Source organism: Deltaproteobacteria bacterium HGW-Deltaproteobacteria-2, from assembly GCA_002840505.1.
Classification (GTDB): domain Bacteria; phylum Desulfobacterota; class Syntrophia; order Syntrophales; family Smithellaceae; genus Smithella.
This window is the reverse complement of sequence record PHBC01000006.1, coordinates 115,343-173,013: the sequence shown is the minus strand read 5'-3', so window position 1 is coordinate 173,013 and position 57,671 is coordinate 115,343. Positions and strand designations below refer to the sequence as shown.

At 43.6% G+C, this 57,671-nt stretch carries 46 protein-coding genes and 1 tRNA gene (2 of these 47 running past the window's edge); 15 read left to right on the top strand and 32 right to left on the bottom strand.

The features are described from left to right. The 7 genes from CVU62_12665 to CVU62_12635 all read right to left on the bottom strand — a co-directional run. Positions 1-664: the 5' portion of a Zn-dependent hydrolase gene (locus tag CVU62_12665; protein ID PKN36942.1), read on the bottom strand. It extends 23 nt beyond the left edge of the window; the window shows 664 of its 687 coding nt (coding positions 1-664); the start codon lies at positions 662-664; the stop codon falls past the left edge of the window. A 73-nt stretch (positions 665-737) separates the two neighbouring features. Next, entirely contained in the window at positions 738-1,640 is a 903-nt protein-coding gene (locus tag CVU62_12660) for a dihydroorotate dehydrogenase (GenBank protein ID PKN37044.1), read from the bottom strand. Between the two features lie 25 nt (positions 1,641-1,665). Further along, entirely contained in the window at positions 1,666-2,478 is an 813-nt protein-coding gene (locus CVU62_12655) for an oxidoreductase (protein PKN36941.1), read from the bottom strand. 101 nt (positions 2,479-2,579) lie between these two features. Further along, a complete protein-coding gene (gene rimI, locus CVU62_12650; GenBank protein ID PKN36940.1) occupies positions 2,580-3,059 on the bottom strand; it encodes a ribosomal-protein-alanine N-acetyltransferase in 480 nt (159 codons plus the stop codon). Beyond that, complete coding sequence (locus CVU62_12645) at positions 3,056-3,751, bottom strand: hypothetical protein (GenBank protein PKN36939.1); 696 nt, start codon at positions 3,749-3,751, stop codon at positions 3,056-3,058. Before CVU62_12645 ends, rimI begins: the two co-directional genes overlap by 4 nt. Positions 3,752-3,790: 39 nt before the next feature. Continuing rightward, positions 3,791-4,303 (bottom strand): PTS mannose/fructose/sorbose transporter subunit IIB, encoded by a 513-nt coding sequence (locus tag CVU62_12640; protein PKN36938.1) that lies wholly within the window; start codon positions 4,301-4,303, stop codon positions 3,791-3,793. Positions 4,304-4,339: 36 nt separating this feature from the next. Continuing rightward, complete coding sequence (locus CVU62_12635) at positions 4,340-4,774, bottom strand: PTS fructose transporter subunit IIA (protein ID PKN36937.1); 435 nt, start codon at positions 4,772-4,774, stop codon at positions 4,340-4,342. 479 nt (positions 4,775-5,253) lie between these two features. On the opposite strand from CVU62_12635, the gene CVU62_12630 reads away from it, so the two are divergent. The 3 genes from CVU62_12630 to CVU62_12620 all read left to right on the top strand — a co-directional run bounded on the left by CVU62_12630 (position 5,254) and on the right by CVU62_12620 (position 8,242). Then, positions 5,254-6,321 carry a gluconolactonase gene (locus tag CVU62_12630; GenBank protein PKN36936.1) on the top strand — a complete coding sequence of 356 codons (1,068 nt, stop codon included), beginning with the start codon at positions 5,254-5,256 and terminating at the stop codon, positions 6,319-6,321. Between the two features lie 47 nt (positions 6,322-6,368). After that, positions 6,369-7,313, top strand: a complete 945-nt coding sequence (locus CVU62_12625; protein ID PKN36935.1) for an alpha/beta hydrolase — start codon at positions 6,369-6,371, stop codon at positions 7,311-7,313. A gap of 362 nt (positions 7,314-7,675) precedes the next feature. Further along, on the top strand, positions 7,676-8,242 hold the full coding sequence (locus CVU62_12620; protein ID PKN36934.1) for a hypothetical protein: 567 nt from the start codon (positions 7,676-7,678) through the stop codon (positions 8,240-8,242). A 166-nt stretch (positions 8,243-8,408) separates the two neighbouring features. On the opposite strand, the gene CVU62_12615 is transcribed toward CVU62_12620, so the two are convergent. From CVU62_12615 to CVU62_12605, 3 genes are read right to left on the bottom strand one after another with little or no spacing between them, the layout of a single operon-like run. Continuing rightward, positions 8,409-9,302, bottom strand: coding sequence for a peptidase (locus tag CVU62_12615; protein ID PKN36933.1), 894 nt, complete (start codon positions 9,300-9,302; stop codon positions 8,409-8,411). Between the two features lie 14 nt (positions 9,303-9,316). Beyond that, entirely contained in the window at positions 9,317-9,814 is a 498-nt protein-coding gene (locus CVU62_12610; GenBank protein ID PKN36932.1) for a ligand-binding protein SH3, read from the bottom strand. Between the two features lie 51 nt (positions 9,815-9,865). Beyond that, positions 9,866-11,551: a molecular chaperone TorD gene (locus tag CVU62_12605; protein PKN36931.1), complete on the bottom strand. Its 1,686-nt coding sequence runs from the start codon at positions 11,549-11,551 to the stop codon at positions 9,866-9,868. Positions 11,552-11,752: 201 nt separating this feature from the next. On the opposite strand from CVU62_12605, the gene CVU62_12600 reads away from it, so the two are divergent. The 4 genes from CVU62_12600 (at position 11,753) to CVU62_12585 (ending at position 14,508) form a co-directional block, all read left to right on the top strand. Beyond that, positions 11,753-12,088, top strand: a complete 336-nt coding sequence (locus CVU62_12600) for a hypothetical protein (GenBank protein ID PKN36930.1) — start codon at positions 11,753-11,755, stop codon at positions 12,086-12,088. Between the two features lie 53 nt (positions 12,089-12,141). Continuing rightward, positions 12,142-12,546, top strand: coding sequence for a hypothetical protein (locus CVU62_12595; GenBank protein ID PKN36929.1), 405 nt, complete (start codon positions 12,142-12,144; stop codon positions 12,544-12,546). A gap of 158 nt (positions 12,547-12,704) precedes the next feature. Then, on the top strand, positions 12,705-13,121 hold the full coding sequence (locus CVU62_12590; protein ID PKN36928.1) for a nickel-responsive transcriptional regulator NikR: 417 nt from the start codon (positions 12,705-12,707) through the stop codon (positions 13,119-13,121). A gap of 376 nt (positions 13,122-13,497) precedes the next feature. Then, positions 13,498-14,508, top strand: a complete 1,011-nt coding sequence (locus CVU62_12585) for a hypothetical protein (GenBank protein ID PKN36927.1) — start codon at positions 13,498-13,500, stop codon at positions 14,506-14,508. 123 nt (positions 14,509-14,631) lie between these two features. Here the strand turns inward: CVU62_12585 and CVU62_12580 are convergent, their stop codons facing one another. From CVU62_12580 to CVU62_12560, 5 genes are all read right to left on the bottom strand, one after another. Then, positions 14,632-15,366 (bottom strand): cobalt ABC transporter ATP-binding protein, encoded by a 735-nt coding sequence (locus tag CVU62_12580; protein PKN36926.1) that lies wholly within the window; start codon positions 15,364-15,366, stop codon positions 14,632-14,634. Beyond that, the gene (cbiQ, locus tag CVU62_12575; protein PKN36925.1) at positions 15,363-16,172 is read right to left on the bottom strand and encodes a cobalt ECF transporter T component CbiQ; all 810 of its coding nucleotides are present in this window, start codon (positions 16,170-16,172) and stop codon (positions 15,363-15,365) included. The genes CVU62_12580 and cbiQ overlap by 4 nt, the downstream gene beginning before the upstream one ends. A 248-nt stretch (positions 16,173-16,420) precedes the next feature. Beyond that, a complete protein-coding gene (locus CVU62_12570) occupies positions 16,421-17,455 on the bottom strand; it encodes a cobalamin biosynthesis protein CbiM (GenBank protein PKN36924.1) in 1,035 nt (344 codons plus the stop codon). Positions 17,456-17,501: 46 nt separating this feature from the next. Further along, positions 17,502-18,257, bottom strand: a complete 756-nt coding sequence (locus CVU62_12565) for a transporter (GenBank protein PKN37043.1) — start codon at positions 18,255-18,257, stop codon at positions 17,502-17,504. 247 nt (positions 18,258-18,504) lie between these two features. Continuing rightward, a complete protein-coding gene (locus CVU62_12560; protein PKN36923.1) occupies positions 18,505-19,644 on the bottom strand; it encodes a site-2 protease family protein in 1,140 nt (379 codons plus the stop codon). A 177-nt stretch (positions 19,645-19,821) separates the two neighbouring features. Here CVU62_12560 and CVU62_12555 point away from each other — a divergent pair, with 177 nt between their 5' ends. From CVU62_12555 to CVU62_12535, 5 genes are all read left to right on the top strand, one after another. Next, a complete protein-coding gene (locus CVU62_12555) occupies positions 19,822-20,619 on the top strand; it encodes a 4Fe-4S ferredoxin (protein PKN36922.1) in 798 nt (265 codons plus the stop codon). Positions 20,620-20,982: 363 nt separating this feature from the next. After that, on the top strand, positions 20,983-22,728 hold the full coding sequence (locus CVU62_12550) for a hypothetical protein (protein ID PKN36921.1): 1,746 nt from the start codon (positions 20,983-20,985) through the stop codon (positions 22,726-22,728). A 2-nt stretch (positions 22,729-22,730) separates the two neighbouring features. Then, positions 22,731-24,173 carry a hypothetical protein gene (locus CVU62_12545; GenBank protein PKN36920.1) on the top strand — a complete coding sequence of 481 codons (1,443 nt, stop codon included), beginning with the start codon at positions 22,731-22,733 and terminating at the stop codon, positions 24,171-24,173. A gap of 25 nt (positions 24,174-24,198) precedes the next feature. Then, positions 24,199-26,496, top strand: coding sequence for a hypothetical protein (locus CVU62_12540; protein PKN36919.1), 2,298 nt, complete (start codon positions 24,199-24,201; stop codon positions 26,494-26,496). Between the two features lie 107 nt (positions 26,497-26,603). After that, the gene (locus CVU62_12535; GenBank protein ID PKN36918.1) at positions 26,604-28,271 is read left to right on the top strand and encodes a hypothetical protein; all 1,668 of its coding nucleotides are present in this window, start codon (positions 26,604-26,606) and stop codon (positions 28,269-28,271) included. Positions 28,272-28,437: 166 nt separating this feature from the next. Here CVU62_12535 and CVU62_12530 read toward each other — a convergent pair whose 3' ends face one another. The 10 genes from CVU62_12530 to CVU62_12485 all read right to left on the bottom strand — a co-directional run bounded on the left by CVU62_12530 (position 28,438) and on the right by CVU62_12485 (position 39,160). Continuing rightward, positions 28,438-30,876 (bottom strand): sodium-translocating pyrophosphatase, encoded by a 2,439-nt coding sequence (locus CVU62_12530; GenBank protein ID PKN36917.1) that lies wholly within the window; start codon positions 30,874-30,876, stop codon positions 28,438-28,440. A 31-nt stretch (positions 30,877-30,907) separates the two neighbouring features. Beyond that, entirely contained in the window at positions 30,908-31,534 is a 627-nt protein-coding gene (locus tag CVU62_12525; GenBank protein PKN36916.1) for an aminoacyl-tRNA hydrolase, read from the bottom strand. Positions 31,535-31,572: 38 nt separating this feature from the next. Beyond that, complete coding sequence (locus CVU62_12520) at positions 31,573-32,280, bottom strand: 50S ribosomal protein L25 (GenBank protein ID PKN36915.1); 708 nt, start codon at positions 32,278-32,280, stop codon at positions 31,573-31,575. A 9-nt stretch (positions 32,281-32,289) separates the two neighbouring features. After that, positions 32,290-33,231: a phosphoribosylpyrophosphate synthetase gene (locus CVU62_12515; protein ID PKN36914.1), complete on the bottom strand. Its 942-nt coding sequence runs from the start codon at positions 33,229-33,231 to the stop codon at positions 32,290-32,292. Between the two features lie 24 nt (positions 33,232-33,255). After that, positions 33,256-33,330, bottom strand: a tRNA-Gln gene (locus CVU62_12510). 56 nt (positions 33,331-33,386) lie between these two features. Continuing rightward, positions 33,387-34,226: a 4-(cytidine 5'-diphospho)-2-C-methyl-D-erythritol kinase gene (locus tag CVU62_12505; protein PKN36913.1), complete on the bottom strand. Its 840-nt coding sequence runs from the start codon at positions 34,224-34,226 to the stop codon at positions 33,387-33,389. Between the two features lies 1 nt (position 34,227). Beyond that, positions 34,228-34,635, bottom strand: coding sequence for a DUF1844 domain-containing protein (locus CVU62_12500; GenBank protein ID PKN36912.1), 408 nt, complete (start codon positions 34,633-34,635; stop codon positions 34,228-34,230). 39 nt (positions 34,636-34,674) lie between these two features. Next, a complete protein-coding gene (locus tag CVU62_12495; GenBank protein PKN36911.1) occupies positions 34,675-35,523 on the bottom strand; it encodes a protease HtpX in 849 nt (282 codons plus the stop codon). Positions 35,524-35,538: 15 nt separating this feature from the next. Beyond that, positions 35,539-38,121 carry an ATP-dependent chaperone ClpB gene (gene clpB, locus CVU62_12490; GenBank protein PKN36910.1) on the bottom strand — a complete coding sequence of 861 codons (2,583 nt, stop codon included), beginning with the start codon at positions 38,119-38,121 and terminating at the stop codon, positions 35,539-35,541. 10 nt (positions 38,122-38,131) lie between these two features. Further along, on the bottom strand, positions 38,132-39,160 hold the full coding sequence (locus CVU62_12485) for a hypothetical protein (protein ID PKN36909.1): 1,029 nt from the start codon (positions 39,158-39,160) through the stop codon (positions 38,132-38,134). 165 nt (positions 39,161-39,325) lie between these two features. Here CVU62_12485 and rpoH point away from each other — a divergent pair, with 165 nt between their 5' ends. Together rpoH and CVU62_12475 are read left to right on the top strand one after the other, a co-directional pair. Further along, positions 39,326-40,171 carry an RNA polymerase sigma factor RpoH gene (rpoH, locus tag CVU62_12480; GenBank protein PKN36908.1) on the top strand — a complete coding sequence of 282 codons (846 nt, stop codon included), beginning with the start codon at positions 39,326-39,328 and terminating at the stop codon, positions 40,169-40,171. Between the two features lie 286 nt (positions 40,172-40,457). After that, positions 40,458-49,193: a cyclic beta 1-2 glucan synthetase gene (locus CVU62_12475; GenBank protein ID PKN36907.1), complete on the top strand. Its 8,736-nt coding sequence runs from the start codon at positions 40,458-40,460 to the stop codon at positions 49,191-49,193. 246 nt (positions 49,194-49,439) lie between these two features. Here the strand turns inward: CVU62_12475 and CVU62_12470 are convergent, their stop codons facing one another. From CVU62_12470 to CVU62_12445, 6 genes are all read right to left on the bottom strand, one after another. After that, positions 49,440-49,661 (bottom strand): hypothetical protein, encoded by a 222-nt coding sequence (locus CVU62_12470; protein PKN36906.1) that lies wholly within the window; start codon positions 49,659-49,661, stop codon positions 49,440-49,442. A gap of 115 nt (positions 49,662-49,776) precedes the next feature. Beyond that, positions 49,777-52,281: a formate acetyltransferase gene (locus CVU62_12465; protein PKN36905.1), complete on the bottom strand. Its 2,505-nt coding sequence runs from the start codon at positions 52,279-52,281 to the stop codon at positions 49,777-49,779. A 191-nt stretch (positions 52,282-52,472) separates the two neighbouring features. Continuing rightward, the gene (locus CVU62_12460; protein PKN36904.1) at positions 52,473-52,844 is read right to left on the bottom strand and encodes a hypothetical protein; all 372 of its coding nucleotides are present in this window, start codon (positions 52,842-52,844) and stop codon (positions 52,473-52,475) included. 76 nt (positions 52,845-52,920) lie between these two features. After that, positions 52,921-53,085, bottom strand: coding sequence for a benzylsuccinate synthase (locus CVU62_12455; GenBank protein PKN36903.1), 165 nt, complete (start codon positions 53,083-53,085; stop codon positions 52,921-52,923). A gap of 235 nt (positions 53,086-53,320) precedes the next feature. Then, the gene (locus CVU62_12450) at positions 53,321-54,652 is read right to left on the bottom strand and encodes a C4-dicarboxylate ABC transporter substrate-binding protein (GenBank protein ID PKN36902.1); all 1,332 of its coding nucleotides are present in this window, start codon (positions 54,650-54,652) and stop codon (positions 53,321-53,323) included. Then, positions 54,642-54,890: a hypothetical protein gene (locus tag CVU62_12445; protein PKN36901.1), complete on the bottom strand. Its 249-nt coding sequence runs from the start codon at positions 54,888-54,890 to the stop codon at positions 54,642-54,644. Before CVU62_12445 ends, CVU62_12450 begins: the two co-directional genes overlap by 11 nt. Before the next feature lie 705 nt (positions 54,891-55,595). Between CVU62_12445 and CVU62_12440 the strand changes: the two genes are divergently transcribed. Then, complete coding sequence (locus CVU62_12440) at positions 55,596-56,336, top strand: hypothetical protein (protein PKN36900.1); 741 nt, start codon at positions 55,596-55,598, stop codon at positions 56,334-56,336. Between the two features lie 311 nt (positions 56,337-56,647). Here the strand turns inward: CVU62_12440 and CVU62_12435 are convergent, their stop codons facing one another. Beyond that, positions 56,648-57,671, bottom strand: the 3' end of a protein-coding gene (locus tag CVU62_12435; GenBank protein ID PKN37042.1) for an acyl-phosphate glycerol 3-phosphate acyltransferase. It continues 1,775 nt past the right edge of the window; the window shows 1,024 of its 2,799 coding nt (coding positions 1,776-2,799); its start codon lies off the right edge, out of view; the stop codon is at positions 56,648-56,650.

Here is a 57,671-nt window from a genome sequence, read left to right as displayed (position 1 = left end):
GCTCAATGTAAGAGCGCACACCTTCTTTTGATTCATATATTCCGAAATGTCCTTCGCAGAGAATATCGGCATCCAACGCCAACAAATTCTTCATGGATTTCTTCCATGCTTTGATATCGGAATCGAAGTCTTTGTGAAACGGACCATGAATGTCCTGCCCGAAGAGAACCCTCTTCCCTTCCCGGTCCAGATAAAGAGAAATAGAACCAGGCGTGTGGCCGGGTGTATGCAGACAATGTAATTCTTCCTGACCATATTTTAATGTCTCGTGCTCACCTTTTAGCTTCTGATCCACTGCCATCGGCGGGAAAGTCATACCATACCAGTTGGCCGCAGTTTTACGGGAATCACCATTCTCCACAGCCTCGGCGTCCAGTTCATGAATCAGGATCTTGGTGCGGTATTGCTTTTTGAAAAAAGGCGCTGAACCGATGTGATCTATGTGACAATGTGTCAGTATCAAATGAGAAATATTCGCGGGATTCAGGCCAAGCATTTCAATATTACGAATAATCTGGGATGAGCTTCTGCCGGCACCGGCGTCAATCATAACCAGATCTCCCGCGAAATCTATCAGATAAATCGCCGCGTCATCGGCTGATGTTATTCCGGAACCGCCGATTAGATAAACGCCTCTGATTATTTCTTCAGTGTTCGCTCTCATATTTGGAATTATTTTATCCACCTCCGTCCCGATACAGTACGGGACACCTCCGCCAGCGGAGGACAAATATGATTTAGGATTGGAAGGTGCCGATAATCTCGTTGACGTCTTTTATTTTGTTTGCGGTGAGGTAATCTTTTATTCCTTCGATAATTTCCATCGTGGCGTGAGGATTGATAAAATTTGCCGTACCTATCTGTACCGCTTGCGCTCCCAGAATTAAAAATTCCAGCGCGTCCTCGGCTGTCATTATTCCGCCGATTCCGATAACCGGCACAGAAACTCTTTGTAGAACCTCCCAGACCATACGCAGAGCAATAGGCTTGATTGCCGGACCTGATAATCCGCCGGTAATATTTCTTAAATAAGGTTTTCTTGTTTTTAAATCAACAGCCATTCCCGTCAGCGTATTAATCAATGATATTGCGTCCGCTCCTGCTTTTTCCACAGCCTGAGCGATAGCAGCGATATCAGTTACATTGGGAGTAAGCTTGACGATGACGGGCAAAGAGGTTTCTTCTTTTACCGTTTGCGTCACTTTGGCGGCAACTTTAGGATCGGAACCAAAACTCACTCCTCCCTTTTTCACATTAGGGCAGGAAATATTTACTTCCAGAGCGTGTACACCTTTTACCGCACTTAATTTTTTCGCCACTTTTTTGTATTCATCATAGGTTTCGCCGTAGATGTTGGCAATTACCGCAGTATCATATTGGCGAAGAAAGGGAAGCTTCTCTTCGATAAAAACGTCTACCCCAATATTCTGCAACCCTACCGAGTTGAGCATGCCGCCGGTTGTTTCCATTATGCGCGGCGGTGGATTTCCCAGACGCGGTTTCAGAGATAATCCTTTGACAACGATGGCGCCCAGCTTATTTAAGTCCACATAATCAGCATATTCCTCACCGTAACCGAAAGTGCCCGATGCCGTTATTACCGGATTTTTTAATTTTAACCGTCCCAGATGCACGGCCATTTGCGGAGATGTTTTTAATTTCATTTTATTTCCAGATAATATCTCTCAGATTAAACACCGGACCATCAGCGCAAACCCGCTGATAACCGAGTGCGCCTTTTTTATCTTTTATTGCTACCGCGCAACCCATGCAGGCACCTGTACCGCAAGCCATCCGCTCTTCCAGAGATACCTGGCAGTTGAATTTGCTTTTGCTCAATATCTTCGCCAACGATATGAGCATTCCCCTCGGACCGCAAGCATAAATGGAAGTGTTTGTCGGTGAGAACTTCTTCATGTCTTTTCGAAAAACCTGCGTCACCAGACTCTTTGCACCGAGGCTTCCGTCATCAGTACAAATATTAATATCCTGACAAATATTTTGTGGTTTTTCCAACCCAACCACTGCCGCGGCTTCCTGAGCGCCGAAATATAAAGTCATTGAGGACGAAGGAAATTTGCGGGATATATTTTCAATCAATAACGACATAGGAGCTATACCGATTCCGCCGGCAATAAAGACCACATTTTTTCCGACAGACCCAATTTCAAAACCGTTACCCAGCGGTCCGTTGATTTCCACTTGAGAACCTTCAATCAACCCCGCCATGATCTGTGTTCCCTTACCTACTACTCGATACAGCAATTCAATCAAACAAAAATTATTTTTGCGGGAAAAGGAATAAACGCTGATGGGACGGGACAAAAACGGATCATTTAATCCGGCAATGCGAATCATGACAAATTGGCCGGGCAGAGGAGTTTCAAAGGAAGAAGCAACTTTAACTTTCATCAGAAAGCAGTCTTCCTGAATTTCTTCATTCTTTGAAATTTCGCCGATGTAGATGTTTCCGGCCATTTTTTATTTACCCCGTTAGAAAATGTCTTTTGCTCTGGTCAGTATGATATTTTCATATTATCAGACGGCAGATGTAAACCACCATTAAAACTGTTCGCCCGCTATTTTCTAACGGGGTCAACATTCGCCCACATGATTAAGGCATCCTCATGAGTTTCCGCATAATAAAGCGGTCTTATTCCTTTTACTACAAAACCGCATTTCTGGTAAAGCTTTATTGCTTCGATATTTGATTCTCTCACTTCCAGCGTCTGGGCGGTAATTTCATTTTTCCCAGCAATTTCCTTCATTACTTTCATAAGTTCAAAAGCGATACCCTGCCTTTTGAACTCTTTTTTTACAGCAAGATTATGCAAATGTACTTCGTCGGCAACAAGCCAGAAAATTATATACGCCCCGATGACGCTCTTACCTTTTATGTTTATCTTTGCGGTAAGACACACGGAATGAGAACTTTCCAGCTCTCTTGTAAACATACCGGCCGTCCATGGTGATGGAAAGGATTCCCGCTCAATTGCCAGTATATCTGGCAAATCAGCTCCGTCCATCAGATCAATTGTCACCTCAGAGGTATTTTTCATAGGATATGAAAAAGTTCCAAAAACACTGCCGCAATTAAAAATATTGCGCAGAAAACAGGGATTGCTTTGCGGAGTTTTAGCATATTAATAGCTACGGCTATGCCCAAAAGCGGCAGAAAATAATATGTCAACGAAAGCGTTTTTATGGCTGTGGTGTTTAATTTGGGATACACCCAGATTACAGAAGGAACAAATATAGCCTGCGCTGTCAGAAGAAACAAAGCATACAATAAAAATACTTTGATCAGTCCCAGATAAGTTTTTTGTTCTATGGCCCGGATGTTATTTTCTTTCGCGTCTTCCAAAGCTTTGTCGGAAAGAGAATCGTTTGATTTAATGATTTGAGTATCCATCTGCTTGGCTAAACTTCCGCAAGGAATGGCAATAAGCATACAAAGCGCGATTAATTCTGGTGAGGTGCCTCCTAATTTCGATCCGGCAATCAAGGCAGTTGAAGTCGCTACAACAGCAGTCAAGGAATCGTTGGGAGGTATATAAGTTCCTATGGGTATGCGATCAATCCAAATAAGTTCAACAAATGCTCCGATTATCAATCCTGCATAAGGATTATGCAAGAGAAGTCCGATAAGAGGGGCAATTACTACCGGCCGGGAAATCATGGCTTGAATAAAAACACGATCAAGACACAGTAAACTACCGCAAAATGATACTAAAATAATTTCAGCAAACAAATAAAGCCTCCGCCAGGAGTCGAAAGCTCCCTGATACCTTTATGATTTCTTTTTCCAATAATTCCGAAGGACTTCCGATATGTTAACAGTTTTTCCTTTGGGCACAACTTTTAACTCAACAATAACTTCGGATTTTTCTAACAGGTATTCTATGCATTTAATTTCTTTATCACATAAAAAAACGGAAGGAGAACAACAGATTTTGTATTCATTATTATAAACATTTCCAATGTTTAACTTATCAAAACGAAATCCCTGATGAAAAGCATCGCAGGCATCAGCGATATTACTGAATAACACTATTGTTTTCTTACCATGACCATGGGTAAAATTATAATTCCGGACAAAATCTTCTACAGAACTGACGATTAATTCGATTTCGCTGGGAACGGCCATTCTGATTATGGTCTCCATAAAAGAATCACCGGCCACTTTGTCATCAACAACAATAATACATCTTGCCCTCACATGGGGCACCCAGGCTTCCAATATCTGACCGTGGACAAGCCTGCTGTCAACTCGAACCAAAACTATATTCAAATCTTTCGCCAAATGGAGCCACCTCCGGCAGGAACAATCGCAAAATAATTACCGGCTAGCTTTTTTGCTTAAAATTTCACTAGCCAGCATAATATTTTTTTCCCCGTAATTTTTAACAAGACAGGCAAAATCACGTAAAGTCATATCTTCTTTGACTTCCGACAACTTAAGCACCATTGGCAAATTAACCCCAGTGAGAACTTCAACTTTTCCTTCTTTCATAAAAGAAAGCGAAATATTGGAAGGCGTCCCGCCAAAGAGGTCTGTAAGAACCAACACTCCTTTGCCTTTATCCAGTTTTTTGATGGCATTGCTGATTTCTTTTTTTAAATCTTCAACATCTTTTGCCTGATCAACACAAATGTGCAATATACCGTTTAATGGCCCCTTGATTAATTCTGCCGATTTTATCAACTCATTTCCCAAATTGCCATGCGTCGTAATAAGTACACCAATCATTATTATTCCCCTCCGAAAAGGCATTTAAGTAATAATGCTTTTTTTGCCATTTTCTGAAATTAAAGCGGTACGCTAATGGATTGCACAATAATTGTCAAGATTAATGAAAGGATTATTTTAAGTTAAAGATTAAATGACTTCTGTCATGTAAACTATTGTATTAGCTTGGAATCAGGCAATATTTCTTTTTTTGAATTTCGCAAAGCGCCGGTTATGCCGGACTTGCGGGAAATGCGTCTTAAAATTGCTCTCTTCATTAAATCTTCAGATTTCCGCATATCTACGTCCTTGGTAATAAATGGAATATCGTGATGCTATAACTCATACCATTTCTAAATAAAAGGTTATAGCTAAACCCCTTATGGCAGAAATTGAAAGTTACCTGTAATGGTGTTCATACCAGTAGGGCAATATTTTTTTGACAGGTGAGATTTAAGCAGGTATTCTGACGTCCAAATTTCCGGTAATACAGAAGCTAAACAAAAAAACATGAGGAGTTGGATATGTTTAAAAAAATTGCTTTGGCCGCTGTAGGAATCGCTATTCTATTAATAATCACCTTGATCACGTTACAGTCACCGGTAAATCCTGTCGCTTATAATGCTCCCGCAAAACCAGCAATGACCGGAGTGCTGGCACCAAATGATCTTCTCCAGAAAGCAGAGCTTCTGGCCAAGGGGCAAGTTAACTCTCCAGAGGAAATCGCGGTGGATGAAAAAGGCCGCCTTTATTTCGGCACTCCGACCGGAACAATATCACGACTGCTATCAGATGGAGTCATCGAAACATTTGCCACAACCGGAGGACGCCCGCTGGGTATGAAGTTTGACACAAAAGGGAATCTGATCGTAGCCGATGCCTATAAAGGCCTTCTTTCTATTGATCCCAGGGGTACGGTCAGTATTCTGGCAACATCGGCTGAGGGCGTACCTTTCAAATGCACTGACGCGCTGGATGTGGCTAACAACGGAACGGTTTATTTTACGGACGCTTCCGATAAATTCCCATTAAAAGATTTTCTGCTGGACATGCTTGAAGCTCGTCCGCATGGCAGATTAATGCGCTACGATCCATTCACCGGCAAGGTAACTGTACTGATTAGTAGTCTTCGTTTTGCTAACGGTGTGGCTCTGTCCAGAAACGAGGATTTTGTCCTGGTCAATGAAACCTATACTTACAGCATACATCGTTACTGGCTTGCCGGACCAAAAGCAGGAACAAGTGACATTTTTATCGAGAATCTTCCCGGTTTTCCGGACAACATTTCTTCCAATGGTAAAGGCAAATTCTGGCTTGCGCTTTTCACCACCCGCAACGGCAAGCTCGACACATTGCATAAATATCCGAAAATTAAATATTTGCTGGGCAAAATACCAGCATCGTTGTGGTCTAAATCAAAACGTTATGGTTTTGTTGTCGCTCTTGACGAACAGGGAAACATAACCGGCACTTTCCAGGATCCGACCGGAAAACATTTATATAATATAACATCGGCACAGGAGTATGGAGGATATTTATATATAGGCAGTCTTCATTCCAACCGTATAGGCAAATTAAAGATCGAAGAATGAAACTAATTCACAGGAAATAATTTTAATATGATCAACGGAAGGTTAGTATGCGTATAGTAAAAGTGATTTTGTCTTTTATCATTATCTGTATATTGGCAGGTGTTGGTTTTGTTTACCTAGCGCCGGAAAAGGCCACGAAACTGGCAATAGATCTGGAACGCAAGCGTTCCAGTCTTGAGCGCAAAGAAATAAATCTGCCGGGTGAGCTCCATTATGTTTATTTAGAAGGCGGCAAGGGTGAGCCGCTTGTGTTACTGCACGGCTTTGGCGCTAACAAGGATAATTTTACCAGAATCGCCCGTTTTTTAACTTCACATTATAAAGTAATAATTCCCGACCACATCGGTTTCGGTGAATCCGGTCATCCTCAGAATGCCGACTATAAGGCAGGCGCTCAGGCAGCTAGAATCAGAACTCTAGTTCAAGCTTTGGGCATCACTAAAGTGCATCTGGGTGGAAGCTCCATGGGTGGCCATATTTCTATAATGTACGCAGTTCTTTATCCCGATGAAGTAAAGAGCATGTGGCTGATTGATCCGAATCCCGGAGGTATATGGAGCCCACCACAAAATGAATTGAGCAAGATAATCAATACGACTGGGAAAAATCCTCTTATGGCAAGAAACGAGAATGAGTTTGCCGAGATATTTGCATTTGTTATGGCTGATCCGCCTTTTATACCCCGTCCCATACTGAACGTAATGGCCCAAGAACGCATCCACAATTATGATTTGGAGAAACGTATTTTTAAAGAGTTGTCTGCCGATTCTGCAGAAGAATATGTTAACGGCCTCAAGACACCAACATTGATCGTTTGGGGTGATAAAGACCGCGTCCTCAATCCGGCTGCAGCCAATATTCTGCACAAGTTGATGCCACGCTCCGAGGTCATCATCATGAAGGGACTGGGACATTTGCCGATGCTTGAACAACCGCGTCAATCCGCTGATGATTATTTAAAATTCCGCGCTGGACTGGATAAAGCACAGTAATTTTATGAAATTGTTTTATTTAAGTATTAGATATGAAACAATGTTCTTCCCAAACCGCCTTTTTTATCGGTCAAGATTATCTTGACATCAAGCGGCTTGTCTCTTATATTTTAACCGTATGTTGGAAATGTTTGCTCATGATGTCAAACGAAAGATCATGATGGTTATGTTGTAAATTTGAATTAATGATGAATCACGGGTTTATGCAGGATAATTCGATCTACAAGTTTCAGCGCACTTTGTTTCTGAAACTTGGATCGCATTACCCTCCGCTTTGTCCCGACAGCGTCGGGATTCAACTTACCAATTCCGATGCTTTTCGCTTTCGGAATTGGAGTTTCACTAACAAAGGAGGTTATCTGATGAAGAAATTAATTTTAAAAATATTGTTTTTGACATTCGTAATTTTTGTGCCGGTTTCGGCAATGGCCGGGGTAAGCGTACATGTTAATATTCCCCTGCCTCCACCGATTGTTTTTCCGGGACCGCCTGAAGTGGTAGTAATACCGGAAACAAATGTTTATGCCGTACCCGATGTACAGGAAGACATATTCTTTTATGGCGGGTGGTGGTGGCGTCCCTGGGAAGGTCGCTGGTACCGTTCCCGTTACTACGATAAGGGTTGGGGTCATTACAGGTACGTTCCACCTTTTCATAGACATATTCCTCCCGGCTGGAGAAATGATTACCGCGATCGAAGGTGGAGAGGATATGAATGGCAACATCAAAGGGTCCCTCACAGAGACCTTCAGCGTAATTGGCGCGGTTGGGAAAGAAACAGGCACTGGGAAAGACGAAACTCCTGGGGTGTGAAAGGAATGCCTCCCCGAGGCAAAAGAAACGTCAATCCTCCGGGACCTAAAGGCGGACCTGGCGCAGGCCCCGGACCAGGACATAATCCACCCCCCGGCCATGGACCAGGAAGATAAATTAAAAGGCAAAGCGGCAACAATGCAAACGGCCGCGTGACAATACAATTAAAAAAACCAGCTTTGAGAAATTAAAGCTGGTTTTTTTGATATTAATTAACATCTCGTGACAAAGAAAAAACAGATTATCTTCTTCTGTGCCGTGGAAAATAATTTAATTCATTTCCTAATTCTTCAATTTATAAAACCTGTTGCTCAATGTTTTGCCGCCTTTAACATTATCCAACCGGTTGCCGATTGCCTCATCCAGTTTTAACAACCTGTCATCCGGATGCGGATGAGTTTTAAAAAGCAGAGCAACGCTGCTTTCATTCTTGCCTGTCTGTCCGATAGCTTGCAATACTTCGGGCAACCCATAAGGCTCGTAACCTGCTCTTGTGGTCAGCGACACGCCCATACGGTCAGCTTCAAATTCGGCGCTTTTATCCAGACTGCGGGCGCAAATTTCCGCGCCGCTGCCGATTACTTTCTGGATTACCTGATTATCCTTACCGATTTGTTTGCCAAGCAGGCCAGCACCTAAATCCAGCAGTTGAGATTTCTGCAGAATCTTGAGGTGATGACTTCTGACAACGTGGGCGATTTCGTGTGAAAGTACCCCTGCCAGTTGCGCTTCATTTTCCAGTTTGCGATAAAGCCCTTTAGTGATGATTACATAACCACCGGGTGCGGCAAAAGCATTGATATCTTCGCTTTCAATAACACCGAAATGCCAGGGCAAATCGGCACGTTCACTCTGATTAGCCACCCATCGTCCAACCTGATTGACGTATTTTTGCAGTGCCGCATCTTTTACCAGCGCAGAGGCGCCCAACAAATTGCCGGTAATCTCACGACCTATCCGAATCTCTTCCTGCGGAGTGGGGCTTTTCCAATTAAACGTTTTTTTGCCTTCGCTGCCGGTGGAACTGGTTGGAGATGCTTTGCTTTCCGTGCCGGTTGTTTTACCGGCAGTAGTTTCCTTGACTACATCTTTTAATACTTCACCAAGATCAAGTGCCTGTGCCTGCGGCATAAATGTGGCAAATATGAAAATAAGAAAAAAGTAAATTACACGCATATTTTTCTCCTTCTTTATTGTGGTTCCGGCAGGTAGTTGAATTTGACTGCTTTAAGACCGCCGCTTTTGGCAAACTGCTGTGCCTGCCCGGAAGTTATTGTAAAACTCTCCAGCTTTTTCACCTCGACCTCGTTATATTTAGCATTTTTAAGCTCTTCTTCATTCAAGCCGCGCACACCGGTTGTGGCAACCACCTTACCTGTCCCTGCCCTGCCGCTGGCCACATCCAGCACACCTTTAACCTGACTACCGCTGCTGGCTGCGCCGCGCTTAATTGATAGCAGGCGCACCCAACCGCTGGCTTTCATTGCTTTCACATTCAGCCATGCGCCTTTTTTGCCAAGAATCTGCAAATTTTCACCGCGCTTAATATCACCTGTTTTTTTTGCATCTGAGTAAGGTTGCGCGCGGAGAACATCCGCCTTGAGCGCACTGCCCGATTCCGCCGCCAACGAAACTACCGGTAGAAATAAAGCTGCCAGCAGCAGCCATAATAATTTGTATGTTTTCATAATAACCCCTTCTCTTACGCAGAACGACTGAATTAAAATATCATTTGATATTTATCCGTTCTGCCCAATGTGTTCCATTTTTATGACAGCCTGCGCGAATAAACTTCGCCACTGATCGGCCAGAGAAACTCCGGCGGCCAATCCTCCTTCATGCTTTGTGTAACGGACTTTCGTGTTGCCGGGCAAACCGATATCAATCAATATCATCGGCATTTGCGCGGCAAGCTGTTCAGCATCCTGTTTTGCCTGTTTCGCGTATTTCTCCTGTTTTTCGGCATAGGTCCAGCAGACAACCGCCATATCGCCAAACAGACCCCAGATACCGCTCTGTGAACCTTTCAGGACATCAACCGTATTGGGAGTTTTACAGGTAAGTTCAATCCTTCGTTTCAGTTTTTTAAGCAAAGCGTCGCCCAGCGGCTCTTTGCTTTCCACCAGAATAGGCATGATCAAAACCATCGAGCCGCCTTCGCCGGCTTTGACGCCGAAAGCCAGCCAGCGCTGCAACGCCAGATCATTGGCCAGCGCGTAAACCTTGGCGACACTGAAATACGCGACCGCCCAGATAATCGGTCCGCTGATATCGAAATAATTATTAGTGACATTAATAATAACGTAGGAAATCACCAGCAAACCAATCTGGCTGCTGCTGAAAACCTTGTTTAATTTATCGCGATCCGCCTGCTTATAAAACGCCACGGCTGTCAACCAGATAAGCAGTAAACTAAACAGGACATAAGTCAGCGCGCCGCGCCAGACATGCAGGTAATCTCCATGTTTGACGTTATCAATGGCCGTGGCCAGAACTTCAACGCCCGGATAAATTTTAGCCATCGGCGTCGCTTTAAGATCAAACAGGCTGGGAGCAGTAGAGCCGATGATCACAGTTTTCCCGGTAAATTCATTCGGCGGTCGTTTCTTCTCTTTACTGCTCAAATCCAGCATTACATCGCTGAACGTGACATAGTGATAAGTGAAGGGTTTGCCGCGCCAGTTAAGAAGTACACCTTGTTTATCCGGTAAATTGTAGCCCAGCATGCTGCCTACGGAAAACGGTAGCGACGGCACTTTCCATCCATAGTCATTTCTGTATAAATTATATTCACGCACGATGCCGTCTTTATCCGGATAAATGTTATTGAATCCCAGACGACCGGAATTAATCGCTGCCGGAAAGTGCGGCAATATAACCGCCAGGGTTGCATTTTTGTCTGCTTTATCCTGAATCATTTCCTTCACGCCGGGAATCATCGATGGTTTCACGTTGCTTAGTTTATCCTGATCTTCTGATAACCGGATAAAAGGAAAGAAAGTATTGCTTGTTGCGGCAATGGCGTTATCGAAATAAGCGTCGCTGTCGGGATTGGCTATATCGGCGTCGCTGAACAAGATATCAAATATAACCGCCTTGGGATTTTGTGCTTCAATATTCTCCAGAAATTCTCCAAAGACCTGACGCGGCCACGGGTATCGTCCAAAATCTTTCGCCATTGCCGCCAGAGAAGCTTCATTAATATCCACAATAACAATATTTTTGTCCGGTTTGGGCATAATCAGGCGGCTGCGCACCATTAAATCGAAAGCCTTTTGGCGCATGTTCTCGCCCACATGAAATACACCGGCATCAACAAAAACAAACAGCGTAAGCAAAACCCCGAGATAAATATAAAAATTGTTTTGCAGTTTTCTTGTGGTTTGAGCCAGCCATTGTCCAATGAGTAATTTCAGTTTTGTCAAAATAAACCCCTTATTTTCATAATTGAGCAAAGGATAAGAAATTAGAACTTTTGTGTCAATGAGAAATATCCGGCGCCAAGTAAGATATAGACTTAAACGAGTCGTTATGATTAGTTACAAATTCAAAAAGGACTTTATATTTTTTCATGAAATGTGTTAATATTTTAATTAAAGAAAGTAATTATATACGGATATATGTTGATGATCGATTACATGAAAAAGCATGAAAAGTATGTAAACGAGATGCTCGGGGAAAAGCAGGACGAGGAAAAGTTAAAAGAACTTCTCACCTATCATGACAAACAGATTCAATGGATTCAACACGAAAGACTTGTACATCTTATTGTTATGCTCTTTGTTTGTCTTTTTACCATGCTTTCTTTTGGCTTCACTGTTATTGAAACTTCTATGCCTTCTATTGTTCTGTCAGGACTGTTCCTAATCTTATCGCTTGCGTATATTATCCATTATTACAGAATCGAAAACGGCATACAAAAGTGGTATTTGATTTCCAATCAAATTCGGCAGAGGCTTTAATTACACTAATAATTAGAGCCGCATTATCACTTTAAAGAGACAGGAGAATAATTATGGTCCAAAATAAAATAGTAGCTCATTATGACGACGGAAGACTATTTAAAGGTGTTACTAACGATTTTTTCCCTAATAAAAATGCTTTTCACTTGGTGCTGATGAATAATCCTCCGAGCAGTAAACCTTCGGAGTTAATCGTTGAAGGAATGAAGGGATTGTTCTTTGTTAAGGATTATTTTGGTAATCCTGATTATCATGAGAAAAAAGAATTTGACGCTTCCAAGCCCATAGTGGGGCGCAAGATAAAGGTGCATTTTAAAGATGGTGAATTAATGGTCGGCACAACAATTGGATATCAGAAGGACCGGCAGGGATTTTTTGTCGTTCCTGCTGACCCTTACTCCAATAACGAACGTTGCTTTGTTGTAACATCAGCGACATCGGATGTCTCATTTATCTGATTTAATAAGTTTCTTATCCATGCTGTTCATGAACGGCAAAGAAACCATATGTCTTTCTGATGTTTTCATATTTTACTTTAACAAAATTTCTTGACTTCTGCATATCATAACTATTTATGTATTCGTAATGCAGTCCATCAGGAAAAGGAGAAATTATTATGTCCAATCTTGTTCGTTTTGGTGTATCGCTGGAAGAAGATCTTTTGGTAAAATTTGACAATCATATTAAAAAACATAAATACACCAATCGGTCCGAAGCTTTGCGCGATATGATTCGTGAGGAACTTGTTAAAAAAGAATGGACGGAAAATAAAGAAGTTACCGGCGCGATAACGCTGGTTTATGATCACCATACCAGAGAGCTGGTCACTAAAGTGCTTGATGTTCAGCATGATCATCATGATTGCATACTTTCTACACAGCATATTCATCTTGATCATCATAATTGTTTTGAAATAATCGTGACCAAGGGCAAATCGAAAGAAATCGAGGTGCTCTATCAGAAGTTGAAGTCCATCAAAAGTGTGAAACACGCGGGGTTTATGATGGCGACGAAAGGCAAGGATTTACCCTAGAAGTAAAGGGGCGGTTGAACAACGCTCATCTGCTGCGTTGCGCTGCAAACAGCATCGCTCAACGTATCATCATATACGCCTCGCAATACGGTTCTTGCGCGTCTTGCATCTGGGCATTTTTGAACAGCCCCCCAAAAAAAGTTGCGTTCGAGGTGAATTGTGGATTAAATTCCATTGCGCCGGTCCGACGCATTCATTAAGTTGCCTTAAACAAAAATTGACCTGACAGTAAGTGTGAATTTAATTGATAACTTCCTGAAAGTCTCAATTTTAAAAACTGATTTTTTATGCTATGTTTCAAGATGAAATCGTTAATAATGTCCCTTATAGAAAAAGACTGTACATATAAATTATGAAAAGAACTATACGAATAGTATTGTGGAATTTTTATGTCTGGCCAATTACTGCTTTTGCACTGATTGGTTACTATAGTGACATAAAAGAATCACCAACAGTAATTTTTGGTTTCCTCACTTTCATGACCGCGGTTATCATTCTTCATTTAAACGCGTGGGACAAGGAGATAGGAACAAAAAAATCTCGCATAGTATATGCAATTACGTTTATTACGTGGTCATTTCTTCCCATTTTTTTGAGTAAAGATACTGAACATATCCATCTTGAACTTGTTCCATTGTATATTGCCGTTTCCAATTATGCATTCCGCAACTGGGAATTGACAAAGAACCTGTCGGGTTTGGGGAAAAAATCAAAAATTATTATTACTGTTTTCATAATAATATCTGTTTTAATTTCAATAAGTATACCGCCGTATATTTCATATAATATGATACGTACTTTAAAATCTATTCACACGAAAGAACAGTGGGGGTTTCTTTATAAAGTTCCTGTTGAAAGAAAAATTGCGAACGCTGGAAATCAGATTAAGGATAATATCAAAATTAATTATGAAAATTTTGAAATGAAATTACCGGGCAAAATAATCGAGAAAGGTTGTCCTCATGATGATGATTCAAAATATAAAATAAAATCGATCCGTATAGAAAAAAATAAATTAATCGTTATAAGTATTCCAAACAATTTTCTTCCGAAAGACAAAAACGGGAAGGAGCCCCTCTTTGAGAAGTATAATAGAATGTTGTGTATGACGCCTGATAAAATTAACTTCCTAAATGATTACAAGGAAAAAGTTCAATTACTTATTACAAAATCATCTCAAGAGTCTTATGTTGGATCCGGCAGCATTTATAAATTTGAAACTTCCAATATCAGAGGCTTTCAATTTGTTAATTCTGAACTGATAAAGAAAGCAAAAGCTATAAAAGTGGAAATATTTGATAAAAATGATCATCAATACGAACTTCAATTTTTTGGATTTTCACAGGAAGAAATAGATTATGTTTTGTCGTCAATTCGATTTAATTAATAACCTATCTTTCAGCCAGTAATCCGCATTTCCGTCAAAAGCCTACCATTGAAACTTAGTAGTTGTAACAATTGTCAATGCACATCTTTTTAATATCTGATAACTAATTGGTAATGAACACTTTCAGCGTCTCTGAAGCGACAGGGGAAGTTCCAGATGGTTTTCTTCCAACAGTTGCCTGTTGGTGAGGATATCCGAAACAGGACCGTCGGCGACCACAGTTCCTTCTTTGATTACAATGCAACGACGGCACACATCCATAATCAGATCGAGATCGTGTGAGGCGATTATTTTAGAATGCTCGAAAGTTTTGAGCAGATTGATAAGCAATCGCCGTGATCGGGGATCGAGATTTGCCGCCGGCTCATCCATGGCCAGAATATCGGGTTCCACGGCTATGACCGAGGCTATAGCCACTGAGCTCTTTTGGCCGCAGGAGAGATGATGCGGTGGTTTATTTTGAAGGTCCAGACCACTTACCAGATTCAGAGCATATTCAACTCTTTCCCGCACGGCAGTTTCATCCATGCCCAGATTGAGAGGACCGAAAGCCACGTCCTCATAAACAGTCGGCATGAATAGCTGATCATCGGGATTTTGAAAAACAATTCCCACTTTTCTTCGGATTTCCTGTCGGGTTTGCCTCGTCAGAAAAAGATCGCCGATATTTACCGTTCCTGAAGTCGGCATGAGATAGCCGTTCATGTGCAGCAATAAAGTGGATTTACCCGCTCCGTTGGCACCGATGATGCCCACCGATTCGCCGTGCGTAATACGAAAAGATATATCCCGCAGAGCTTCGGTTCCGTCCGGATAGCGGAAGGAAACATTTTTAAATTCGACAATATGATGGCTCATGAAAACACTCCTTGAACAAATTTACCCACTATTTGAGTTACCGGATAGAACCGGAAGATATACAGAAAAACCGCGACAGATAAGGCAAAAATAAAATCGCCGGTTTTAATATGAAAACGTTTGAGCGTAGGCATATCTCCCTGAAATCCCCTGGAAAGCATTGCGTAATAAATCCGCTCAGCCCTCTCGATGGTTCTTATAAAAAGTATCCCAACTATGCGTATATATATTTGCATCCCGGCGCCGCGCTGACCGTAAGAGCGCATATCCCGGGCGCGAACGATTCTCATGGTTTCTTCCATAAGGACAAAAATATAACGATAGAGAAATGAAAGTTGTGAAACGAAAAGAGAAGGCAGCCCCAATTGTCTGAGAGCGTGGCAAACACCCGGGAAAGATGTCGTGGCGATAAGTAAAAGCGCCGTACTGACGGTGAGGGTGAACTTGACCAGAATAGAAAAGAAGGACAGCCATCCCGCCGAAATCGTGAATCCACTCAAAATAACGACCTGTCCTGAATCCAGTAGAGGATTAAAAATCCCGATAAAGATGGCAAAAGGCGAGACCAGAAGAACTTTTTTGAAAATGAATGTAAATGGAATTTCACCCACAGTCATCAGCAGAACCGGATAGAGAAAAAAAGGCAAAAGAGCGGTAATTTCGTATTTGGAAAAGGAAATAACTGTAAAGAGAAACAGGAGTGTGGCGATTAGTTTAGCCCGTGGATCCAGACGATGAACGAAGGTGTTCTTGTATGATAGCTGGTCTATAAATCCGATATTGTAATATTTTTCATCAAAAGTCATGGTTCCATCCGGCAAGAGTCTTAATAATAGACCTTTGATGAACTACTTTGTCATTTCGAGGAGCCGGCTATGGCGGACGACGAGAAATCTTTCTTTTATGAATTGTTATAAGATTTCTCCCTGCGGTCGAAATGACAAATTGATAACCAGTCAAAGGTCATAGTAAATATTAGTTTTCAATTATCATATGCCAAGTCAATAACTCCAGTTATTTTTGCCAAGGCGTATTTCTTATTTTTTAAAAGCTTCTATCGTCTTTTGAAGAAACGGATTCCAAAACCGATAAACAAAATAAACATCAGAACGATTGCTCCTCCGACAATACCGGCAACCGAAGTGCCGGTTTCAATTCCCGGACAGGAAGGAGCTTCATTATCCTTTGGTTCTTCCCTGGTCGTTGGTTTGAAACCATAGTCGGGAAGGAAAGCCGTCTTTTCCTGAATTTCCTTGAGAGCCGGAGCAATACCCTGCGTCGCTGATGCCAGTTCGCCCTTGCCTGTAACTTTTTCAATGGACCATTCCAGACCGTCGGGATGAGTTGAAGCAAACCAGGATAGAGCGCCGCCGGTAATCACGGCCAGGACTAGAAAGACCACAAGAACCTTTTTAACAGAAACACCGGCATCGAGAGGACGGGAAAAAGAACTGGCATGAAGAATCTCCGGCCTGGTTTTTCTAACATAGTTGATAATTCCGGCTGTGATAATTCCTTCAACGAGACCGATAGCCAGATGTATCGGCTGCATCAGCAGGACAAATGTGCCTATGGGCAATTCACTCTTACCGGACAAAAGCGTTTCCAAAACAACCGAGAAAGCGCCCAGTTGCAAAGCGATTAACACACTCACAATTGACGCGATGGATATTCGTCGGGCGTTTTTTCCATCTCCTGCAATGGGTTTGTATATCAAAGGATAGACAAGAAAGCACGGATAGATGCCCAGATTCCAGATGTTGCAGCCAAGGGCAAGCAATCCGCCGTCGGCAAAGAAAAGAGCTTGTACAGTCAATATTGAAGCCATGGCGAGAAACGCCGCGTATGGCCCCAGTATAACAGCTAGAATCATGCCTCCGCCGATGTGTCCGCTCGAACCCGTACCGGGAATGGTAAAGTTGATCATTTGTGCCGCAAAAATAAAAGCACCCATAACACCCATTAGCGGAATTGTCTTGTTGTCGATGTTCTCTTTCAGTTTTTTGGATGAATATCCTATGGCCGCCACTGAACCGGCCCACATTGTTGCTCCCACCGCCGGGGAGAGTAAAGCATCTGCCATGTGCATGATAATTTCTCCTGGAGAAAACAGTTAATGGTTAAAAACTTTATTCCTAAAACCGGAAGGCCACCCCGGTTAACAATGAAAAATCAGTCTCTGGTTCGGTCAAGCCGCACTTGATGCCTAGATCAACATCAATATTTTCGTTTATGGAATAGATTATTCCGCCGATGAGAAAAGCTGTATCATTTTTTGCTTCCTTATCGGGATTTCGGTCTATGCCGACATTGACCACCAGATTCACATCTTTAATAACTTCCCAGGTCGTGGCCAGCGAAGCATGCCAGATATCCTTGCGTTCATCGACCTTGTTTTCATTTCTGATGTAACCCAAATTGCCATGAAACGCCCATGACCCCAGTTCCTGCGACGCAATCAAAAAAAGATGACCACCCAGTTTTCCGGTACCTAACCCCTTTACTTCGTTACCGGTGGGAAAGCTGATTCCGGGCTTGAATGCCAGACTGAAACCGCTTTTTTCGAATAATCGCAACTTCGTTTCCAATACAGCATCGCCGATTCCCTTTTCATCATATACTGTTATTTCATTTACTTCCGCCTGTCCCCACAGGTAGGGCAGGATCAGAACCAGGTCGACATTTTCAGCGACGCCATAGGATAGCGTGACACCCGCCTGACCTCCCGTGGCGCTCACAGATATATCTTCAGTGTGATCTCTGTCCCAATCATACTGACCGTTTAATTCCAACTGAAAATTCCCTTTCCCTTGAGTGCCTGCATCATCGGTAATCAGCGGGTGTGCAGCCCAGGACGGGCAGGCAAGGAGCAGCAACACCAGACATATCATTTCACTTTCATATCTTTTCCACATCATCTAAAGTTCCCCCGTCAGTGTTACTATTTTTATGTTCGTAGCACTTGCTGAATATTTCTGTCAAGTCTTTTTTGCAGAAAAAGGAAATGGACAGGGAGTACTTTATTATTTAACGAAGAGGAATAATATACGATGGGGCATATTTTTTATCACACGACTGAGAATTACTTATGTCCGGATGGTATATGAATATATCTAAATTCAGAATGGTATTGATTCTTTATTTTTTCCCAAAATCATTCAATTCCATTTTAAGGGATAAAAGATTAAGCATATCCTTCAAGGAAATGATGCCCTCCAGATTATCCTCTTTGACAACCAGCAGTCGGATGTTTCCTGTGCGATTCATAATCGATAGTGCTTTATTGGCATCTTCCTCAGGTCCTACTGTTGTTTCTTTGTTGCACGGCATAGCCACGGCTCCAACCGTGGAAGTTGCCCATTCCTCGCGTGGAATTGATGCAATTTGTTTTATGGAAATACACCCTGTCAACTTGCCAAAAGAAAGTACCGGATACATCTGAAAATGGTGTTTATACACATAATCACGAACAAATTCTTCCAATGATATGGAACGCGGCACAGTCACGGGATCTTTAACCATCAGGTCTTTTACTTTTTTTGTATTAAAGAGGCTGCGCGCCAAAAGCTGCTGATAAGACATTTGCGCAGTTGAACGTAGAAAAATGCCGATTAAAAACCACCATAAACCGCTTACAAAATTGCCTTTGACTATATAAAATATTCCCAAAGCAATTAATGCAATTCCGAAGCCAGACCCAATCCTTGCGGCAAAGCTGGTTGCCCAGCGTATATCTTTTTTCCAGCTCCAGAGAGCGGAACGCAAGACCCTTCCGCCATCCAGAGGAAATGCAGGAATTAAATTAAAGACAGCCAGAATTATATTTAACCATACCAAATAACTTAAAACACCATTAACCGTTACCGGCCAGCCGCTGTTTTTTCCGACAGCATAAAGCGTAAAAAAGAGTCCCCCCATTAAAAAACTGGAAAGAGGTCCAACTATTGCCATCATAAATTCAGATTTAGGATTCGGAGGATCATCTTCCATCTGGGCAACACCGCCAAAAATAAACAGTGTAATTTCCTTCATGGGTATGCCGTAATACCTGGCAACAAGAGAATGAGTCAATTCATGAACAATTATGGATAAAAAAAGTCCAACAGCACCGGCAGCGCCCATCCACCAATAAGAGTTAGAAGGGAGGTCTTTATAATATGCGGGGAAAAGACCGCTGGCCAGCGACCAGGTAATCAAAGCCGCCAGAATAATCCAGCTTATATCTATTTTTACTTCAAATCCTAAAATTTTAAAAAGGCTTATCGGTCGACCAAACATAAAAATTCCTAATCAAAGTATTTCCCTGTGAAACAATTATTATACATCAGACTTGTTTTTAATAACATTTTATTAAAAAAAAGTTTACCAAATATATTATAATGCTAAAAGAAAAATTGGCAACTATTAAGGAAATCATTTATAATAAAACTTAAAATTCAACCTCTGATTTGTAAAATGGAAACTACAATCTATTTCTACACGGGAACAGGAAACTCTCTGTGGACAGCAAGAAAACTTTCCGGGATGATTGGAAATACTGAATTGATTCCCCTGTCTCTCGCCGGTGAAGGCTTAATTCGTTCTAACTCAGAAAACATCGGGTTTATCTTTCCTGTTCATATCTGGGGTGTACCCACGCGTGTCGTTGCTTTTATGAATCGTTTGGAAACCGATTCTACGAAATACTACTTTGCGATTGCCGTTAATGCCGGGCAGGTTGCAGCCACTCTAATTCAATTAAAGACGATATTGAAAAAGAAGAACATTCATCTTGCCACGGGATTTTCCATTTGTATGCCCAGCAATTACATCCCCTGGGGCGGGGCCATTGCACAAGAAAAGCAACAGATAAAATTCGAAGAAGCTTTGGCTAAAATAAAGGAGATTGCCGGGTCTATCAGTGCAAAAGAAGAAAGACAGCCGGAAAAAGGTCCAGCCTGGCAAAATATTTTCTTTTCAGCTATTTATCGTTTATCTTTCCCTAAGGTTCCCCTAATGGATAAATCGTTTTGGATTGACAATAAATGTACAAGCTGCATGATTTGCGAAAAAATTTGTCCAGCTCAAAATGTATCGATCACTAATGGCAAACCAACCTGGCAACATCATTGTGAACAATGTTTTGCCTGTCTTCAATGGTGTCCTGAAGAAGCGATTCAATATGGCAAAGGAACATCTAAGAAAAAACGCTACCATCACCCGGAAATAAAATTAAGCGACATGTTAACCGGCATTCCCAAAAGAAGCACATAATTATATCGGCAAACAAATCTTTAAAAATTGCACTTTTAATGAAGTGTATTTCCTGCAAAACCAAAGCACCAGTAAACTGCTTTCGTTCTATTTTTATTGACATAAAAATTTCTTCTTCATATACTAGCACTGTTAGAAAGTAATTTCTTTTCTACCGTATTTGGCGATGGTGGTTGTTGGAAATTCGAATTATTATTTCTCTTATGGAAAGCTATTGCTGTTTAGAGCGACCGACCATGAAAATAACGGAAGACAGAATATTGGCGAGTAGGCAGCATCTCACAGTTGGCTTCATTTACACTTTTTTAAATTATATGCCCATATGAAATTTAAGACTCAACAATTAAAATAATCGGTGTGATGATGGACATTCGGGACAGCATTTCAAAAGATCTTTCAGCTAAACAATCGGATGACACTAAAAAAATGTTCTCCTATATCTTGCTGACGGCTAAGAATGTGTCCTTATATCCTGAAGGTCATATCATCAGCATGAATTCCATTAGACAGTTTCACGTAAAATTAGAAGACTATATTCGTCAAAACGGTGATATTAGAATTGAATTTGAAAGGAATCGCGTAATTTGTCAGGGCATAGAAGTTCATACCGGATCATACGAAGAAGGATCTCTGCCTTTCACACTTTTCCGGGACGGCATAGAATGGCTGGAATTCAATGAAGGAATAGAACTGGAAGAAATAGAAAAAGTATTATCCATTATCCGCAGGTATTCGATATTAACAACAGAGCCGGAAGGAGACATCGTAACCGCTTTCTGGGAAGCCCATTTTGACCATGTGCAATATAAAGTATCCGATTTTTTTTCGGAACAAGTATCTGATCAGATCGATAGATTTTCAGAATCAGCTACACAGCCACTCGCAGCGGAAACCGAAGCGGAAGATAAAACGGAATCGCCCGAAGTTTCTGCTGATAATGATCCGGCTCTGTTTGGCGATCTGGCAATCTATTCATCATCAATTAACGATCCCTTTATTGATCCGGCGTCTCTTGTACTGACCCCTCATGAACAAGTCGAGCTGCAGGAAATGATCGCCCGTGATGAAATGTCTTCTTCCAGGGAACACCTGGATATGTTGCTGGATATGCTTCTGCAGTGTCAGGAAGAAAAAGATTTTAATATTGTTCTGGAAGTCTTGTCGGAAGAATTCGCAGGTTCTTTTAATCGTTATGATTTTGAAGCCGTACTTATTATTCTTGATGGAGTACGCAGAGCTCTGGACAGTGGACGGCTATGCAACCCTTGGGCAGGACCGTTAGTTGAATCCTTCTATAATGATATTTCATCTGATACCAAGTGTTTGAAACCATTGGAGGGAATCTGGAGCAACTTAAATGTGCCACAGATAGAAAAACTCAAACTGATTTTTCAGCATCTGAATCCAGGAGCTGTTAATACCCTTGTACGTCTCCTTCTTTTAGGACAGCCGTCACAGCTTGAACAAATAGTGGAGGATACCATTATTTCCCTTGTTTATAAGGATTTGAACTGTCTGGAATCTCTACTCAATGATCCAAACGAAAAAATAACTGAGACGCTGGTTCATGTCTTATCCAGACTAGAGGGAGATACATTTTTAAAATATTTGATGAAACTGGCCCGGCATTCTTCGGTATCCGTTCGGCGTATGGCAATCAGAGCCATTGGACAGGCGAGTGGTGATCGGATATCGGAAATATTTAAATTTATTGACGACCCGGATGCTTCGGTACGCCGCATAATCCTGGCTCATATGGGTCAATCCAAAAACGAAATCGCAGAAGACCTTCTGATACAATATCTTCAGAACCGGCAATTCAACAATTCACAGACCGAACATATTTTGGAATGTTTTAGAACATTGGGAAAATGCGGATCATCGCGGTCCGTTCCCTTTCTTCGCAAAATACTTCTTTACCGCAAATGGATGGCCGCTTTGAAGAAGTCGACTTACCGTGAAGGTGCCGCACTTGCACTGGTTACTTTAAAAATACCGGAAGCCCAACAAGTAATTGATGCCGTGAGTAAAAGCTTTAATCCCGGCTTGCGCAGGATTGCACGCAACGCTACAAGAGAATTTTTCCAAAAAACCAGAGGGGAACTATAATCATGTCAGAACGACAATCGATTCCGGAACGACTGGGGCATGATTTTCTAAGAGCTCTGTATCACATGATCCATACAATACGTATGTATCAGGATAACAATCAGCTTGTTCGGACGAGTGTTAGTTCATTTCAAAACATTCTCCATCAACTAACTGCCGGAGGAGACATCAGTATAGTTCTTTATCGAAGCCGCTTTCATCTTGGAGGAGAAAAACTCACATACCGTAGAGAAACAGCCGTTGTTGTTTACAACATGGCGGAATTCTTTTCAAAACGAGGCATTGGGAGTGTGAATTTTCTGGCATCTTCACGCGATGCTTTGCCTGAAAGCATTATATCATTTACACGTCTGTTCAACGATGCGATAAAGCATGAAAATCCCTATCAATGGTTGGAACAAAAACTTTTGGAACAGGAGTTTACGTGGGTAGAAATATCCCTGAAACAGGATAATGATACAACTTACCTCAGTGAAAGCATTGAAGATAACCGGTATGAAAAAGCAAAAAGAATGTATTTTCATGCTATCGAAACGGTAAAAGAAGTAGCGAATAAAGCGGCCCATGGTATGGTTGGGTTACGCAAGAGCAGACGTTTGGCACAAAACATCGTCGAATTGATCCAAGAGGATGAGGCCTTAATGATAGGATTAACAACCCTCAAGGATTATGATGATTACACATATTCCCATTCAGTCAATGTTACTCTGCTGGCGACCTGCCTGGGAAGACATATCGAATTATCTGATCTTTCACTTGAGCATTTGACCATTTGCGGTCTTTTTCACGACCTGGGAAAGGTCGATTTACCCAAGGAAATTCTTCTAAAAAGCGGAGCACTGACTGATAAAGAATGGGATTTGATGAAGGCTCATCCCTTCATGGGCGTCAGAAAAATTCTAATGTTGAATGCCACCCCATCTTTGAGATCGAGAATTATTCTTGGACCGTTCGAGCACCACTTAAATCCGGATATGACCGGCTACCCTCGTACTCTGTTTATTGGCCATTTGAGTCTTATAGGAAAAATTCTTCGTATTGCCGACGTCTACGAAGTGCTGACTGCTCAAAGGGGTTATAGGCCAATTTCTTTAACGCCTGATGAAGTACTGAGAAAAATGTGGGGCGAAGCCGGGAAGAGTTTTGACACAATTCTGTTGAAGCGCTTTATTCATATGATGGGAATTTATCCTATCGGCTCTTTTGTGGAACTTAGTGACGGGAGTATTGGGTTAGTAATGGACTATCCCGATGAAACAGAACGGGCATTACCACTTATCTTACGCCTGGTTAATGACGAAACGGGCAGTTGGCAAAGTGGAGATTTGATTTATCTGGCTGACCAGATTATTAAGGATGATACGGACCGTTTAAATATTGTACGGGTGATTCCGCAGACAAAACTCCGTATCAATCCCTCAGATTTTTTTCTACATTTGAAGTAATATCTCGGCCCTAGGAAAAGATGCTATGCATAAGATATTTGAATCGTTTTCAAAACCGCCAACTCTTAATATTTTAGGCCTAAAACGCTATAAGTTCTCTTATTTTTTAGACAAACTTGTTTTGGGAGTCGACAATGTTCATTTCGATGTTCACATTAGCCCTCAAGTTAATAACACATTGAAGCGAACAGCATTTCTTTTGATGATCAAGCATAGCCAATCTGAAGAATTTTTTAATGATTATAAAAGAGAATCATGTGAAATTGAGAAGGAGACTTTGAGGCGCATTTGCACGGATGTTTTGCTGGACGGCATCAACAGAGCAAAATCCGCCAACGAAATACAAATAGATTTTCTGGGTCAAACAGCTTTGGCCAAATTGTTTTTAGAAGAAATTAAAAATCAATATAGATCCATATTAACACATTTTGAACCTCTCGTTAGAAAGTGTCAATTATCTCAAAAATACGATCAAAAAGAAATTTTCTTAATTAAAGATAAACTGGCCGATATAAAACTTCATCGGAATCAAATTGTTCGCCTTGTTGGGAAAGAACTTTTTGACCTTCTGAACGATATTCAGATAAGAAAGCTCAGAAACATGAGAGAAACTCATTTTCCTGCCGAAAATATTTTACCGGATAATTATTTTATAAATCCCATACTTCATACAAATAATCCTACTGACGATTTTTTTCTAATTGAAGAGTATGTACTTTTAGGTCAGAGATCAGAAGATCCGGACAACTACACAAGCATCAAATCGATCATCTATGAGCTGCTAGGTAAAACTGATTTAGGAAAGGACAATTTCGAGAATGAGGACCTTGCAGAAGCGAATGAAACCAACAATCAGAAAAATAACCGTTTCATTAACGCCAGGGGAAACATCTTTGATCCATGGATAATGGAGCCAGGTAATATTGAACACCTGTTCAATTATTTTGATTCGCAGGAACTTTACAAAAAGGCCAAGAAGGAAAAAGAATCAAAAGACTCTCTTGGAAAGATTAAAGAACGAATAATAAATCAACGGAAATTGCTCAATATTTTTTACTGTAAATTCAAGAAACATCATCTGCTTAAACTGATTGTTGCGGCTTTCGAAATGAAATCAGTATACGGCAGATATTGTCCACCAATGGTGCCAAGGCAAATAAGAGAATTTCTTGTAGATTTTTGGTCAAGAATATCAATCACTTATCAGCAGAAACGTCTTAGATCTTCCTACAGTCAGGACTTCTCCCTGGCGCCTCTCAAAAAAACTATCAAGCTGATTAACCACACGTCCGCCAAAGAAAAGAAACAGTACTTACTGATGTTTCTAAAGCAATTTTTCCGTTATCATCGGGACCTTTATAATTTTCGCATTATTAAGGACGCAATGGATTCAGTCAACCTGGCAACAGAAGAAAATATTATTTTATTATCGCGGGAAAACCACTCACTCTATGAGTTTTTGCTTCCAGATGAAAAGATCAAAGAAGAAAAACCGATTGCTAATCACGTCATAATAAAGGCGGATATTCGCGGTTCAATGGTTATTAATCATACCATGAGGAACAAGGGACTCAATGTGGCTTCACATTTCAGTCTGAATTTTTTTGATCCTATTTCAGCTGTTCTAGCTGATTATGGAGCAGCGAAAGTGTTTATTGAAGGTGACGCTATTATCTTATCCATTTTCGAAAAAGAAGATGCTGCACAAATAAATTATAGCGTAGCTCGCGCATGCGGACTCGCAATAAAAATACTGCAAATTGTCCACAGTTATAATGAAAAAAATAAAGAAAATAATCTTCCCATTCTGGAACTGGGAATTGGAATCTGTTACTGCCAGGGGCCACCGTCTTTCTTATTTGATGGTGATTCCAAAATCATGATTTCTCCAGCTATCAATCAGGCGGACCGCCTGTCCAGTTGCGATAAAATACTGCGCAAAATATTTAAAAGCCAAAATGATCTGTTTAATTTATTTGTATTTGAAAAAGAATCCATAGACGTAGCTGAAACCGCGACGGATGAATCTTATTTTCGGTATAATGTCAATGGAATTGAACTCAATGAAGAAGGATTCAACAAGCTTACAAAGGAAATCAACCTGCAAATATTCACATATCCGTCAGAAGATGATGAAAGTATGAAATTATATACAGGTAAAGCTCCCCTGGCAAACGGTAATTATCAACGTATTGTCATTCGGGAAGCGGTGATTCATCAAGTACAACCAAGTGCACTGGATGTAACCGGGAAATTATCAAAAAAATATTATGAAGTTTGCACACATCATAAAATTTACAACTTTATAGAAAATCACTCATAAATCAAATGACACATGGACATTAAACAATCTATGTGCGACTGAATTCGATAAAATAATTGAATATATTGGAACCATTTTGACAGAACCCAACCTGGACACTATATTTGATGAACATTCCGAAACACAAAAACTTTTTGTATAAAAATGTGTTCATTGTTGTCCTTCTAATAACACTAATCATCAGCATCTACTGGCAAGTAACCGATCATGATTTTATCAATCTTGATGATGTTGCATACATTACTGATAATGACCTTGTGAAACAGGGAATAACCGCACAGGGAATCGTGGAAGCATTCACAACCATACAGGCCTGCAACTGGCATCCTTTGACATGGATCTCCCACATGCTCGATTGGGAACTCTTCGGAATGAACCCGGGTATGCACCATCTGGTAAACGTAATTTTCCACACATTAAACGCCCTGCTCCTGTTTTTCATTATGCAGCAGATGACTGGGGCACTGTGGAAAAGTACTGCCGTAGCTGCCCTTTTCGCCGTTCATCCCCTCCACGTGGAATCGGTGGCCTGGATTGCCGAACGCAAGGACGTACTAAGCACTTTCTTCTGGATGCTTACCATGGCAGGCTATGTCCGGTATGTGCGGCATAAATCAGTAAAGGTGTACTTCCTCATGGTGCTTTGCTATATCTTCGGGCTTCTTTCTAAATCCATGTTGGTGACATTGCCCTTTGCACTTCTCCTTCTGGATTTCTGGCCATTAAAACGATGGAGGGTATTGCAGGAAGAATCAACTCTTAAGAAAATCACCGGTAATTCTGTCCTTTCAAAAGCACAGCGAACGGGATTGACCAGACCTGTCATCGAAAAAATACCGCTCTTTCTGCTGGCATTAATATCGTGTGGCATAACGCTCTATGCCCAGAGGGGAGCAATGAGATCTCTTGATCTTACCTTGATTACACGGATCTCAAATGCCATAAACTCTTACGTGATCTATCTGGGAAAAACCATATGGCCATTCGATTTAACTGTATTTTATCCATTTTATACCATTCACCCTCTTTGGACTGTTCTGTGCGCAACGATACTTTGCCTGATCTCATTTTCAGTTTTGGCAGTGGTTAAGAGGTTCCCTTATCTTGCCGTGGGATGGTTCTGGTATCTGGGTACCCTGATCCCCGTAATCGGAATAGTGCAGATTGGCGGGCAATCCATGGCGGACAGATATACTTACATCCCTCTTATCGGAATATTTATCATGATTGTGTGGGGTTTGACTGATATGATAGAGCGATGGCGGTTGCGCAAGACAACTCTCTGGATGTCGTTTGCCGTTGTTCTTATCCTGCTTTCAGTAAGAACCTATGACCAGATCGGTTTATGGAAAAACAGTGAAAGCCTTTGCAAACATGCTTTGGAGATCAATCCGGATAACTATGTTGCACACTGTGATTTAGCTATCTCGCTTAAGAAAAAGGGAGACATTGCCGGCGCTATCATGCATTATAAAGAAGTCCTGCGATTAAATCCCGCAAGTTGTGTAGCTCACAACAACCTGGGAACACTTTTGTCACGAATCGGTAAAACAGATGAAGGAGTTCAACATTTCCTGGCAGCTTTGAAAGTTAATCCACACCTAGCCGATACTTACTATAATCTTGGTATAGTTTTTTATCAGAGCGGCAATTCCGGGAAAGCAATCGAATACTTTCAAAAAGCCATTCAGGAAAATCCGGACCATAGCGGGGCCATTCAGGGCATCAACTTATCCCTGAAAAATCTTCACGAAATCAAGAATGACAATTTTTAAAAATTTCTTTTACTGTCAAATCGCAAATTCTGCTTTGAATGACTATGGCAAGTTACTTTTACCTCTAAGTATAACGGTGCCATTGTAAGTTGTCTTTACATTTATCACACAAAAAAAGCGCCTCAAATTGAGGCGCTTTTTAATGATAATGTGAAATATTTAAAGCTTATCCGTCAAGCTTTTCTTCAGAAATCCGCATACTGTAGAATGAACGATATACGAAAATCAACGCGATGAGGAAGAAGGCTACGGCCAGACCAGTCTTTAAATTCTGATTAGTCATGGTAACGGCGATTTCCGTTGCCAGCAATCCGAACAGGGTCGTGAATTTAATAACCGGGTTCAGAGACACTGAAGAGGTATCTTTGAAAGGGTCGCCGACTGTGTCGCCGACAACGCTGGCTTCATGCAGCGGAGTGTTTTTCATCTTCAGATCAACTTCAACGATCTTCTTGCCATTATCCCAGCAACCGCCGGCATTGGCCATGAAGATTGCCTGGAACAGACCGAAGAAGGCGATGCCGATCAGGTAACCGATGAAGAAGTAGGGGTTAAAGAAAGCCAGCGCCAGGCACATGAAGAAGATCACGATGAAGATATTGATCATACCCTTCTGAGCATACTGGGTACAAATCTGAACGACTTTCTTGGAGTCTTCAATCGATGCTTCTTTTTTGTCTAATTTGATATTCTTTTTAATGTATACAACCGCCTCATAAGAGCCGGTGACAACCGCCTGAATAGAAGCGCCGGTAAACCAGTAAATGACCGCGCCGCCCATGATCAAGCCCATAATGATTTCCGGCTGAACCAGGGACAGTCTGGCAACAACATTACCGAAGAGACCTTCGAGCAGAATGATGATACCAAAAACCATTGTGGTGGCTCCGACAACGGCGGTCCCGATCAACACGGGCTTAGCTGTCGCTTTAAAAGTATTGCCCGCGCCGTCAGCAGACTCGAGGCAGTGCTTGGCAGCTTCAAAATCAGGTGCAATGCCATATTCTTTTTTCACAATTTCTTTTACGTCGGGACGTGATTCAATCAAGGACAATTCGTAAATGGACTGCGCATTGTCGGATACAGGTCCAAAGCTGTCCACCGCGATGGTTACCGGACCCATGCCCAGGAAACCGAAAGCGACCAGACCAAAGGCAAAAACCGGAGCGGCAAAAGTAAATGCCGGAGGCATCAAAGCTGTAACAGCCGGATTCTGGGATATCAAATAGGCAATCAGCATCAGAACCATGATGGTGAGACCTTCCCAGAAAGCAGAGAAGTTACCGGCAACCAGACCGGAAAGAATATTTAAAGAGGCACCACCCTGCTTGGAAGCATTGACAACTTCTTCGCAGTGACGTGAACTTGTGCTGGTAAATACTTTGGTAAATTCCGGAATAACTGCCCCGGCTATGGTTCCGCAGCTGATGATGGCCGAAAGTGCCCACCACAATCCCAAATAAGGTTCGGTGAGGTCGCCAAGCAGATAATAGCTAGCGATGAAAGTAACCGCGATGGAAACAATGGATGTAATCCAAACCAGATTGGTTAAGGGATGTTCAAAGTTAAATGCTTTTGTGCCGCCAAAAACTGCCTTGCTGATAATATCATTAACAAAATACGAAGCAAGAGAGGTCAGGATCATGAGGATTCTCATAGCAAAAATCCAGACAATCAACTTGCCGCCCATTTCAGGATTGCTGGCCAGAGCCAAAGCCAAAAAGGCGATCAAGGCAACGCCGGTAACACCGTATGTTTCAAAGCCATCCGCCGTGGGGCCAACGCTGTCACCAGCATTGTCACCGGTACAGTCAGCGATAACACCAGGATTTTTGGGATCGTCTTCCGGCAGATGGAAAACGATTTTCATCAAGTCGGAACCGATATCGGCAATCTTCGTGAAGATACCACCGCAGATACGCAGAGCGGAAGCGCCCAGAGATTCACCGATGGCAAAACCGATAAAGGAAGGACCGGCTAACTCTTTCGGAATGTAGGCCAGGATGATGATCATGAAGAACAGTTCGATGCTGACCAGCAAAAGTCCAACGCTCATACCGGAACGCAGACAAATATTTACTATGTTCAAGGGCTTGCCGCTGAGTGATGCAAAAGCAGCGCGGGAGTTAGCCACTGTGTTGATACGTATACCGAACCAGGCGACAGAATAAGAACCCAAAATACCTAAAATCGAACAGACAAGAATTATGATGATGTCCGAAACTATTTTCCCCTGGAGTGCGCCAAAGTAGTAAACGATACAAATGGCGATCAGGATCCATAATGCGATGAGAAATTTACCCTGTTGGAACAAATAGGTTTTGCAGGTTTCCCAAATTGTCTGGGAAACATCCAGCATTGCTTTGTGCGCGGGCAAATTCTTGGTTTGCACATACTGCATGATGCCGAAAGCCATCCCGATTAAGCAGATGATTAATCCGGCATTAAGAATGGTCAACCCGGCAAGGGCACCACCTAAAAAGCTGACTTGCGTCAGATCCGGCAATTTAATGTCAGCTTCACCGGCAAATGCGGCACCAGCCATGAGCAGGAACATTAAAGTGCTCAGTAAAAATGTACTGATACTTCTTTTGTTTTGTAACATTATCCATCCTCCTTTTTTAATTACTTATATTTTATATTTTTACATGGTATTTAGCCATAGCTTGCTGCATACCTGATGTAACAATATCAGCAGCTGCTTCAGCAGCTAATTGAATAATTGATTCCAGCAACTCTGAATCTTCAGTTTCAAATTTCTCCAAAACATAACTTTCAATACGGGATTTATCGGCAGGTTTGCCTATACCCAGTCTTACCCGCATAAAATCAACAGATCCGAGGCATGTAGCGATAGATATTAAACCTTTATGACCGGCATTTCCGCCACCAGTCTTGAGACGAACCGTGCCAAAAGGTAAATCAAGATCATCGTGAATTACGATTAACTCATTCACATCCCCTTTAAAGTAGGCCAGTAGTCTTCTTACCGCATTACCACTTAAGTTCATGTATGTTTGAGGCATTGCCAAAATCACATTTTTACCGGCAATTTTACCTCTATTCCAAAGAGCATCAAAACTTTTATGTTTTAAATCCACTTCCCATCGGGTAGCCAGTTTTTCCAAAACCATAAAACCGATGTTATGCCTTGTAAGCTTATAGCGATTACCTGGATTTCCCAAACCAACTATCAAGTGCAAGGCCTGCTCCCTTTCATTGCTGCGCCAAAAAAATATTTTCGTTAAATTCAAAGGAAGCACATTCCATTATCCAAATACTACAGCTATCTATAAAAGAGTTATTTCCCCTTTTCTTTTTCTGCTGGAGCTGCTTTCCCCTTTTCTGCCGGAGCTGCAGTACCTGCTGCTGTCGTGGTTTCACCTTCAGCCGCTGCGGCTCCTTCCTCAGTTGCAGCTTCTTCTTTTGCAGCCTCCTTGACAACTTTAACTACCTGAACTGCTGCCACTGCACTATCAGGACGATCCAAAATGGTTATTCCTTCGCCAATCTTCAAATCTCTGATTTTTATAGAATCACCGATATCGAGATTGGTTACATCTACGTCAATATGATCAGGAAGATTCAATGGCAGGCAAGAAACTTTTACTTCACGTCTTATATGCTGCAATTCACCTCCATTTTCCACACCAATAGCCTTACCGACAAATCGCAAGGATACTTCCATGCTAATCTTGCGTTTTATATCTACTTCATAAAAGTCAGCATGGTAAAATTTCCCCGTCAAAGGTTGAACCTGCAGCTCTTTAATCAATGATAGTTTTTCTATCTTTTTGTTACCACCGTCATCAATAATCAACTTAATAAAGGCATGGTTCTTTTTATCTTTATACAGTTTGGCCAGTTCATCATTCTTTATCGCCAGCAAAATATTTTCGGCGGAGCGTCCATAAAAAACCGCCGGGACAAACCCATTTTGCCGCAAACGGCGAGCCGGTCCTTTCTTTTGTTCTTTACGGACTTGAGCCGCTAAATCTGTTACCTCCATTTGTTCCTCCTATATAAATAATGAGCTTACGGAATCGTTATAATAAATGCGACGTACGGCTTCACTTAAAATACCGGATACCGACAATACTTTTATTTTTTCACATTTTTTAGCCCGGTCGCTGAGCGGTATAGTATCGGTCACAAGAACTTCTTTAATTTCGGATTTTTCAATTCGATCCAGCGCCGGTCCGGATAAAACAGGGTGTGTACAGCAAACGGAAACTTCCAAAGCGCCTGCTGCTTTCATGGCACTTGAGGCCTGAACTACCGTGCCGGCTGTATCAATCATATCATCAAGAATAATTACTCTTTTGCCCTGAACATTGCCGATAATATTCATCACCTCGGCTTCGTTGGGGCCTTCTCTTCTTTTATCAATGATAGCGAGACTTGCTCCCAGCTTTTTTCCGAAAGATCTGGCACGCTCCACACCGCCTGTATCCGGAGAAACAACAACCGTGTTGTCCATGTAATTTTTTTTCATATAGTCCAGCAATACAGGCTTCGCGAAAAGATTATCCACGGGAATATTGAAAAACCCCTGAATCTGACCGGCATGCAAATCCATAGATAAAAGACGATTGGCACCAGCGGTGGTAATTAAATCCGCTACCAATTTTGCCGTAATAGGAGCACGGGGAGCGACTTTCCGGTCCTGCCTGGCATATCCATAATAAGGGACAACCGCTGTAATCCTGTCAGCTGACGCTCTTTTCATCGCGTCAATCATAATGAGCAATTCCATCAAAGTTACATTTACAGGAGGACAAGTGGACTGGATGATAAAAACATCCATGCCTCTTACATTTTCATTAATTTCAACGCGTGTTTCCCCGTCGCTGAAAGTAGTTACATTGGCTTTTCCGAGATGAAATCCTAATTTATCACAAATTTTTTCAGCCAGCTCGATATTTGCATTTCCGGAAAAAACCCTAATTTTTTCTAACATTTAAATAAATCTCCGCAATTTTACTGGCTGGGGCGGGAGGATTCGAACCTCCGAATGCAGGAACCAAAATCCTGTGTCTTACCGCTTGACGACGCCCCAATTTACTTGTTTTAATGAAGGGTATCGTTTACAATCTTAGGCGGAAGATGCAACAATTACAAAGACTTGGCAAGAAAGAGCAGATATTGATCGGATAATTCTTTCTCTATAACTTCCAGGGCTTGTTTTGCCTCTTTTCCATTCCTAAATATACCAAAGACTGTTGGTCCGCTACCCGACATCAATGCGCCAAGCGCACCGTGCCTGAGCAACACTTTCTTTAAATCAGCCAATTCCGGGTAAATCTGCAACGAAACTGACTCCAAGTCATTATGCAATACATGAACTATGTCGCTCAGATCCAAAATTCGCGGAATGCTATAATTATTTTTCCCCCTTGTCAATCTTAAATTGAGGTTTTCATAAACCATTTTTGTAGAAAGCTCGAGAGGGGGTTTAACGAGGATAATGTCCAATTTTGGTAGGTTTCGTAAGTGTTTGAGTTTATCACCTATTCCTGAAGCTAAGGCCTCGTTTCCAAAGATAAAAAATGGAACATCCGCCCCTATTTTCGCTCCAATTTTGATGAGTTCATTTTTTCTTAACTTAAGGGAACATATTTTATTTAAAGCCATCAATGTTGTCGCGGCATCGGAGCTTCCTCCACCCAGACCAGCGGTCACAGGTATTTTTTTATGAAGAGTAATCTCCATTCCACCGGAGTATTTACAGTAATCAAAGATAGCCCTGGCGGCACAAACCACCAGATTTTCATTGTTCGTCGGTAAATTAATTCCGGAGCAATTAAGAATAATGCCCTTCGGACGAGGAGAGAAAACCAACTCATCACAAAGAGTGACCTTCTGCATCAGAGAAAATATATTGTGGTAACCATCGGCGCGTTTATTTAATACCCGCAGGAAAATATTTATTTTCGCCGGTGCAATCCAGTGCATTTCAAACCTTTTCTTTAACGTAGCGCATCTTCAGTTCGTAGAGAACTCCCTGGATTAATTTTCCCTCGTTCTCGTCAAGATTTCCTTTGGTTTTTTCGTTGATCATATCCAGAATATCAATAGTTTGTTTTGCCGCCGGCAAGTTTTTTTCTGTCTTTCCCCCTTCATACTCGGGGAAATCTCCAAAATGAAAAAGAACCGTAGTGCTTAGAGACAAGACAAAATTAGTGAAGGTAACCTGTGGATAATCGTGTTCCTGTTTTGGCTCATTTGGCGAAGCTTCCCTGATTTTAGACTTCTCTTCGGCAGCGGTAGAGACTTTCTCTTCTTGTGGACGCTCTTTGCCCGATTCATCAAAAATACGTTTATCCTTCACTACAAATCCCGATTCCTTCTTTTCTTCTTCCATATAATTTTTCTCCTTGCCGCAGTGCGGAAAATTTATTTTTTAATATGGTTTCATGCTTCTTAGACGGGCAACTCTTTCCTCCATCGGAGGGTGCGTACTGAAAAGATTCATCAGCGATTTTCCCGTCAGTGGATTGACAATAAACATATGCGCCGTTGATGGATTGGCCTCCATCGGAATAGCCTGTGAAGCTTTGGACAGTTTTTCCAGAGCGGAAGCCAATCCATAAGGATTTTTAGTTATATTTGCGCCGCTGGCATCGGCCAAATATTCGCGGGAGCGGGAAATGGTCATTTGAATAACGGTTGCGGCCAAAGGAGCAAAAATAGCCATTGCTATCAAACCTATTATTCCACCGTGATCATCATCATCGCTGCGACCACCGCCAAAAATGGCCGCCCACTGAGCCATACTGGCCAGCATTCCAATAGCTCCGGCTATGGTAGCGGCAATTGAAGAAATAAGCATGTCGCCATTTTTTATGTGAGAAAGTTCATGGGCAATTACGCCTTCCAGTTCTTCTTTGTTCACAATCCGCATTATTCCTTCAGTCACGGCAACAACCGCGTGTTCTGCGTTGCGTCCGGTTGCAAAGGCATTGGCTGTTTCACCGGGAACAATATAAACCCGCGGCATCGGCAAGTTGGCTTTTAAAGCCAGGTTGCGAACAATATTGTAAAGATCAGGCGCTGAACTTTCGGAAACTTCCTGCGCTTTATACATTTTCAAAACAATTTTATCGGAAAACCAGTAACTGCCGAAATTCAAAATTAAAGCAAAAATGAAAGCGATATAAACGCCACCCCTTCCGCCGACAAGGCCTCCTATAAACATCAATAATCCTGTTAACGCTCCCAGTAAAAGAACGGTTTTTATCGAATTGCCCACTACTTCTATCCTCCACTATTTCTTGGTTAAAGTTATTTCACCTTTTTTAGATAAACCTGCCGCAATTTTATCGCCTTCGGAATATTTGCCGGCCAGAAGTTCTATAGCCAGCGGATCCAGAATGAGTTTCTGCAACGAACGCTTCAGTGGCCGTGCACCGTAAACCGGGCTGTAACCCTGTTCGGCTATATATTTTTTTGCCTCTTCTGTCAATTCAAGGCTTAATTTGCGCTCGTTGAGACGTTTATCAATAAGAGCAATCTGAATATCAACAATCTTATAAATATCCTCCAGATTCAGCGCAGAGAACATAATGGTGTCGTCTATTCTGTTTAAGAATTCTGGTTTGAACGTCGCCCGCAAAACTTCCATCGAACGGTTTTTCTTTTCCTCATCAGTGAGCGACGGATCCTGAATCCACTGACTGCCCACGTTGGATGTCATGATCACCACGGTATTTTTAAAGTCTACCGTCCGTCCATGTCCGTCGGTCAAACGTCCGTCATCAAGTATCTGTAACAAAATATTGAACACATCGGGATGCGCTTTTTCTATTTCATCGAAAAGAAGGACACTATAAGGTTTCCGCCTCACAGCCTCAGTCAGATGACCGCCTTCATCATACCCGACATAACCGGGCGGAGCACCGATCAGACGGGCTACCGCGTGCTTTTCCATATATTCCGACATATCTATGCGAATCATCGCCTGCTCATTGTCGAACATGAATTCCGCCAAAGCGCGTGCCAGTTCGGTTTTACCGACACCCGTGGGTCCCAAAAAAATAAAAGAGCCGATGGGGCGATTAGGATCCTGCAGGCCGGAGCGTGCACGGCGCAGAGCAGCAGACACTGCGGCAATGCCTTCTTCCTGACCAATAACGCGCATTTTGAGCCGTTCTTCCATATGAATCAGCTTTTGCACGTCACTTTCCATCATTCTTGATAATGGTATGCCCGTCCAGTTAGAAACAACTTCGGCCACGTCTTCGGCATCCACCTCTTCCTTGAGCATCTGATTGTTCTTTTGAATATCCTCCAGTTTGTTTTGATCTTTCTGAAGCTCTTTATCCAAGGCAACCAATTTGCCGTAACGGATTTCTGCAGCCTTCTCGAGATTCCCCTCTCGCTGAGCTTTGGTCTCTTCTAATTTCAAATCCTCAATCTGTTTTTTAGTATTTTGGATTTTATTGATTATATCTTTTTCGGTTGACCAGCGCGTCTTCATCTGGGCCACGTTGGATTTCAACTCGGCCAGTTCTTTTTCAATTTTGTCGCGGCGTTCTTTGGCGGTTTTATCCGTTTCCTTTTTCAGCGACTGCTTCTCTATTTCCAACTGTATTATTTTTCTATCAATAGCGTCAATTTCCGAAGGTTTGCTGTCCAGTTCTATCTTTAAACGGGATGCCGCTTCATCAATCAGGTCAACGGCCTTATCCGGCAGAAAGCGATCGGTTATGTAGCGTTGCGAAAGCGTGGCAGCGGCAACTATTGCTGAATCTTTTATACGCACTCGATGATGAACTTCGTAGCGTTCTTTCAGTCCGCGCAATATGGCGATTGTATCCTCTACCGTCGGTTCCTTGACTAAAACCGGCTGGAAACGTCGCTCCAGAGCGGCGTCTTTTTCAATGTATTTACGATATTCGTTAAGCGTTGTCGCGCCCACACAGCGCAGTTCTCCTCTCGCCAGCGCAGGTTTGAGCATGTTGGAGGCATCCATCGAACCTTCCGCCGCACCTGCTCCTACAACAGTATGGATTTCGTCAATAAAAAGAATAATCTCGCCTGCGGCGCTGACCACTTCCTTCAACACAGCTTTAAGACGTTCCTCAAACTCACCGCGGTATTTTGCACCGGCCACCAGCGCGCCAATATCCAGTCCGATGACGCGTTTATTTTTTAAGTTTTCCGGTACATCGCCATTAACGATTCGCTGTGCCAGACCTTCTACAATGGCCGTTTTGCCGACACCAGGTTCGCCGATGAGCACCGGATTGTTTTTTGTGCGCCGGGAAAGCACCTGCATTATCCGGCGTATTTCCTCATCGCGTCCGATAACCGGATCAAATAAACCTTTCTTCGCCAGCTCATTGAAATCCCTGGCATAGCGTTCAAGCGCCTGATATTTGCCTTCCGGATTCGGATCGGTCACACGCTGATTGCCACGGATATCTACCAGAACCTTGAAAATATTCTCTTTGGTCACTCCTGCCTGACGCAGTATTTTGCCAGCCTGACCTTCTTTTTCTTCTGCAATGGCAATAATCACATGCTCTGCGCTCACATACTCATCCTTGAGTTGCGCCGCTTCGGTCATTGCCTTATCGAATATTTTATTGAGCCTGCCCCCCAGATAAACTTCGCCCCCGCCCTGAACACTCGGCTGTTTTTTCAGATAATTGTCCAGTTCCTTTTCAATCTTTTGAGGTGAAGCGTTAAGTTTGTTGATGATGGCACCGGCGATGCCGTCATCCTGCCTTAAAAAACAAACAAGAAGGTGTTCCGGCTCAATTGATTGATGTCCCATAGAGCCGGCCTGCGATTGAGCTTCCTGAAGAGCTTCCTGAACTTTTAAGGTAAATTTGTCAAAACGCATAGACCCCTCTCTATTCTATCGGTTTTTCAATGGTCACAAAAAGTTTACCGTTCTTGAAAACAGTTACGTTTCCTGAAGATTCGGAAATTACTATGGCGACAGCTTTCGTCACACTCGTAATACCGGCTGCGGCAATGTGTCTGCTACCAAGGCCTGCAGGAAAATCACGGCTGTCCAGTGCCGCGTTAAGATGTCTTCCGGCGGTCACCAATACACCATTTTCTTTAATAACAAATGCACCGTCAATCGCTGATAATTCTTTGATCGTTTCTTCAAGTTCCGGATTCAGAATATTAAGCTGCTCTTCCGAATATCCCTGAAACGGGTTGATAATCATTTGCTGGGAAAGCTGCATGACCTTTTCATCATCTCCCAGAACAAATATCGTTCCCACTTTTCTGCTTTCTCTGCCCTGAGCGGCCAGTTCACAGGCGAGATTAAGAGCCGCATTGAAAACTTCCGGATGAACATTTTCAATTACATCATTGATAAAATCAGATGTTAAAATCTCGAACTCTTTTCCCACATCAAGAACAAAAATGCTGTCGGCATAACCGAATTTTGGTACGCCGCTTAAACATACCACTTTATCCCCTCTTTTCAGAATCCCTAGAACTATTCCCTTGGCAATGGCAATTTTAATCTTTCCCACACGGGTCAAATTAACATTGGGAATATATAATATTTGAGCGTTCTTCTTCATATCGTCAGATACCACTTCATCCTCACGGGAAACAATAATAAAACCCATGTCTTTTTTTATTTCATCCATTATCAGGCTGGTATCATTGATGACATCAACACACACAAGAAGAGCGTTGGCTTTTATTTCATGAGCTATTTTAACGGCATGTTCTATCATCGTTTTATTTATTGATTTCATTAATTTCACCTTGCTTTTAATTTTCCTTAGAATAAGCACAAATATGGCCTCTGTCAAGGAGGGATCCGTCAAAAAATCACTAATTTCCATGCGTTTTTTTTTGAGGGATACCACGATGTTTTCAGTCCCGTTTTGCTTGTTTTCATTGTATCCCATAATCCCTGTTCGCTTCGCTCAGGAGATACCACGGATATCTGCGATGTCCTCCGCCCGCGGCGGGATAATTCAACTTGTGTCACATTTCTGAAAAAAGAAATCTTGACCGGCGAATTATAGTTGGATAGAATTTAGAGTTGGATAAATTAATTGGAGATCTGATCGTTGAAGCTACCCGTACTAACCGGCACTCTTGATTTATATATAGGCGAAATTAATCGCTTTCCTCTTTTAACCGCGGAAGAGGAATTCAAGCTTGCTGTACAATTGAAAAAATATGGCAATGTGGAAGCCGCCGAAAAGCTGATTGTTTCGAATTTGCGTTTTGTAGTCAAGATAGCCCATGAATATCGCAGTTACGGTTTTAAGCTTGCTGATTTAATTCAGGAAGGCAATGTCGGCCTTATTCACGCTGTGAAAAAATTCGACCCTTACAAAGGCTACAGATTGATTTCTTATGCAGTGTGGTGGATTCGAGCTTACATCCAGAATTACCTGATTAAATCATGGAGTATTGTCAAAATCGGTACGACACAAGCGCAGAGAAAACTTTTTTTCAAATTAAATCAAACTAAAAAAGAGCTGGAGACGCTTTCGAAAAAAAATCCGGAGTTTAGCGAAATCGCTACATCATTAGGCGTTAAAAATTCCGAGGTGGCCGAAATGGACGTGCGCATGGGTTCACGGGACGTTTCACTGAATGAATTTATCAAGGATGAAGGCGATAACGCGCATATCGATTTTCTCACATACGAAGGTGACGATCAGGAAGTGTCTTTAATTAAAGACGAAGAAAAGAGTCTGGTGCGCCGCGATATAGCCGGAGCGCTGGCTAAGCTCAACGAAAGAGAAAGTTATATTATTCTTAACCGTGTAATGGCCGATGATCCTCAGACTCTGCAGGAAATAGGAATAAAATATAATATCTCGCGTGAACGGGCACGCCAGATTGAAAAACAAGCGCTGAAGAAAATACAACTGGCGTTGCCTTATTTTAAAACCGACAAATAAATATTATTCTCTGATAGGTTATATAACACAAGTCTTGTTTAACCTATTGACCTATACTTCTAAAATTGATACAAATACAACGTTTAGATTCAGATGTCATTTTAAACCATCTTATACAGTAACGTACAAAATAATAATTGCATATAAAGCAATTCTTTTAACTCTGCCCTGGAAACGCAGGGAGGCCCCATTAACATTTGCCGTCTGGTGTTGAAAAAACCAGGTTCCCGTGAGAAATGTAAACATTTTTTAATAATCTGTCGGCCGCCATAAGGAGTAGTAAAAAGTGGAAGTGAGCAGCAAGGTCTTTTTTAGATACCTAAATCGTTTGAAAGCGTACCTTCCGGGCAGAGACTCACGGAATAAAATCGCGGGCAATGAGCTGCTGCGATCGGAATTATTCAGTGCCAAGCAGTTGCAGCAGCATAGCAAAGCCATAGCCGGCGCGCACAAGTTGAGTCCGGGGCGCACTTCGAACCAACTGCTAACAAGGATGGCTGACAATGAAAATGTCCTGTTTGACGTTCGAAACCTGTTGACGACGGCAGTTAAAGACAATCATCGTATTACACCGGCCGAAGAATGGTTTCTGGATAACTTCTATCTAATCGAAGAGCAAATTCGCACGGCCAGAAGGCATTTGCCGAAAGTTTACAGCAGGGAACTGCCTCATCTGGCAAATGGCCCATCAGCTGGTCTCCCACGGGTGTACGATATTGCGCTGGAGATGATCTCCCATGGCGATGGGCGGGTGGATTCGAAGGCTCTCAGTCTATTTGTCTCCGCCTACCAGACAGTCACCGTGCTTACACTGGGTGAATTATGGGCAATTCCTATTATGCTGCGACTGGCATTGATCGAAAATATCCGACGCATTGCCGTTCGCATATCTACCGATAGAACTAATCGCAACTTAGCCGATATTTGGGCGAATCGGATGACAGCTGTCGCCGAGAAGGACCCGAAAAGCCTGTTTTTAGAAATAGCGGATATGGCGCGATCAGACCCACCGATGGTGGGTGCGTTTGTTGCAGAAATTACACGTCGTTTGCAAGGGCAAAGTCCTTCTCTGGCCTTACCGCTTACCTGGATTGAGCAGCGCCTCTCCGAGTATGGTCAGACAATCAAGTCATTAGTACATTTGGAAACCCAGCAACAAGCCGCCGATCAGGTTTCCATGAGCAATAGTATAGGCTCTCTTCGTTTCTTGGGCACAATGAACTGGCAAGAGTTTGTCGAAACGATGAGTGAGGTCGATCAGATACTGCGTGAAGATCCCCGTGATATTTACTTCAAAATGACTTTTTCCACCCGTGACCGTTACCGCCATGTCATAGAGAAAATCGCCAAGAAAAGTAGATTGTCAGAAAGTGAAGTGGCACGCACAGCGATAAACCTCGCCCGCAAATGCAGTGCAAAAAATTACAGCTATGATTGCACGGCGCATGTCGGTTATTATTTGATCGACAAGGGCTTGCCTGAACTCGAACGTCTGGCAGAAGTGCGTCTATCGTCACTTGAAGCAATTTTGCAATTGAGCCGCCGAATTCCTTTGCTGATTTATATTGGCTCTATCATCGGGTTGACTTTCATCTTTACAGGAATTTTACTGGTGAAGGCACATAACTATGGGTTGCAGGATTGGCCATTGGCTATAATTGGACTCCTCTCCCTTCTATGCACGAGCCACCTGGCTCTAGCCCTGGTAAACTGGCTGGCGACTCTGCTGGTGACGCCCCATCCCTTGCCACGAATGGATTTTTCTCAGGGTATCCCACCTGAATGTCGCACTCTCGTTGCAGTTCCAACGATGCTTTTAAGCACGCAAAATATCCCGAATTTAATTGAAGCTTTGGAAATAAGATTTCTGGCCAATCGTGACGACAATCTGCGCTTCGCTCTCCTAACCGATTTTCGGGACGCTAAGGAAGAAACGCTGCCGGACGATGAGCAACTTCTGCAGCTTGCCCGGAAAGGGATCGAAGGGTTAAATGAAAAGTACAAGGATTCAAAAGGCGATATATTCTTTTTATTTCATCGCCCGCGTCGCTGGAATCCCAAAGAACAAACTTGGATGGGTTACGAACGAAAACGGGGGAAGCTGACGGATTTGAATGCCTTCCTGCGCGGCAGGACAAAGGATATTTTTGGTGATTTATTTTCGCTCATCGTCGGTGATACAACGGCATTAAGAAATGTGAAGTATGTGATCACTCTCGACACAGATACAAAGCTGCCACGTGATGCGGCCTGGCAATTTGTGGGAAACATGGCACATCCACTGAATCGCGCGCAATACGATAAAGAAAAGAAGCTTGTCTGGAAGGGATACGGCATACTGCAACCAAGGGTGTCCGTAAGCCTGTCCAACACGAACAGTTCCCTATATGCGGCCATGTTCTCAAGCAATTCCGGCATTGATCCTTACACGAAAGCGGTTTCCGATATCTATCAGGATATCTTCGGTGAAGGTTCATTCATCGGCAAGGGAATCTATGATATTGACGCTGTTGAGTCCGCTCTCAATGGGCATCTTCCCGAAAATAAGATTCTCAGTCACGATCTTCTCGAAGGATGCTATGCCCGGTCGGGATTGATAAGCGATGTACTGTTATACGAGGAATATCCATCCTGCTACAACGCGGACGTGAGTCGCAGACATCGCTGGATTCGCGGAGACTGGCAGATTTCGCGGTGGGTCAGGTCGAGTGTTCCAGCACTCGGCGGAGACACTCAGAAAAATCCATTATCAATGTTGTCGCAATGGAAGATATTCGATAACCTGCGCCGGAGCCTGACTCCCGCTGCCTTGATCATTATTATGGCGTTAGGCTGGACTATATTGCCTCCAGCCTGGTTTTGGACACTTTCAGTCATCGGAATCATCTTGCTTCCTTCTTTAATCATGTCGGCACTGAATCTGTTTCAAAAACCGCACAATGTAACGTTGACACAACATCTGACTTCTGTGATGCATGCAGCCGGCGATAATCTTATGCAGGCAGTATTTACGCTCATCTGTCTGCCCTATGAGGCTTATTTTAGCATTGATGCGATTGGGCGCACCCTCTGGCGTATGCTGATTTCACACAAACGGCTTCTGGAATGGAATCCGTCGGAAAACACGAATAATAATCCGCGCAATGACATGACCGGCTACGTTCGGACCATGTGGTTTGCCCCGATATTTGCCACTGTGACAGCAATGGCCATCCTTTTTTCCCGTCCGGCTTCTTTGACTGTGGCCGGACCTTTTCTCGTTATCTGGCTGATTTCTCCCCTGATCGCTTACCTGTTCAGTCGGCCTTTCGCTTACCATGAAGTAAGGCTGACGTCCGACCAAATCATCTTTCTGAGGAAAATTTCCCGTAAAACGTGGAGCTTTTTCGAAACCTTTGTGGGTCCGGACGATAATTGGCTGCCACCGGACAACTATCAGGAACAACCCGTTGCCGTTGTCGCCCATCGTACCTCGCCAACTAATATGGGACTGTCTCTGTTGGCCAATCTCTCCGCCCTGGATTTAGGCTATATCACGATGCGGCGATTCATCGAGCGTACAGCAAATGCGCTCCACACGATGGATTCCATGACCCGGCAAAAAGGTCATTTTTATAACTGGTACGATACGCAATCGCTGGAACCGCTGTTGCCCCTCTACATTTCTTCGGTGGACAGCGGAAATCTCTCCGGACATCTGCTGACATTAAGGGCGGGACTTCTCGCCCTTCCTAATCAAAAAATTATCAGATCGCAGCTATTTCCCGGCCTCCGGGACACGCTGGAGGTACTCGCCGGCACGGCGGGCAAGACTGACGTAGTCCAGCTCGCTCAAATCAGAAAGACTCTGGCATATGCAATCCATTCCGAACCAACCACGCTCATGGCCGTACGCTTGTACCTCGAACAATTGGCAACATCAGCGGCACAGATGGCAACATCCGTCAATGTCCCCGATAGTGATCCCGATAGTCCATTAAGATGGTGGGCAAAGGCTTTTACCGATCAATGCTGGGAAGCCCTTGAGGAGTTACGGTTTTTCACACCCTGGATATTTTACCCGGCATTGTCGGACATGATTAACAAGTTGCCCGAGCTCAATGAAATACCGACTATGCGGAAAGTAATCAACATGGAAGTGGAATTGCTCTCGGCCATTGAGAAGCAGATGAATCCGGATATAACTTCCGACGAGCACAGGCAACTTGGTGAACTTCGAAGACTGGTTACAGAAGCCAGCCGGAGCGCCCAGATCATGATGACGGATATTGAAGGGCTGGCCAAGCAATGCGGAGATTTCTCCCGGATTGAATACGACTTCCTGTTTGACAAGGCGTGTAATCTGTTGTCAATCGGATACAACGTCGGCAACTGGCGGCGGGATACAAGCTTCTATGATTTACTGGCAGCGGAAGCTAGATTTAGCACTTTCGTGGGAATCGCGCAGGGTAAACTGCCTCAGGAGAGTTGGTTTGCTCTGGGACGCCTCCTGACCACCGCCGGCGGAGGGCCGGTGCTGGTATCATGGAGCGGTTCCATGTTCGAATACCTCATGCCGCTTCTGGTGATGCCTACCTATGAAAACTCTCTTTTGGATCAAACCTACAAGGCGGCCGTGGCCAGGCATATCGAGTATGGAAAGAAGCATGCTGTGCCCTGGGGTATTTCGGAATCGGGCTACAACGCCATTGACAGCCATCTCAACTACCAGTATCGCGCCTTCGGTGTACCCGGCCTGGGTCTCAAGCGCGGATTATCCGAAGATATGGTCATTGCTCCCTATGCCTCAGCGCTGGCGTTAATGGTGGCGCCTGAAGAGGCGTGCCTGAATCTGGAAAAACTTGCCGCAGCCGGGTTTGAAGGGAGATTCGGTTTCTATGAAGCAATCGACTACACCCCGTCGCGTCTGCCGCGAGGGCAATCGAACGCTGTGGTTCGTTCCTTCATGGCGCATCACCAGGGGATGACTTTGCTTGCACTGGTCTATTTGCTCCTGGGCCGGCCGATGCAGAAGCGTTTTGAGTCGGAACCATTATTTCAGGCAACCATGTTATTGTTACAGGAACGGATTCCCAAGGCCGTCGCCTTTTACACGTCCCCCACCGAACTCGCCGATTCACACAGAGAATCCGTTAGTGTGGAGACACCTGTACGCGTTTTTAACACCCCCGATACACCCACTCCGGAAGTACAGTTGCTTTCCAACGGTAGATATCACTTAATGATAACTAATGCGGGCGGTGGTTACAGCCGTTGGAAGGACATGGCCGTAACTCGTTTTAGAGAAGACACAACCTGTGACAACTTTGGCACTTTCTGTTACCTCCGCGATGTAAATACCGGTGATGTCTGGTCAACAACCTATCAGCCGACTCTCAAACAACCCCTGCATTATGAGGCTATTTTTTCGGATGGCCGTGTGGAATTTCGCCGCCAGGATTATGATTTTGATGTTCATACAAAAATAGTTGTTTCGCCGGAAGATGATATCGAACTGCGCCGTACCACCATCGAAAACCGTACGCGATCGCCAAGAACTATTGATGTCACGAGTTATGCGGAGGTGGTTTTGGCGCCCCCTGCCGCGGACACAATTCATCCGGCATTCAGCAATCTTTTTGTTCAAGCCGAAATTATTGAACAGCGCAGAGCGATTCTTTGCGCTCGCCGGCCACGATCTGAAAACGAGAAAAATCCCTGGATGTTTCATCTGATGGCCGTACACGGGGCGGAAATCGAGCAGATTTCGTATGAGACTGACCGGATGCAGTTTATCGGCCACGGAAACACCGTAAGTGATCCGCAAGCAATGGGTTACCCATCCGATCTCTTTGGAACACTCTCGGGAAGTCAGGGTTCGGTGCTTGATCCGATTGTCGCCATACGTTCCCGAATAACGCTTGATCCGGAGCAATCGGTTACGATTGATATGGTTTTCGGAATCAGCGAAACCAGGGAAGCAACATTAACTCTGGTCGAGAAATACCAGGATCGCCGGATCGCGGATCGTGTGTTCGATCTGGCCTGGACACAGAGTCAGGTACTTCTTAGACAGATCAATGCTACGGAAGCCAACGCCCAGCTTTACTGCCGCATTGCCAGCTCAGTCATCTACAACAATGCCTCTCTGCGCGCCGATTCCAATATCATCAAAGAAAATCACCGGGGGCAATCCGGTTTATGGGGCTATGCCATATCCGGCGATTTACCAATTGTATTGTTGAGGATTTCCGATCAGGCTAACATCGAATTGGTACGCCAACTGGTTCAGGCACACGTATACTGGCGGTTAAAAGGATTGGCCGTTGACCTCGTAATCTGGAATGAAGATCACGCCGGTTACCGGCAACTTCTGCACGACCAGATAATGGGCCTCATTGCCTCAGGCACTGTTGCCAGTTTAAACGATCAGCTGGGCGGAATTTTCGTCAGATCTACCGACCAGATATCGGAAGAAGACCGCATTCTGATTCAAACTGTCGCTCACGTTATCATTACAGATAAAAAAGGAACACTGGCCGCTCAGGTCAACCGGCGCGACAGTTTGAAAACAGCCGTTCCGCGCCTGATACCGACCCGTACCCATCGTGCCCTGCCCTCGCCAGTCGCCGAGTTGCCTGACCACAATCTGATGTTCTTTAATGGCCTGGGCGGATTCACCCCTGATGGACGCGAATACGTTATTTCTACTGTCCAGGATCATGTGACGCCGGTACCATGGGTGAATGTGCTGGCCAATCCTCAGTTCGGCACCGTCATTTCAGAGAGTGGCATGTCCTACACCTGGTCAGAGAATGCCCATGAGTTCCGTCTCACACCCTGGTACAACGATCCGGTAAGCGACAGGAGTGGAGAAATATTTTTCCTCCGCGATGAGGAACGCGGCCACTTTTGGTCTCCTATGCCGCTGTCCAGACGCGGGGAAACACCTTACATAACCCGGCATGGTTTTGGCTACAGCGTATTCGAACATACGGAGCGCGGTATCCACTCCGAGGTACAGGTTTACGTGGCTCTGGACGCAGCGGTCAAATTCACAGTGTTGAAAATAAAAAATAATACGGGGCGATCACGTCGCCTCTCCGCTACGGGATATGTGGAATGGGTTCTGGGTGATCTCAGAACGAAAACAGCCATGCATGTAATTACCGATGTTGACCTCCAAAGCCGCGCTATTTTTGCGAGCAACCCTTACAACACTGAGTTTCCCAATCGGGTTGCTTTCTTCAACACAGACTCGCTGACGCGAACCATAACCTGCAACCGGACAGAATTCCTAGGACGCAACGGAACACTTCACGATCCGGCGGCTATGAAACGTCAGCATCTCTCCGGCAAAGTTGGCGCCGGATTGGATCCCTGTGCCGTAATTCAGATTCCATTTGATCTGGCCGATGGAGAAGAAAAAGAGATTGTTTTTACTCTCGGTCTGGGACGTAACGTTGATGACGCTCGAAAACTCGCGCAAAGTTTTGGGGAAGCATCCGCGGCACATCACGCTCTCGATGCCGTAAGACAATACTGGGATCAAACGCTTGATGCCGTGCAGGTGGAAACACCCGACCCATCTCTCAACGTGCTGGCCAATGGCTGGCTTGCATACCAGACACTGGCCTGCCGGCTTTGGGCGCGAACCGGAAACTACCAGTCGGGGGGCGCCTTCGGCTTCCGCGATCAGCTTCAGGATGTAATGGCGCTGATTCATACCGATTCAAATCTAACACGCGAGCATCTGCTTCTTTGCGCATCCCGCCAATTCAAGGAAGGAGATGTCCAGCATTGGTGGCATCCACCTCTGGGACGGGGTGTGCGCACTCAATGCTCCGACGATTACCTCTGGCTGCCCTTTGCAACCTGTTTTTATGTATCCCATACCGGCGATACAGACATACTGGACGAATCAATTCCTTTCATTAAAGGCCGTCCGGTAAACAAGGATGAGGATTCGTATTACGATCTGCACAGCCGATCTCAGGAAACGGCCAGCTTGTATGAGCACTGCGTAAGGGCCATTAGAAGAGGACTCCGATTCGGCGAGCACGGATTGCCGCTAATGGGCTCCGGAGACTGGAACGACAGCATGAACATGGTGGGAATAAAGGGCAAGGGCGAAAGCGTCTGGCTGGGTTTTTTCCTTTATAAAATCCTTATGCAATTCGCGGAAATTGCCCGCATACGCGGCGACACATCTTTTGGCAAATATTGCGAAAAAGAAGCTTCACAGTTGCGCTTGAATATTGAACAGCATGGCTGGGATGGCTTGTGGTACCGGCGTGCTTATTTCGACGACGGTTCTCCTCTCGGTTCGACCAAAAACTCCGAATGCCGGATTGATTCAATCGCCCAAAGCTGGGCGGTTTTGTCCGGAGCCGGTGATGCCGAACGTTCGCGTCTGGCCATGGAAGCGCTGAATAAGCATCTGATTCACAGGGACATTGGAATAGTCCAGCTTCTGGAACCGCCATTCGATAAGTCCAATTTGAATCCCGGCTACATCAAGGGATATGTTCCCGGCGTAAGAGAAAATGGCGGACAATACACCCACGGAGCTATTTGGGCGGCAATGGCGTTTGCAGCTTTGGGAGACAATCGGCGGGCATGGGAAATTATGACTATGATTAACCCGGTGAACCACACAAGATCTTCTGAGGCTATTGCGACTTATAAAGTGGAACCTTACGCTGTGGCTGCAGATGTTTACGCGCTTGAGCCACATATCGGAAGAGGCGGATGGACATGGTATACAGGCTCGGCAGGCTGGATGTACCGGCTGATTGTGGAATCGCTCCTGGGAGTAAAACGTGAAGGTAACAAGCTCAGTCTTACGCCGTGCATCCCTGATGATTGGGATGTTTTCAATATACATTACCGCTATGGAAAAACAATTTACCACATCTTTGTCATGCGCGCGCAAATTTCAGAAAGCAAAAAGATGGTGATCGTTGACGGCGTGGAGCAAAGCGATGGAATAATGCTCCTTGTGGATGATGGAAAAGAACACAAGGTTGATGTGAGAATCTAATTTTTAGAACTTATTTATTTTTCTATCATTCCCGTCCCAGATGACGCCGCAATGACCTCGCGTAATCTTTAGTTTATTAGGTTATTCGGGTACGAAGGCGGGAATCCATAAATCATGATAAAAAAAGCATGTTAATTTATGTTGTTAACTACTTTACCCACTCCACCTTTCATTATGCCGATGTTTAGCAATGCTAAACATCGGCATAAGTCCATCACCAATATTATCTCTGCTTGTTGTGTTTTGTCACACGTTATCTGTTGCCAAACCCTCGATGCCGGCTGATTTGCCCCAAGGTGCCTCGCCCAAACCGACTTTCTGTTTAATAGCGCCAGTCAGTTCATCCACTGCCAGCCATACCTGGCAGTTGGGACACTGCCTTAACGTAAGCGATGAATCAATCCGGGCATTGTACAAATAACGGAATTTATCGTTAGGGCCATCGAAATTACACTCTACGCATTTCATATTCTCTTTCTCCTTTGTGTCCGTGGATTGTATCCCCTCTTCTTGTTTTTATTTCAGTCAGATGGTGGGGGGATTGCCCATCATTGACAATCCCCCCACCCACTTTCCGAGAATTCTAACCAATTCCCTGAACTGTACGCTGGATGATGTTGTCCTGCGTCTTGCGGCTGATGTCCACAAAATGCGCACTGTATCCGGCAACACGAACAATAACTTCCTGATATTTTTCAGGCTCCCTCTGGGCTGATCGCAGTGTTGTATCGTCGATCACGTTGAATTGAATGTGGTCCAATCCAAGATCTGCCCAGGTATGCATATAGGACCTCCATAATTGATAGCCCTTCTCTCCGGATAACTGCGTCGGCGATAACCGCTGGTTCAGCAAGAACGCGCGTCCATCCGTTATGTGATTGATTTTTCCGCAGGACTTCAGCACTGCTGTCGGCCCCTTCTTATCCAATCCCGGTCCGGGAGAAATGCCGCCATCATACAGGGCATCACCAAGTCGTCTGCCGTTGGGTAACGCACGCACGATGTTGGCATAGTGAATATTGCCGCTGACGTTTTCCGGCAATATCGGCCAGTTATTTCCGGATGGGTCTTTGATTACTTTGGAGAATGCAGCGGCCTCTCTTAAGCATTTCACCATAATATCATCTACGTAATCATCATCGTTTCCCCATTTGGGTGCGTTTTTCACGAAATCCAGACGCATTTCCTCGAAGCCGTTCCAATTAGCTTCCAGGGCAGTGATTAACTGATCCATGGTGTATTTCTTGTCATCAAAAACCAGCTTTTTCACCGCGGCGAGACTGTCGATGTTTTCCACCCAGGTGAACGCTGTAATCCAGGAATTGCCGCGATCACCTTCCGGGGAAGCTGCATCCTGACCGCTTTCAACACAGCGCTCGGAAATCGACGATAGAAACGATCGCGGACACATCTCGGGCGACATAACACGACCGAAATTGACGGACATGGTCAGCAGATTCATAAGCCACTTGAGCTGCTCTGCCCAGGCGTTGTAAAGCTCATCAAAGCTCTTGAATTTCCGCGCGTCACCCGTTTGAGGCCCCATCTGCATATTGACAATCGGATCGTAGCCGTTGAATAAGGCATATTCAACAACCTTCGCCATATTGGCCGTTGCCGAGGCCATGCGCATGGGCTGGAAACCATGCTTTGTAGTAGGACAGGGGGACATACAGGCCTGATGAACCCAGGTTCTTGCCTCCTCGATGGGATGACCGTGCCAATGCATCACATTGGTTATCAGAACCGGATCGTTCCGCATAGAGGGATATCCCAGACCCTGACGGATGCATTCAAAACATTCCCGCATTACCTCGTCTTTTACCTGTGGATGCCAGCGGAAGGCAAAAGTCGGGTTGGACACGCGGACAAGACGCGCCGCCTGAAGAAATGCAACGGTCAAATCATTGCAGGCATCGGTCCCGTCCTGTTTTACACCACCCAATGTCCAGACCCAGGTTCCTGTAATTCCCTGGAGACCTTCGCGAGTCCAGCGAGGGAAAAACCCTCCTACTTCATGGGCGCGAATCATGAACTCACCCACAAGATCAAGCGCCTCTTCCCTGGTCAATCGTTTGTCTATATTGACATCTTTGTCATACCACGGACCATGATAATAGTCCGGACGGGATGGCCAGGCGCCGCCACCCGATTCAAACCGCTCCACGACCTGCAGGAAGTGGTCGAACTGGAGAGATTCCTGTAAATTGCGCTGAGGCTTCGCGGGCACCCGTTCGCAGGTTTCCGCAATTCGCAGAAGCTCTTCCCTGCGCTTCGGATTGGCTTCGTAGTTCTCTGCAACAATCTTTGCCAGTCTCGCATACCGGTTGGCGTACCGGATGACAGCCTGCAGCGCTATCTTCATGCCTTCCCAATTCATCATTCGGGGACCCACATGGAGATATTCCGGACCGGCTTTTGATCTTGCTTTATCTTTCATTTCTTCCTGTCTGCGGTCAATCTCTGCAATGATGTCCTCAAACCCCCGTTTGGCTGTCAGAATGTATTCGTAATCCTTGCCGTTGTAACCGGAAATGGAAATAGGAAGTCCCCAACCCACAGCGCCGCTTAATAGTTTGACGCCCTCTTCCGCGGCAAATGAGAGAACATAAGGTATAAACCTGTCCTGAACACTATATCCGTTCCACTTGTCGATCAATTCCGCAATCTTTTTCAGCGATTCTGCCTCGGGCTCAGGTGCAACACCCTGTTCGTTATAAACTTCTTCGTTCAATATGGAGCCACCTTCGATCAGCCAAGGGATGTTATGAGGAGCGCTTCCCACATACCCCACCAACTGTGCCTGGTCGGTGATAAAAATAGTGATGTTATCCAGTACATTGGCCAGCGCCTTGGCATGGCGTACCATTCCCGGATCATTCAGATTGGCAAAATAGCCGTCGGTAAAAAGTCCTACTCTTTCCAGGTCAACTTTTATGCCGGGCGCATATAATCCGCCGACGGCCCCTTTCTTCCATACAGCTTTTCGCAGGTAATCCAGGCGTTTAGACCGTTTTTGCTCTGCCACGCGCCACCATTCTTGATTTTTTTCCAGTTCTTTAATGTTTACTGCTGCCTCTGCCATAATATACCCTCCATTGTTATCTCTTTGATAGTTTACTTTAATTTTTTTGGGTCAATAGCTCATCATTCATCTCTTCTCTGTAATAGGCCTGCTTTGTATCCATTACCCGTTTGTACACGCTACTGCGATTCAGATTATCATCCTCTAACGGGAAGAACTCTTACATTCTCCTCATTTTCTCAGTTCTTTGTTTCTCACTTCACAATCTTTTCCATCTGACGCTGTGATCGACGATAAGCCGGGTCCGCACACTCCGAACCATCTGTATCGATAAGTTCCATCCTTTCAAACTTTTCACAACGCACACCGTCCGTGTTAAATCTTAAAGCCAATGGTACATCACCCTCCAAAACGTAAACAGGTTTCTCTATGCTAATATCCGAACCTGCTTTAAGTATCCGGCAAGTCCCCCGGCCATCCGACGAAAAAGAAATCTCAGAAAAATTCTTACATAACCCACAACTTTTTTCCGGTACTTTTTCCCGATCCTCCACGCCTGTCACTCTATGAGCGCCTGTTGACAAAGTCCCGGCTAAAGCCTGTTTCCATTTATCATCTTGTGCCATACAACTTCCTCCCTTCTTAACCTTTTGGCTTTTCAGCTGACTTCCCTTTTAATAAGGGTAAGCAAATGATCTGTTTTTATTTTTTTTCAAATGAAGAGCACGAACTTGCGTCCATATTTGCTCCCACCGGTTTCGCTTTGTAGTAGGCCTGTCTCGGATCAACCACCCTTTGAACACAATCCCCCTTGTTCGGATCTTCCTTTAGGGGGAAGAACTTTTTACACTCCTTGCACAACGGCATTAATATCACCTCCTCCTATTGTTTAATTTTTACTTCTTGTTTTAAATTATTTCTTTTATCTGTTTTTTTATATTTTTATGGTTATGCATCGCGTGCAGCCCTTCAACCGGCGCCTCTAATACACACGATGTTTTTTATATTTCATTTTGCTTTCTTATCTCTTTAATTGAGACATGCCCGCTTCAAAATTTCCGTGTCATGCTTTTCCTAAACCAATATTCACTAAACAAATCATTTATTTTTTATTTTTAGCTCGATACTCTGCCAATAGTGCTTTAACTTCAGCTAATTCAGCTTTGGTATAATATCCCTTTTCGGCTAATTCATCCCACAGCGGCATGAGTCTCTTTTTCAGAAGATTAAGTTCTGCAGGTGTCAGCTTAACTTCTTTCATTCCGTATTTATACATCGCTTTCAAACATTTTTCATTGCTTTCACGCACTTGCTGTCTGAAGTCTTTCTCTATTGACGTTACATAATAATCGATAGCAATTTGAGCTTCCTTAGGTAACAGATTCCATGTTTGCATCGTTATCACACCGCCGGCCGGCGAATAACGTATATGCATGGGATTTAGATATTTCATAACGGTATACATCTGTGTTCCGACTGCCCATATGCTAGGACTGATGAAGGCATCGCATACACCTGTGCGGATGGAAGCGGCCACTTCAGGAACGCGAATAGGTAAAGGACTCGCGCCTACAGCTTTTAAAACCCTTTCTTCCAGAGATCCATACCATGTTAAAAAACGGCTGTTTTTAAAGTCATCGGATGTCCTGATTGGATATTTAGTGGAATAAACTTGATCAAAATCCTGCTCCGCCAGTAGAACAAGATGATATCCATGCTTTTCAAACCACTGACTGATGCGCGGTCTTAGCTTGGAATAAACATATTCCACTTCATCGTAACTTTCGAACATGAACGGTAATTCTATCAAAGCCATTTCCGGACAAGCCATTAACATTCCCTGTCCGGAAAAACCGCCTCCCTGCAACTGTCCGTTGCGCATCTTGGCTAATATATCCTGGTCATCACCCATTGTACCGCCGTAATACCAGTTCAAATATATCAGTCCACTTGTCACCTTTAATATTCCGGGATTAATTATTTGCTTGATTAAAGCAGCCCAACCGACTCCTTCCGGAGCCAATGTGCCCAACTTGACGACATACAGAAAGTCACCGTTTGGTTTTACTTTTTTTAAGTTCTGAACACCGGGTATATCTGCATATTTTGCCTTGTCTTGTGGTGGAATTACGAGTGCGGCGTCCATAAAAACATTAGAATATTTTTCTCTTTCCTGAGGGGTAAAATCGCTTGTGGATCCTGCTAAAAACTTCGCGTATTTTGCCTTTTCTTGTGGTGTAAGTCCTGTCGCGGAATCTATAAAAACCTTTGCAAGCTTTTCTCTTTCTTGAGGCGTGAATTCGCTCGTATATCCTGTTAAAAACCTCGCGTATTTTGCCTTTTCCTGAAGCGTAAGCGCAAATGTAGAGGTTGATCCGATAAAAAACACAACTAAACCCAGACAGAGAAACTTAACAAGATTGTTACATTTCATAAAACCTCCTTTTAAAAATGTTTTGAACAAAAAATGAGATTTTCAATGTAAGCCCGCTCGCTGATTCCATAAAAGCCTTCGCATATTTTTCTCTTTCCTGCGGTGTAAGTTCTATTTTAGATCCCGTTAAAAACTTCACATATTTTACCTTTTCTCTGAAAGTAAGCGCAAAAGCAGAACTAATGAAAAACACAATGAATTCGATAAATATAAGCCAAACGAACATTTTAGATTTCATAAAAATCTCCTTACTGAAAAAATAGCTAATCCCCTCTAAATTTGCTTCATTCTTGATGTCACTATGTATCAATGTCTGACTAAACAAATTCAGCTGATTATAGATTGATACCTTTGTAAATTGGTACCAGTCCCCTACCGAGAAATTAATGAAAATTTTAATTGACTTATTTTTGGCTCGTTGTTATTGACATATTGTAATACAATATGTCAATAAAAAATTTAAACCGCGCTATATTTTTTTGCTGTTAATTTATAAAGACTTTGGATGACACCCTCTAATGGCCGGATACTGAATAGTTTTAAGAGGTTAAAGGAAAAGGTCAAAAGACTTCAGAATATTATCATTAGGAACAGCGACAGACCATGGTGCATAACTGAATCGGGAGCGGTCAGGAATGAAATATTTCCTCGGCCACAGATGATTAAAGAATCTTAAGGGAACTGAAGGTGGTAGTAAGTAATTTAGGCTTCCCGAAAAAGTGAGCATCCATGTACGAAGAGGGCAGACAAAGACTTCCTCCCTTCTTGCTCTCTTCGTATTTCTATTATTGGTTACTCTCTATATCAAATGACAAGTCATAATTAACGATAAATTAATTATGAAATCAAAATATATCAATATTTTATTGATAAAAAACGATATTTCTTATATATTCTCTAAAATTGGAAAAAATATTTTATTAAAAACAATTGTGTAGGTATCATGGGTAAAAAGACGTTTGGCATGTCAAAAATTGAGAAGGCGCCCGATATTCCCAGTCGGGTTACCAACCATATCATAGATCTTATCACGAAAGGCGCACTAAAGCCGGGTGATAAACTGCCCAGTGAACATGAAATGACCAAAATCTTCGGCATCAGCCGCATATCCCTGCGTGAGGGCCTGAAACTGCTGGAAGCCCGCGGTTACATCGAATCTCAGGACCGGAAAGGCAAGTTTGTAAAATCTATGTTCGATGATCTACGCACCCCATTGCTAGATCATCTCTCTGTTAGCCAGGAAAGCATGTGGGAATTATTATATGTGTGGCGTATTATTGATGCCGAGGCTGCCTACTTGGCAGCAAAAAATGCCCCTCTTGAACAGATCAAACAGATGAAAGAACTATTCAAAGAAGCCCGGAAGGTCGGCCTTAATAAAATTATCATTGCCCCAAAAGGTATAATACTCTACACCCATTTTTTTGAACTGCTGGCCAATACTACCAGCAATACCGTATTTGTTCATCTGTGTAAAACTATGACCGACATTTTGCATGAATACTTTCCAATCATCCGCGAGAGGCTTTCGACTATTTCCGGAATTTCAAAGAATATTGTAACTCAATTACGGGAAATTAGCGATGCCATAGAGAAACATAATTCTGAAGCAGCCAGGATTGCGACTATCGAGCATATCAATTATATTGAAAAGTCTTTAAAAACTGCATTGGAGATAAAGTAGCAACGCATCCCAAACTTCACAACTTTTTTATCACTGCTGAATAGATGGCGGAAAAGTACACCAGTATTATTTTAAATTACAAGGATGTGCTTCCCCTGAAAATGGAGTCGCAATATATCCAATCTCTGTCATTGCACTCCGGGCGATACTTGTTTCGAGAAGTCTTTCCATACGGGTAGTTCAATCTGATATTACAAATAGATGAAACAATCTATTTATAAAAGGATGACATTATTGTTGCTTTATCTGAATTCGAGCAACGACATCTCAGAAAAAAGATTCAACGCAGAAAATTCTTAACCGAGCATTTTTCAGTAACCGGAAAGATCTGGTTCGCCGCAATGCCGCAGAATGTGATCACGAGCGGCATCGCGCAGTTTTATTGCCGTTTTCCATGAATCCGGCACAGAGGGATCTTGCACGCTATGGGGCTCAATGGGCTTCCCGATTGTTACGGTTATTGTGCCGCGTCTTGGAAACAGGCTGACATCACGCAGCATGGAACGTGTGCCGCGAATGGCAATCGGTACGACAGGAACATAAGCCTCTACCGCTGCTTCAAATGCGCCCATATGAAAAGGACGAAGTCCCGGAATACGGGTAAAGCCCCCTTCTGCAAAAAAGAGCAGGCTGCGGCCTTTGCGTGCCACAGAGGAAATACGGCGGGCATCTTCAACACCTTTTTGTTTATCGAATCGTTCCGCAAATTCCGCACTAATTCGTTTCAGAAATACTCGTGCCAAAAAACTTCCTCTCAGTTCGGCCTTGGCAACAAAACTTAATTCCATCGGCAGCATGGCAACCATCAAAAAATTATCCAGATAACTGGCATGATTGGCCACAAAGATACAGGAAGAGTCGAGAGGAAGATTTTCCGTTCCCTGAACATCGATCGATGTGAAAGATGCTCTGGCCAGAAAGCGAGCCACTTTTCTCATAAAGGCCCAGCGCCATGATTCTTTGGGCAGCAGGACAACGGCCAACCATGTTACAGGTGCGAGAATAAAGAACAGCAACAAGCAGTAGGCGGCATAGAATCCGCTTAGCACGCCGTGCCACATGCGCCTCAATTCTGGCTCGATTCCGGATAAGGCAATCCGCACTATTTGCCACCATGTCGCTTTGTAACCTTTACCTATCCGGCCGCTTTCATAAAGAGCGCGGTTACCGGCCCGACGGATTTTTCCGCTGGATGTCTTGAGTACAGTGCCCGGCGGAGCCAGTACCACTTCATCCGCGCCTGTTCCCACTAAATCCATTGCCAGAACGTTGATTTCTTCGCGCAAGGCATTTAATTTTTCCGGATTTTCTTCCCGCGTCTCGGCCATGACGACC

What these genes read in the sequence shown, in the direction of transcription:
- CVU62_12660 (PKN37044.1), bottom strand. Translation starts at nt 1,640, where the DNA reads ATGGCCGTGCATCTGGGACGGTTAAAATTAAAAAATCCGGTAATAACG.
- CVU62_12655 (PKN36941.1), bottom strand. Translation starts at nt 2,478, where the DNA reads ATGGCCGGAAACATCTACATCGGCGAAATTTCAAAGAATGAAGAAATT.
- rimI (PKN36940.1), bottom strand. Translation starts at nt 3,059, where the DNA reads ATGAAAAATACCTCTGAGGTGACAATTGATCTGATGGACGGAGCTGAT.
- CVU62_12635 (PKN36937.1), bottom strand. Translation starts at nt 4,774, where the DNA reads ATGCCTTTTCGGAGGGGAATAATAATGATTGGTGTACTTATTACGACG.
- CVU62_12630 (PKN36936.1), top strand. Translation starts at nt 5,254, where the DNA reads ATGTTTAAAAAAATTGCTTTGGCCGCTGTAGGAATCGCTATTCTATTA.
- CVU62_12625 (PKN36935.1), top strand. Translation starts at nt 6,369, where the DNA reads ATGCGTATAGTAAAAGTGATTTTGTCTTTTATCATTATCTGTATATTG.
- CVU62_12620 (PKN36934.1), top strand. Translation starts at nt 7,676, where the DNA reads ATGAAGAAATTAATTTTAAAAATATTGTTTTTGACATTCGTAATTTTT.
- CVU62_12615 (PKN36933.1), bottom strand. Translation starts at nt 9,302, where the DNA reads ATGCGTGTAATTTACTTTTTTCTTATTTTCATATTTGCCACATTTATG.
- CVU62_12610 (PKN36932.1), bottom strand. Translation starts at nt 9,814, where the DNA reads ATGAAAACATACAAATTATTATGGCTGCTGCTGGCAGCTTTATTTCTA.
- CVU62_12600 (PKN36930.1), top strand. Translation starts at nt 11,753, where the DNA reads ATGATCGATTACATGAAAAAGCATGAAAAGTATGTAAACGAGATGCTC.
- CVU62_12595 (PKN36929.1), top strand. Translation starts at nt 12,142, where the DNA reads ATGGTCCAAAATAAAATAGTAGCTCATTATGACGACGGAAGACTATTT.
- CVU62_12590 (PKN36928.1), top strand. Translation starts at nt 12,705, where the DNA reads ATGTCCAATCTTGTTCGTTTTGGTGTATCGCTGGAAGAAGATCTTTTG.
- CVU62_12580 (PKN36926.1), bottom strand. Translation starts at nt 15,366, where the DNA reads ATGAGCCATCATATTGTCGAATTTAAAAATGTTTCCTTCCGCTATCCG.
- cbiQ (PKN36925.1), bottom strand. Translation starts at nt 16,172, where the DNA reads ATGACTTTTGATGAAAAATATTACAATATCGGATTTATAGACCAGCTA.
- CVU62_12570 (PKN36924.1), bottom strand. Translation starts at nt 17,455, where the DNA reads ATGCACATGGCAGATGCTTTACTCTCCCCGGCGGTGGGAGCAACAATG.
- CVU62_12565 (PKN37043.1), bottom strand. Translation starts at nt 18,257, where the DNA reads ATGATATGTCTGGTGTTGCTGCTCCTTGCCTGCCCGTCCTGGGCTGCA.
- CVU62_12560 (PKN36923.1), bottom strand. Translation starts at nt 19,644, where the DNA reads ATGTTTGGTCGACCGATAAGCCTTTTTAAAATTTTAGGATTTGAAGTA.
- CVU62_12555 (PKN36922.1), top strand. Translation starts at nt 19,822, where the DNA reads ATGGAAACTACAATCTATTTCTACACGGGAACAGGAAACTCTCTGTGG.
- CVU62_12550 (PKN36921.1), top strand. Translation starts at nt 20,983, where the DNA reads ATGGACATTCGGGACAGCATTTCAAAAGATCTTTCAGCTAAACAATCG.
- CVU62_12545 (PKN36920.1), top strand. Translation starts at nt 22,731, where the DNA reads ATGTCAGAACGACAATCGATTCCGGAACGACTGGGGCATGATTTTCTA.
- CVU62_12540 (PKN36919.1), top strand. Translation starts at nt 24,199, where the DNA reads ATGCATAAGATATTTGAATCGTTTTCAAAACCGCCAACTCTTAATATT.
- CVU62_12535 (PKN36918.1), top strand. Translation starts at nt 26,604, where the DNA reads ATGAACATTCCGAAACACAAAAACTTTTTGTATAAAAATGTGTTCATT.
- CVU62_12530 (PKN36917.1), bottom strand. Translation starts at nt 30,876, where the DNA reads ATGTTACAAAACAAAAGAAGTATCAGTACATTTTTACTGAGCACTTTA.
- CVU62_12520 (PKN36915.1), bottom strand. Translation starts at nt 32,280, where the DNA reads ATGGAGGTAACAGATTTAGCGGCTCAAGTCCGTAAAGAACAAAAGAAA.
- CVU62_12515 (PKN36914.1), bottom strand. Translation starts at nt 33,231, where the DNA reads ATGTTAGAAAAAATTAGGGTTTTTTCCGGAAATGCAAATATCGAGCTG.
- CVU62_12505 (PKN36913.1), bottom strand. Translation starts at nt 34,226, where the DNA reads ATGCACTGGATTGCACCGGCGAAAATAAATATTTTCCTGCGGGTATTA.
- CVU62_12500 (PKN36912.1), bottom strand. Translation starts at nt 34,635, where the DNA reads ATGGAAGAAGAAAAGAAGGAATCGGGATTTGTAGTGAAGGATAAACGT.
- clpB (PKN36910.1), bottom strand. Translation starts at nt 38,121, where the DNA reads ATGCGTTTTGACAAATTTACCTTAAAAGTTCAGGAAGCTCTTCAGGAA.
- CVU62_12485 (PKN36909.1), bottom strand. Translation starts at nt 39,160, where the DNA reads ATGGGATACAATGAAAACAAGCAAAACGGGACTGAAAACATCGTGGTA.
- CVU62_12470 (PKN36906.1), bottom strand. Translation starts at nt 49,661, where the DNA reads ATGAAATGCGTAGAGTGTAATTTCGATGGCCCTAACGATAAATTCCGT.
- CVU62_12460 (PKN36904.1), bottom strand. Translation starts at nt 52,844, where the DNA reads ATGGCACAAGATGATAAATGGAAACAGGCTTTAGCCGGGACTTTGTCA.
- CVU62_12455 (PKN36903.1), bottom strand. Translation starts at nt 53,085, where the DNA reads ATGCCGTTGTGCAAGGAGTGTAAAAAGTTCTTCCCCCTAAAGGAAGAT.
- CVU62_12450 (PKN36902.1), bottom strand. Translation starts at nt 54,652, where the DNA reads ATGAAATGTAACAATCTTGTTAAGTTTCTCTGTCTGGGTTTAGTTGTG.
- CVU62_12445 (PKN36901.1), bottom strand. Translation starts at nt 54,890, where the DNA reads ATGAAATCTAAAATGTTCGTTTGGCTTATATTTATCGAATTCATTGTG.
- CVU62_12440 (PKN36900.1), top strand. Translation starts at nt 55,596, where the DNA reads ATGGGTAAAAAGACGTTTGGCATGTCAAAAATTGAGAAGGCGCCCGAT.